The 57,671-nt window shown below is 70.9% G+C and carries 43 protein-coding genes, 1 tRNA gene and 1 pseudogene; 4 read left to right on the top strand and 41 right to left on the bottom strand.

What is annotated here, in order from left to right; genetic code table 11:
* Positions 1-230 precede the first annotated feature (230 nt).
* The 20 genes and pseudogenes from VLK66_RS09995 to VLK66_RS09900 all read right to left on the bottom strand — a co-directional run bounded on the left by VLK66_RS09995 (position 231) and on the right by VLK66_RS09900 (position 26,035).
* Positions 231-1,040, bottom strand: a complete 810-nt coding sequence (locus tag VLK66_RS09995; RefSeq protein ID WP_325309260.1) for a nucleotidyl transferase AbiEii/AbiGii toxin family protein — start codon at positions 1,038-1,040, stop codon at positions 231-233.
* 3 nt (positions 1,041-1,043) lie between these two features.
* Positions 1,044-2,141 (bottom strand): type IV toxin-antitoxin system AbiEi family antitoxin, encoded by a 1,098-nt coding sequence (locus VLK66_RS09990; protein ID WP_325309259.1) that lies wholly within the window; start codon positions 2,139-2,141, stop codon positions 1,044-1,046.
* A gap of 167 nt (positions 2,142-2,308) precedes the next feature.
* Entirely contained in the window at positions 2,309-3,106 is a 798-nt protein-coding gene (locus VLK66_RS09985; RefSeq protein WP_325309258.1) for an ADP-ribosylglycohydrolase family protein, read from the bottom strand.
* 201 nt (positions 3,107-3,307) lie between these two features.
* On the bottom strand, positions 3,308-6,919 hold the full coding sequence (locus VLK66_RS09980) for a carboxypeptidase regulatory-like domain-containing protein (RefSeq protein ID WP_325309257.1): 3,612 nt from the start codon (positions 6,917-6,919) through the stop codon (positions 3,308-3,310).
* An 85-nt stretch (positions 6,920-7,004) separates the two neighbouring features.
* Entirely contained in the window at positions 7,005-7,421 is a 417-nt protein-coding gene (locus VLK66_RS09975; RefSeq protein ID WP_325309256.1) for a PDZ domain-containing protein, read from the bottom strand.
* Positions 7,422-7,510: 89 nt separating this feature from the next.
* A complete protein-coding gene (locus tag VLK66_RS09970; RefSeq protein WP_325309255.1) occupies positions 7,511-7,729 on the bottom strand; it encodes a hypothetical protein in 219 nt (72 codons plus the stop codon).
* Between the two features lie 262 nt (positions 7,730-7,991).
* Positions 7,992-11,597: a M1 family aminopeptidase gene (locus VLK66_RS09965; RefSeq protein ID WP_325309254.1), complete on the bottom strand. Its 3,606-nt coding sequence runs from the start codon at positions 11,595-11,597 to the stop codon at positions 7,992-7,994.
* 398 nt (positions 11,598-11,995) lie between these two features.
* Positions 11,996-12,859: pseudogene (locus VLK66_RS09960) on the bottom strand (ABC transporter ATP-binding protein); the annotation flags it as partial.
* 244 nt (positions 12,860-13,103) lie between these two features.
* Positions 13,104-13,886: a methyltransferase domain-containing protein gene (locus VLK66_RS09955; RefSeq protein ID WP_325309252.1), complete on the bottom strand. Its 783-nt coding sequence runs from the start codon at positions 13,884-13,886 to the stop codon at positions 13,104-13,106.
* Positions 13,883-14,809 carry an alpha/beta hydrolase gene (locus VLK66_RS09950; protein ID WP_325309251.1) on the bottom strand — a complete coding sequence of 309 codons (927 nt, stop codon included), beginning with the start codon at positions 14,807-14,809 and terminating at the stop codon, positions 13,883-13,885. Before VLK66_RS09950 ends, VLK66_RS09955 begins: the two co-directional genes overlap by 4 nt.
* Before the next feature lie 278 nt (positions 14,810-15,087).
* Positions 15,088-16,770 carry a urocanate hydratase gene (gene hutU, locus VLK66_RS09945; protein WP_325309250.1) on the bottom strand — a complete coding sequence of 561 codons (1,683 nt, stop codon included), beginning with the start codon at positions 16,768-16,770 and terminating at the stop codon, positions 15,088-15,090.
* A gap of 46 nt (positions 16,771-16,816) precedes the next feature.
* Positions 16,817-17,380 carry a Uma2 family endonuclease gene (locus VLK66_RS09940; RefSeq protein WP_325309249.1) on the bottom strand — a complete coding sequence of 188 codons (564 nt, stop codon included), beginning with the start codon at positions 17,378-17,380 and terminating at the stop codon, positions 16,817-16,819.
* Positions 17,381-17,560: 180 nt separating this feature from the next.
* Positions 17,561-17,983 (bottom strand): hypothetical protein, encoded by a 423-nt coding sequence (locus tag VLK66_RS09935; RefSeq protein ID WP_325309248.1) that lies wholly within the window; start codon positions 17,981-17,983, stop codon positions 17,561-17,563.
* A gap of 293 nt (positions 17,984-18,276) precedes the next feature.
* Complete coding sequence (locus VLK66_RS09930) at positions 18,277-19,455, bottom strand: 5-(carboxyamino)imidazole ribonucleotide synthase (RefSeq protein WP_325309247.1); 1,179 nt, start codon at positions 19,453-19,455, stop codon at positions 18,277-18,279.
* On the bottom strand, positions 19,452-19,919 hold the full coding sequence (gene purE / locus VLK66_RS09925) for a 5-(carboxyamino)imidazole ribonucleotide mutase (RefSeq protein WP_414676463.1): 468 nt from the start codon (positions 19,917-19,919) through the stop codon (positions 19,452-19,454). The genes VLK66_RS09930 and purE overlap by 4 nt, the downstream gene beginning before the upstream one ends.
* Positions 19,920-20,139: 220 nt before the next feature.
* The gene (gene udk / locus VLK66_RS09920; protein ID WP_325309245.1) at positions 20,140-20,784 is read right to left on the bottom strand and encodes a uridine kinase; all 645 of its coding nucleotides are present in this window, start codon (positions 20,782-20,784) and stop codon (positions 20,140-20,142) included.
* 519 nt (positions 20,785-21,303) lie between these two features.
* Positions 21,304-22,707: a TolC family protein gene (locus tag VLK66_RS09915; RefSeq protein WP_325309244.1), complete on the bottom strand. Its 1,404-nt coding sequence runs from the start codon at positions 22,705-22,707 to the stop codon at positions 21,304-21,306.
* Between the two features lie 48 nt (positions 22,708-22,755).
* Positions 22,756-23,973 (bottom strand): ABC transporter permease, encoded by a 1,218-nt coding sequence (locus tag VLK66_RS09910; RefSeq protein ID WP_325309243.1) that lies wholly within the window; start codon positions 23,971-23,973, stop codon positions 22,756-22,758.
* Positions 23,970-24,716, bottom strand: coding sequence for an ABC transporter ATP-binding protein (locus VLK66_RS09905; protein ID WP_325309242.1), 747 nt, complete (start codon positions 24,714-24,716; stop codon positions 23,970-23,972). Before VLK66_RS09905 ends, VLK66_RS09910 begins: the two co-directional genes overlap by 4 nt.
* A gap of 14 nt (positions 24,717-24,730) precedes the next feature.
* Entirely contained in the window at positions 24,731-26,035 is a 1,305-nt protein-coding gene (locus VLK66_RS09900; protein ID WP_325309241.1) for an efflux RND transporter periplasmic adaptor subunit, read from the bottom strand.
* A 397-nt stretch (positions 26,036-26,432) separates the two neighbouring features.
* Between VLK66_RS09900 and VLK66_RS09895 the strand changes: the two genes are divergently transcribed.
* Together VLK66_RS09895 and VLK66_RS09890 are read left to right on the top strand one after the other, a co-directional pair.
* Positions 26,433-27,629, top strand: coding sequence for a sensor histidine kinase (locus VLK66_RS09895; RefSeq protein ID WP_325309240.1), 1,197 nt, complete (start codon positions 26,433-26,435; stop codon positions 27,627-27,629).
* Entirely contained in the window at positions 27,626-28,477 is an 852-nt protein-coding gene (locus VLK66_RS09890) for a LytTR family DNA-binding domain-containing protein (RefSeq protein ID WP_325309239.1), read from the top strand. Before VLK66_RS09895 ends, VLK66_RS09890 begins: the two co-directional genes overlap by 4 nt.
* 103 nt (positions 28,478-28,580) lie before the next feature.
* On the opposite strand, the gene VLK66_RS09885 is transcribed toward VLK66_RS09890, so the two are convergent.
* From VLK66_RS09885 to mutS, 5 genes are all read right to left on the bottom strand, one after another.
* The gene (locus VLK66_RS09885) at positions 28,581-30,116 is read right to left on the bottom strand and encodes a S8 family peptidase (protein ID WP_325309238.1); all 1,536 of its coding nucleotides are present in this window, start codon (positions 30,114-30,116) and stop codon (positions 28,581-28,583) included.
* 778 nt (positions 30,117-30,894) lie between these two features.
* Complete coding sequence (locus tag VLK66_RS09880; protein WP_325309237.1) at positions 30,895-34,143, bottom strand: TonB-dependent receptor; 3,249 nt, start codon at positions 34,141-34,143, stop codon at positions 30,895-30,897.
* Positions 34,144-34,376: 233 nt separating this feature from the next.
* Complete coding sequence (locus tag VLK66_RS09875) at positions 34,377-35,801, bottom strand: pyridoxal-phosphate dependent enzyme (RefSeq protein ID WP_325309236.1); 1,425 nt, start codon at positions 35,799-35,801, stop codon at positions 34,377-34,379.
* Positions 35,798-36,208, bottom strand: a complete 411-nt coding sequence (locus VLK66_RS09870; RefSeq protein ID WP_325309235.1) for an energy transducer TonB — start codon at positions 36,206-36,208, stop codon at positions 35,798-35,800. The genes VLK66_RS09875 and VLK66_RS09870 overlap by 4 nt, the downstream gene beginning before the upstream one ends.
* A gap of 255 nt (positions 36,209-36,463) precedes the next feature.
* Positions 36,464-39,040, bottom strand: a complete 2,577-nt coding sequence (mutS, locus tag VLK66_RS09865; RefSeq protein WP_325309234.1) for a DNA mismatch repair protein MutS — start codon at positions 39,038-39,040, stop codon at positions 36,464-36,466.
* Between the two features lie 302 nt (positions 39,041-39,342).
* Between mutS and VLK66_RS09860 the strand changes: the two genes are divergently transcribed.
* Positions 39,343-39,621, top strand: coding sequence for a hypothetical protein (locus VLK66_RS09860; protein ID WP_325309233.1), 279 nt, complete (start codon positions 39,343-39,345; stop codon positions 39,619-39,621).
* An 81-nt stretch (positions 39,622-39,702) separates the two neighbouring features.
* On the opposite strand, the gene holA is transcribed toward VLK66_RS09860, so the two are convergent.
* From holA to VLK66_RS09780, 16 genes are all read right to left on the bottom strand, one after another.
* Positions 39,703-40,725, bottom strand: coding sequence for a DNA polymerase III subunit delta (gene holA, locus VLK66_RS09855; RefSeq protein ID WP_325309232.1), 1,023 nt, complete (start codon positions 40,723-40,725; stop codon positions 39,703-39,705).
* A 26-nt stretch (positions 40,726-40,751) separates the two neighbouring features.
* Positions 40,752-41,333 carry an anti-sigma factor family protein gene (locus VLK66_RS09850; protein WP_325309231.1) on the bottom strand — a complete coding sequence of 194 codons (582 nt, stop codon included), beginning with the start codon at positions 41,331-41,333 and terminating at the stop codon, positions 40,752-40,754.
* A 370-nt stretch (positions 41,334-41,703) separates the two neighbouring features.
* Positions 41,704-42,330 (bottom strand): sigma-70 family RNA polymerase sigma factor, encoded by a 627-nt coding sequence (locus tag VLK66_RS09845; protein ID WP_325309230.1) that lies wholly within the window; start codon positions 42,328-42,330, stop codon positions 41,704-41,706.
* A gap of 236 nt (positions 42,331-42,566) precedes the next feature.
* Positions 42,567-43,139 carry an NUDIX hydrolase gene (locus tag VLK66_RS09840; protein ID WP_325309229.1) on the bottom strand — a complete coding sequence of 191 codons (573 nt, stop codon included), beginning with the start codon at positions 43,137-43,139 and terminating at the stop codon, positions 42,567-42,569.
* A 198-nt stretch (positions 43,140-43,337) separates the two neighbouring features.
* Positions 43,338-44,741 (bottom strand): pitrilysin family protein, encoded by a 1,404-nt coding sequence (locus tag VLK66_RS09835; protein ID WP_325309228.1) that lies wholly within the window; start codon positions 44,739-44,741, stop codon positions 43,338-43,340.
* On the bottom strand, positions 44,738-46,027 hold the full coding sequence (locus VLK66_RS09830; protein WP_325309227.1) for a pitrilysin family protein: 1,290 nt from the start codon (positions 46,025-46,027) through the stop codon (positions 44,738-44,740). Before VLK66_RS09830 ends, VLK66_RS09835 begins: the two co-directional genes overlap by 4 nt.
* Before the next feature lie 404 nt (positions 46,028-46,431).
* On the bottom strand, positions 46,432-47,016 hold the full coding sequence (locus VLK66_RS09825) for a YdcF family protein (RefSeq protein WP_325309226.1): 585 nt from the start codon (positions 47,014-47,016) through the stop codon (positions 46,432-46,434).
* 168 nt (positions 47,017-47,184) lie between these two features.
* Positions 47,185-48,087, bottom strand: coding sequence for a hypothetical protein (locus tag VLK66_RS09820; RefSeq protein WP_325309225.1), 903 nt, complete (start codon positions 48,085-48,087; stop codon positions 47,185-47,187).
* A gap of 364 nt (positions 48,088-48,451) precedes the next feature.
* A complete protein-coding gene (locus tag VLK66_RS09815) occupies positions 48,452-49,633 on the bottom strand; it encodes an aminotransferase class I/II-fold pyridoxal phosphate-dependent enzyme (RefSeq protein WP_325309224.1) in 1,182 nt (393 codons plus the stop codon).
* A gap of 490 nt (positions 49,634-50,123) precedes the next feature.
* A tRNA-Leu gene (locus tag VLK66_RS09810) sits at positions 50,124-50,206 on the bottom strand.
* A 41-nt stretch (positions 50,207-50,247) separates the two neighbouring features.
* Positions 50,248-50,928: a ribulose-phosphate 3-epimerase gene (rpe, locus tag VLK66_RS09805; protein WP_325309223.1), complete on the bottom strand. Its 681-nt coding sequence runs from the start codon at positions 50,926-50,928 to the stop codon at positions 50,248-50,250.
* Positions 50,925-51,647 (bottom strand): ribose-5-phosphate isomerase RpiA, encoded by a 723-nt coding sequence (gene rpiA, locus VLK66_RS09800; protein WP_325309222.1) that lies wholly within the window; start codon positions 51,645-51,647, stop codon positions 50,925-50,927. The genes rpe and rpiA overlap by 4 nt, the downstream gene beginning before the upstream one ends.
* A gap of 291 nt (positions 51,648-51,938) precedes the next feature.
* Complete coding sequence (locus VLK66_RS09795) at positions 51,939-53,087, bottom strand: hypothetical protein (RefSeq protein WP_325309221.1); 1,149 nt, start codon at positions 53,085-53,087, stop codon at positions 51,939-51,941.
* Positions 53,088-53,669: 582 nt separating this feature from the next.
* The gene (locus VLK66_RS09790; protein WP_325309220.1) at positions 53,670-54,827 is read right to left on the bottom strand and encodes a hypothetical protein; all 1,158 of its coding nucleotides are present in this window, start codon (positions 54,825-54,827) and stop codon (positions 53,670-53,672) included.
* 179 nt (positions 54,828-55,006) lie between these two features.
* On the bottom strand, positions 55,007-55,333 hold the full coding sequence (locus VLK66_RS09785; RefSeq protein ID WP_325309219.1) for a hypothetical protein: 327 nt from the start codon (positions 55,331-55,333) through the stop codon (positions 55,007-55,009).
* A 380-nt stretch (positions 55,334-55,713) separates the two neighbouring features.
* Positions 55,714-56,361: a hypothetical protein gene (locus tag VLK66_RS09780; RefSeq protein WP_325309218.1), complete on the bottom strand. Its 648-nt coding sequence runs from the start codon at positions 56,359-56,361 to the stop codon at positions 55,714-55,716.
* A gap of 657 nt (positions 56,362-57,018) precedes the next feature.
* Between VLK66_RS09780 and VLK66_RS09775 the strand changes: the two genes are divergently transcribed.
* Entirely contained in the window at positions 57,019-57,444 is a 426-nt protein-coding gene (locus tag VLK66_RS09775) for a hypothetical protein (RefSeq protein ID WP_325309217.1), read from the top strand.
* Positions 57,445-57,671 lie beyond the last annotated feature (227 nt).

The raw sequence follows: 57,671 nt of genomic DNA, 5'->3' as shown, positions 1-57,671 counted from the left end.
CGGGACCGGCGCGGGTTTGGCCATCCAGACTCGTTTCGCGCGCGGGAGGGGCCCGCACGAAGCTCACGGCTTCAACCGGATGCGAACCGTCCGGCCCGGCGCCCTGCCCTCGACGTCCACGCTAAGCCCCTGTCCCCCCTGCGTCAACGAAACTTTTGAGGGGTTGCGGCGATACGCCGCCCGCGTGCGACCGGATCTTGTCCCCGCGCGAACTCCGCCCGGCGAGTGGCTCAGATTGCGGTTTCGCCGAGCAATCGGCGGATACGCGCGACGACCGTTGCCCGGACCTGCTCGCCGGATCCGATCACCCGAAATCCGAGCAGCAACTGCTCCACGACTTCGTCCAGCAAGCGAACATCGGTCAGCGTCGTTTCGAGATGGCGCCGCCATGCAGCGAAGGCGCTGGGATATCGCGCTCCCAACGCGCGCAGCTCCCGCGTTGCGTTGGCTCCAAGCGCCGGATGACGAGCGATCTCGAAGAGGTAAACCAGATCCTTCGCCTTCTTCGAGATCCGTGTGCGCGTGGATGAAGAAAGCCCTTTCCCCAGCATGTACGCGGCGATCGACGGTACGCGGATGCGGCACGCCGGTGCGAGCAGCGGGTGGATCTCGGGGCCCACGCTGATCCACCGCGCGTTCTCCAGCAGGATCTGCTGCCCGGGATAGCCGTGCACCGTCAGCCCCTGCTGCCCCTCGATCTCCACGGGCGTGAGCGGATCGGGGGATTCGGTGAGGAGGTCGAGCTCGATCACCGCTCCGTCGGCGCCCTGCTGAAAGATCTCGAAAACGCCACTCTCGGTGCCGATCTCCTGCACCTCGTATCGCGCCGCCGACGCGAGCTCGAGCAGGGTCGGGCGGTCCGCCGCCAGGAGCGTGGAGGGCAGCGTGACGTCGATGTCTTCCGTCCGCACCGGCCGGTCCGATGCGTTCGCCTCCGCGAGATACAGCGCGTGCACCCAGCCGCCGATGAACACGATCTCATCGGCGTAAGGCTGAAACGCGAGCACCGTGCGCGCGAAGACCTCGGCGGCCGACGCCATCGCCTACTCCGCCAGCGACGCGAGCGCGGACGCGTCGTGCCGGATCAAGCCGAGCTGCGCGGCCAGCGGTCCGAGGGCCACGGCGCGCGCGGCTTCCGCGCCGCGGAGCGGGAACCGCAGCAGGTCCAGAAAGAGCTGCACGTTCGAGACGACCGGCAGCCCACCGGCCTCGCGCTCCCCATAGAACGCCGCTCGCCCGTAGTATGGGCGTAGCAGGTGAAGCGTCCCTCCGCTGGCGACCGGCTCGGCGTACATCCGGTCGCGGAGCAGGGCGGCAGCATCCTCCAGCTTCGACTCTTCGACGTAGAGGTGCGTCTGCCCATGCTGAACGTTCGGCGCAACCAGGTCCGCGCCCGCGAGGAGTGTGAACGCGAAGTGCACTCCTGCGCCGCCCAGCACCGCCGCCACTTTCGGAACGACCTCGCCGGGCTCGAACGGCACCGCGTACGAAAGCACCTGGTTCCGCCTCCAGTCGTATCGCCCCGCCCAGTCTCGCAACGCGGCAACCGGGTCGCCGAGCTGCCACTTTCCTCCGGGCGCGCGCGCGTACCCACGGTCGGCCAGCGCCCGCGCGATCTCGGAAACGTGCCCGGCGGACACGGCGATTTCCGCGGCGAGCTCGCGCACACCCCACGCGCGGCGCGGGTCCTCGAGCAACGCGCGGAGCACTAGCGAGGCGCGCTTGAAGAACGGGTTGATCCGCTGCTCGCCTCGTGGCTGCCGTGCGGGGAGCCGCCGGTCCGCCGGAAGCCACAGGTACAGTCCTTCACCTCGCAAGAAGATGTTCCCTTTCAAATCGGCGTGGCTCACGCCCGCCGTGCGCAAGCGCGCCAGCGCATCGCGGCCGAAGGAGCGCGCGACCGCCAGAAGAGGGGAATCCTCCTCCGGCTCGGAGCGGGACGACACGAGCTGCAGTTCGGCTTCGGTCCACGCCGCTTTCGATTCGACGCGGAAGTTCCATCGGCTGGGGCCGCCCAGGTGGAACGTCCCGCGAGCCGATCCTGCCGGCGCGGTCGTCGCATCGGGAACGACGTCGACGGGAAACCCCGAACGTTCCTGAATCATCGCGCCTGCCTGTTTCATCACGTCGAGGGCGGTCACGTGCAATCGTTCGGTTTTTTCCTATGTTCGAAAATTTCCGAACACGAATGTAAAATCGAACACCCTCGATGACAATGATGCCATGCGCATGACGGGCGAGGGGCGCTCGTACCGCGCTCCTCGTCGCGCGCAGGAGAGCCGCACGAAGCGCACGGCTTCTGCACGGGTCAGTCCGATACGTTCTGGGCGGGGCGAACGAACCGGGTTTCGAACGCGTCGACGATCGCGCGCAGGTCGGGAGTGAGCCGCTCCAGCACCGGCGCACGCACCGGCTCCGGGATGCCGCCGCGATAGAACGCCTCCGCGACCGAGCCGGCGATCGCGGCCTGCGTGTCGGCATCCCCGCCCAGCGACACCGCCAGGCGGATGGCGTGCTCCGGATCCACCGAGTCCAGGAACACGACGAGCGCCTCGGGGACGGATTTCATGCAGGAGACGTGGAACCCGTAGTCCGGCCGGATCTCGTCGACCGTCCGCGCCAGGTCGTAGCCGAAACGGTCCGAGATCTCGCGCCGGATCTCGTCCTTCTCCGCACCGCCGCGGGCCATGAACACCGCGAGCGCGACCGCCCGCGCCCCCTTGATCCCTTCCGCATGGTCGTGCGTGACGGCGGCGCTCCGGGCCGCCTCGCGCAGCACGTCGGTTTCCGAGCCGAAGGCCCAGCCGACCGGGCTTACGCGCATCGCGCTGCCGTTCCCCCAGCTGTTGTAGGGTCCGGCGCCGGGCGTGGCCAGCCACTGCCGGAACGATCCCCCGTAGCCCGCCCGCGGATACCGCGTCCCCCACGCCCGGTACGCCGCGGCGTAGTCGCCACCGTGCAGGATCGCATCCGCGGTGGCCACGGTGAGCACCGTGTCGTCGGTGAAGCACGCGCGCTCGGCCACCAGCGGACGGAAATCGGGACCGTCCGCCGGATGGTGCTCGTACACCGAGCCGATCACGTCTCCCGCAATCGCGCCGATCATGGACGCCTCACTGAGGCCCGGGTGAACGCGGATGCGCCCGAGGTGAGCCGGATCACGTTGTTCTTCACTCGCGGTCGATGAGTTCGTGCTCCGGGTCGACGCCCGGCGCCGTGGCGCAGGGCGGCCACGCGGACGCGGATCGTCTGCCAGGTCTGCGCCAAGTGCTGCCCGACCAGGCAGGGTGATGGACAAAGCTCCGCCCTACTGCTGATCGCAGCCGGCCGATCCCCGCGACGCGGCGGAGCCCAGGGGGATGCAGCGCGCGGGAACGTAGTCGTGCGGCGGGAGCCGGATGGCCTCCGGAAGGCGCGACCACTGCGCGGGGGTCAGGATCTCCCGGATCGTCGCGAGCTCGGCCTCGAGCGCTGCCTGGACCCCGCGGGTCAGCCCGTCCAGCTGCCGGGCGGTGGCACGGGTGAAGCGGCGGCGGCCGGTCTCCCCGTCGCTCACCACCTGGGCCAGCGAGTCGGCCAGCGGGGCCAGCACGGCGCCCAGTGCCTCGCCGCGGTCGATCAGCCGCGCCCGCTGGTCCGCGGTCAGCGCCAGCCGCGCCGACGAGTCCACCGACAGCACCTGCGCGGGAAGGTTGGGGATGCGGCCCGCGAGCAGCGCCCGGAGCTGCTGCGGCGAGCGGCCGCTGGCGGCGGTGCCCCGGATCAGGCGCTGCAGCGGCTGGTATGCGGGATCCTTGCCGACGGCCACCCGCGCCTCGAGCGTCACCCGGAACGGCCGCGCGGAGAATGCCGCGTCGGGGCGGCCGAACCGCGGGTTCACGGCGTAGCGGTAGGCGCCGGCGGCGGGATCGAACCCGGTCACGCGCAGGAGCGTGGCATCGGGGAGCGGGAGCTCGCCCCATCCGTGTGCGTCGGCGGCGCCGTGGGCAAGCCGGTCCAGCAGCCCGAGCGCGTTCTCCGTGACCAGGGAGAGCTGCAGGCCGCGCTGGCGGGGCGGGTGGAGCGGCTGGTAGTCCACCCGCAGGTCCATTCCCGCGGTCCACCCGGTGCGGCAGCCGTTGCGCCCGGCCACGCGCCCGGCCTGCCGCTCCAGGCAGGCGCGGATCCGCCCCGGGGCGCCGGCCAGCAGCGCCGCCATCCCCCGCCCCAGCGAGGTGCCGGCCGCATCGCCGGGCGCGAACACGAAGGCGGGATCGTTCGCCGCGCCGTCGGCGTTCACGTCGCCGTCCACGCGCGGGGTAAAGGGCAGGCCGGAGCCGAGCCGCCCCACCACGCCCACCCGCACGCCGCGGATCGCCGTCCAGCCGACGCGGGCCTGCAGCACGTGCGCCTGCTCGAAATCGGCCGGCCCGCGCACCGTCGCCCGCGGGTCCGCCGCGGCGAAGGGCCGCGAGCCCTCCAGCGCGCCGAGCGCGCCCACCTCGTCGCGCGCGCGGGTCCAGGTGTACGCCAGGTCCAGGCGGGGGATGCGCGCGGAGATCATCCGGTGCGGGTTGTACGGCAGGCTCACCCGCACCGTGGCCTGCACCACGGTGGACCCCGCGCCGGAGCCGATCTCGCGCACGATCCCCCACGCCGCGTCCGCGCGCGAGGCGCCCGGCGCCGCCATTCCCGTAGCCGGGTCGATCCGCGCGGCGGGCGCGTAGACCGGCCGTCCCCCTTCGCCCGCCAGGGTGAACGCGGGCGTCCCGCGCAGGTTCAGGTCGCGGGCAGCGGATGCGTGCAGGCCGCGCGTCAGCGATCCCTCGAAGCTCGCGAAGGCCAGGCCGAGCACCGCGGTGCTGGCGCCGAACGAGGCGCGCCGGGTGAGCGGCGCCGCGAAGCCGGGGTTCACGACGGTCAGCGCGGGAGCGAACGCGGAGAAGGCGGGCGCGCCGCCGGCGCACGCGGACGGCTCCCCACCGGCATCCCACACGGGAGAGGGAACCGCGGCGCCCAGGCAGAGCAGCTCGCCCTCCCCGTCCGTCCCGTCCGCCAGCAGCGAGGCGACAGCGTCCAGCGGCAGCTCGCCGCGGAACTCGCCGGCACCGCCGTGGAGGTTCCATCCCCCCACCGTCCACGCGAAGCCGGCCCGGGGGCTGACGCCCCAGCCGGAGGGGATGCGCCGGGCGGCGGACGCGAACGGGCCGGCCGGCGGCACGTCGTCGCCCGACCCGGGATACCAGCGCCGCTCCAGCCGCAGCCCGTAGGTGACGGCGAACCGCGGCCGCGTCCAGATGTCGCCCAGGTAGAGCACGCCGAAGCCCGCCCGCGCCCGGCCGGCGCGGCCGCCCAGGGTGCGGGTGAACGCGTCGGGACGGCCGGCGCGGAGGTCGGCCAGGGTGGCGAAGGTGAAGGTCCCCAGCGGGTTGCCGCTCCCGCCGGTGCTGGCCGACTCGAGGGAGACGCCACCGCCCGCAAGCCATTCGTGTCCGCCGCCGCCGGTCACGCGCAGAGCGTCGGAGAGCTCCAGCAGCGAGCCGGCCGATCGCGTGGCGCCGCCCCCGCCGCCGAAGCGCAGCCAGGCGAACGCGCTGTCGCCGCCGGTGCCGACGAGCCCCCCGGGCACGGCGGCGCCGGCGGCCGTGCGCTGCGACCGTTCCGAGCGGTACGCGCTCAGCTCGTTGCCGAACCGGCTTCCGTACGAGGAGAGCCGCGCGAGCACGCCGCCCGCGCGGTCGCGGAGCGACGCCGCGCTTGCCGCCGTGGCGAGCGGGGTGGCGCCCAGGCCGTCCATCTCCGTCCCGCGGCCGTCCAGGCGAAGCATGAGCGAGTGGCGCTCGGATACGTCCCAGTCCATGCGGACCAGGAACGAGCCGGCATCGCTGCGCGCATCCCCACCACCGGCGCCGGCCAGGCCCAGCCCGCCGAGGGTCGCCAGCAGGGCGGCGGCCGAGTCCGGCTGGACCCCGGCGGCACCCAGCGTGGCCGGCGGCGCGCTCTCCAGCGAGAGAAGGGGCGCGGTCCGCCGCGAGGCGCTGGCCGCCGCGTACCAGAAGAGCCGGTTCCACACCACCGGCCCGCCCATCCCGGCCTCCGCGTGCACGAAGGTCGCTTCGTTCCGGCTTCCGGCGAGGGACGCGGCCGGCCACTGCAGCGCCGGCGGGCTGAAGCTCGAGCGCACCGCCGCGCCGAAGTCGTTGGTGCCGCCCAGGGTGGTGGCCGCCACGGTGCCGCCGGAGAACTGCCCCCGCGACACCACGTAGCCGCTCCCCTCCACGCTCACGCTGGCCACCGCCTCCTGCGGGAGCGAGGTGGCCCCGAAGGTGGCCCCGTCCAGGGTGACGCGGGTCTGCGACGGCGGCTGGCCAAAGAAGGAGATGCCGCCCTCGCGCCCCTGCACCCCCGGCTCCAGCGCCGCGAGCCCGGCAAGGTCGCCCGGCTGCACGGGCACGGTGCCGGCGCTCCAGGAAAGGGTGCTGGCCGCGGTGCTCCCCGGATACGCCGGGGGCGCGGCCTGGCGATCGGGGCGGAAGGGGCGCGCGACCACGGGCGCGAGTGCCACGGCCTCGGTTGCCAGGCGCAGGTCGCGCCAGGTGATGGGCGTGGCGCCCGGGACCGAGACCGTGAGCGGCCGGTAGCCGATGCGCTCCGCGCGCAGCGTGAACGGCCCGCCACCAGCCGGAAGCGGCAGCGAGTAGCGGCCGTTCGCGTCGGTGGTGTCGGCCACCGACGCGCCCTCGCCGCTGATGCGGACCAGTGCCTGGGGGATGGGGGTGCCGCTGCGGTCGTCCAGCACCCGGCCGGCCACCCGGCTCCCGCCCTGCGCGGCGGCGGCTGCCGGCGCACAGGCGCACGCGAGCACCGCGCAGGCCGCCGCCAGGCGTGCGCGTGGCAACCGGCGGCTGAAGGCGGTGACGATCGGCAGGGCCGCCGTCATCCGGCGGCGCCTCTCCGCCAGTTGCGCTTCTCGCTGCGGGTCCACGAACGAGGCAGGAATGGTTTCCGGACCAATGATCCGCGACCTACCGCGGCTTTGCAGTCGGCGGCGGCGCCGCTGGCGGCGCCGGATACACGAACGTGAGCTCCACCTCCTCGCCCACGCGGCGGACGCGCATGGTGTAGACACGCCCGGGCGTGCGGTCCACGAACAACGGGCGAGGCCCGCGGATATCCCAACCGTCGACGCTGACGATGGTGTCGCCCGCCATCAGGCCGGCGCGCTGCGCGTTCGATCCCTGCACCACCCTTACGATGGTCGGGAAGTTGTCGGGCTGGCCCTGCACGAAGAGCGTCTGGACGACGATCCCGTCGGCCGGTTCCGCCGGCGCTCCGCTGACGACCACCGTCCGGAGCCCCGAACCGTCCGCGCCCGTCTGCGCGCGCGCCGTCACGGGGAGGGCGAGGAGGGCGGCCAGGAGAGAGATTTGTCGCAGGTGCATTCGCGGTCACTCCGGTGAAGCCGAATCGCGCGGGGCGGAAGGAACCCTGTGGAGCGGTGCGCTGCCACCGCTCCCCGAATACCGTCATCCTACCCGCAGGTGACGCTGATCTGCAGCGGATGCGCGTTCGGACCGCTGCAGTAGTAGCTGTAGCTCACCACGCTCTTTCCCTGGTTCGCACAGACGCCCGCCGCGAACCCGGCCGCGAAGTCGTCGCACGACGTCTTCGCCTTCGATGCCGCCGCGGCGGGAGAGCTCGCCAGGAGGGCACCTCCGGCCGCGATCACCAGCGCCCCGGCCATTCGCACTGCTGTGTGTCTGCTCATTCGTCGCTCACAGGTTGTGATGGGAACGAATTGCTGCGTGATCCGGGTGGCAGCGCACGCCGGCAGCGTATCGTAGAGGCGTCGCTCACGAAACGTCAATCCAGTCGAATCGCCACTTCAGAGCTGAAAATCGCGCCAGCGGCGGGTCGAACGTGCGAAAGCGTACACGGCCGCGAATCAAATAGTTTCGCCCGATACGCGCGCTCGGGCGCAGGCGAAGCCGATCGCCGTGGATCCGGCAGGCTCACGGCCGCCCCGCGCGGCCACCTCCGCCCCCGGACGCGCCATCCACCCGGATCACGTTGTTCTTCAGGTCGCGGTCGATGAGCTTGTGCTCGGGGTCGACGCCGGCGCTGTCGGGCTTCGCGTCCACCGTGACGCGGATGGTCTGGGGGCTGCGGGTGAGGTGCTGCTTGCCCAGGTACACGGCGCGCGCGCCCGAGTACACGCCCACGTCCACCCAGTCGTTCACCGGCAGCGGCTCCTCGTTCCCCACGCTGTCGGCCAGCAGCTTCCTGGCCTCCACCGTCAGCGTCACCTCGTACGTGGAGTCACCGGGGAGCGGGCGCGAGCGGGCGGTGACGGTGCGGTTGTCCCAGAGCGTGACCTGCTCGAACAGGTTGGTGACCACATACTGCAGCGAGTCCGGCGTCTCCGCGCGGAGGTGGCGGACCAGGTCGTACGACACGGGGTACGGCGGCCCGCGGAAGCGCCACTCGGCCAGGAACGAGCGCAGCGCGCGGTTCACCGCCGCCTCGCCGATGTAGTCGCGCAGCGCGTACATCGCCAGCGCGCCCTTGTTGTAGTGGATGTACTGCTGGTTCTCCACCAGCGCGAGCGGTTCCTCGGCCCGCCGCTCGCCGCCGCGGCCCTGGAGATATTGATCGAGCTCGTAGCGCAGGAAGCGGCCGATCTTCTCCCGCCCGTACGCCTTCTCCATCACCATCAGCGCCGTGTACTCGGCCAGCGTCTCGCTGAGCATGGCCGCGCCCTGCACGTCGGCCGGCGCCTCCTGGTGGCCCCACCACTGGTGCGCCACCTCGTGCGCGGTCACGAAGAACGGGTAGTCGATGTCGTCCTTGCGCACGTCGGCGATGAAGCCGATGGCCTCGCTGTAGGGGATGGTGTTGTCGAAGCTCTGCGCGAACGGCGCGTAGCGCGGGAACTCCAGGATCCGCACCTGCCGGTGCTGGTACGGCCCGAACTCGCGCGTGCAGTACTCCAGCGCCGCCTTCGTGGCCCGGATCATCCGCGCCACGTTGTAGGCGTGCGCCGGGTCGTAGTAGACCTCGATCGCCACGCCGCGCCAGCGGTCGCGGCGGACGGCGTACCGCGCGGAGAGGAAGGCGTAGAAGTTCAGGATCGGCGCGTCCATCGTGTACCGGAAGTAGCGCCGTCCCCCCTCCGTCCACGCCCGGCGGAGATAGCCCGGCGCGACGGCCGTCTGCTCGGCCGACGTCCCCAGCGTGACGTCGAAGGCGATCCAGTCGGCGTCGCTGCTCACGAAGTTGCGCGTCCGCGCGCGCGGGTCGTGGATGCTGGCCGCGCGCGGGCGCCCGGGAAGGCCGTACTTCTCCCGCTCGCCCTCGTCCGTCAGCTCGCCCTCGGCGTTGTAGCCGATGTGGGGGAGGTACTGCGAGTTGAAGAAGGTGCCGTTCCCCGCCACGGGAAGATACGACGGCTCGTTCTCGAACCCCCGCACGTCGTGGCGCAGGTCGAAGCGCAGCCGCAGCGAATCCCCCGGCGCCAGCGGACGCTCGAGGCGGAAGACGTAGTAGCCGCTCGCCGAGTCGCCGATCACGCGGCGCGCGGGAGCGTCCGGCGCCAGCAGCCGCACGCCGAGCGAGTTGGGGACGTCCACGTGCAGCGAGTCGATCGGCTGCGCCGTCTTGTTGGTCAGCGTGTACGTCCCCCGCAGCCGCAGGTCGCCGGTGCCGGGGTACACGTCCACGTTCAGCACCGCCGCGGTCAGGCGCGGCTGCGGCACCCACTCGAAGCGCTTGTACCGCTTCTCGTAGTCCGCCTGCGTGCGCCGCCCCTCCTTCTCCGTCTCGAAGTGGTTCAGGACGTTGGTGTTGTAGAAAATCCATCCCCCCGTCGCCAGGACCAGGGCCAGCACGCCGCCCGCAATCCCCAGCAGCCCGGGCGTCAGCCGCCGCCGCGCCAGCCGCACGCGCCAGCGCATCCCCGTCTCCTGCCCCCGCACCCAGAACAGGTTGGCCAGCACGAGGAGGAGCGCGCCGACCAGCAGCCAGTAGAGCGCGAACCACGCCCACGGCCCCTCGCTGCGGCCGAAGCCGTTCATGTCCGAGTACACCAGCGTGGGCGTGCTGCCGTACATCAGCAGGTTGTGCTTGATGCCGAGCAGGTAGTACAGCAGCCCCTGGCCCACGAAGACCAGGATGACGATGAGGTGCCCCACGTACTTGTGGTTCACCAGCGTCTGCACCAGCAGCGCGAGGAAAACCACGGGAAGGAGGCTCCCCAGCAGCTGGTGCACGAACAGCTCGCACAGGTACAGCCCCGGCTCGAAGCGGAAGTACCCGTGCGCCGCCTGGATCCCGATCCCGCACGCCATCGAAGCCGCCTGCAGGCCGAGGACGACGGCGATCAGGGCGAAGAGGCGGGCCAGGAACGGCACCCAGGTGGGGACGGGGAGCGCGTCGTGGATGCCGGCCGCGCGGCGCTCGCGCTCGTTCCACACCAGCTCGCCGGCGTAGAAGGCGATGATGATGACGATGAAGAGCACGAAGGTGCCCTGCACCAGCTCCACCACCTTGTAGGTCACGGGGAAGGTCCGCGTCCCGTAGATCGTTCCCACCTGCGTCCCGCCGATGGCCACGAAGGTGAGGCAGACGCCGATCAGCAGCGGGAACCAGACGTTGAACACCACCTCGCGCACCGAGCGCCGCGTCTCGGCCGCCAGCTGCTGCAGCCGCGCGGAGAACGCGAACGAGCGCCGCGCGTCGGGCACGCGCAGCGGCGGGGGCGCGGCTTCCGCGAACCCCGGCTGCCACCGCCGCGTGCGGTCCGTGTCGCCCGCTTGGCGGAAGCGGAAGAGGAGGGCGCCCAGCGCGAACATCAGCGCCCCCACGGCCAGCCAGATCGCGCGGTTGGCGATCAGCAGGCTGTCCAGCGGGATGCGCACGGTGTTCTGCTCGATCACCGTCCAGTAGCGCGTGGCCTTCTGCACCGCCGTGATCGCGAACGGGTCCGCCAGCCGCTCCACCGTGTCGTCGCCCACCAGGCTCACGAACACCTGCGACACCGCCCACCCCAGCAGCAGCGCCACCCCGCCCACGTACGCCGGCAGCATCCGCCGCGTGAGCGCCGTCAGCGTGACGAAGATGGCCGCGGTGGAGAGGAGGTTGGGAAGAACCAGGACGGCCAGGGGGATGAGGAACGCCAGCGGGTCCATCGGCCCCACGCGGTCGCGGTGCACCGTGGGCCACACGCAGGCCAGCAGGATGCCCAGCACGCCGCCGCCGAAGCAGGCCAGGTTCGCCAGCACGGCGCCCAGCCAGCGCCCGGCCAGGTAGCTGGCGGGCCTGATGGGCGTGGTGAAGAAGAGCGGATACGCGCCCGTCTGGAAGTCGCGGTACACGGCGTTCCCCGCCAGCGCGGCGGTGATGGGCACGCCGAGGACGGAAAGCAGCTGCAGCAGCGTGGCGATGCGGTACGGCGAGTTGACCACCAGCACCGCCGACCCCGTGTCGCCGCCGAAGGCCCCGCCCGCCGCGGCGATCACCAGGAAGCCGACCAGGGCGAAGATGACGAAGTACACCCAGGTGGCCACCCGCCGCAGCTGGTAGCGCAGGTCGAACGCCGCCAGCCGGATCACGCTGATCACGCCCCCTCCGGCTGGTCGGGGTCCGCGTCCGCCGGCGGCACCGCGTCGCGGTTCTCGCGCGAGATCCCCGCACGCGGGTCCGCGCCGCCGCGTGGCATCTCGCCGAAGAACGGCATGTTCGCGCGCCCCGGCCCGGACGGCTCCGGCGTCGGCCGCGGAGGCGGCGTGAAAGTGGACGGCGGGACGGTGATCGGCGGCGGCGCGGCATCGGACGGCGCCGGCGCGGGATCCGGCATCGCCGGGGCGGCGGCGGTGGAGTGGAAGGCGGGCGGGGGGATGCCGGGCTCGCGGTTCCCCGCCGTCTCCATTTCATCCCCCATCACGCGGTTCACGTACGGCGAGGCAGCGGGGGATTCGGATGACGGCTCCGAAGCCGCTCCCCGCGCGTCGACCTGGATCCCCCGGATCACCGTGAAGTAGACGTCCTTGAGGTCCGGCTCCACCGGCTCGAAGGTGGGGTCCGGCGGCGCGTCGCCGAAGACGTGGATCACCGTGCGCCCGCCCACCAGCGTGGTGGAGATGACCGGGAGCGCGTGCTCGAACGCCGGGAGCTCGGCACGGTCCACCTGGCGGCGCCAGATGCGGCCGCGCACGGCATCCACCGCGCCCGCCGGCTCGCCCTCCAGCAGGATGCGGCCGCCCTGGATGATGGCCATGCGCGTGCACAGGTCGCTCACGTCCTCCACGATGTGCGTGGAAAGGATGACCACCGCGGCCTCGCCCAGCTCGCTCAGCAGGTTCAGGAAGCGCGCGCGCTCGGCCGGGTCCAGCCCGGCGGTAGGCTCGTCGACGATGATCAGCCGCGGCCGCCCGATGAGCGCCACCGCGATCCCGAAGCGCTGCCGCATCCCCCCGCTGAAGCCGCCGAGGCGCTGCTTGCGCGCGTTCCACAGATTCGTCTGCTGCAGCAGCGCGTCCACCGTCTCGCGGCGCTCGCGGCGGTGGGTGATCCCCTTCAGCAGCGCGAAGTGGTCCAGCATGGCCTCGGCGCTGATGCGCGGGTAGACGCCGAACTCCTGCGGCAGGTAGCCCAGCGTGCGGCGCACGGCCTCGCGGTCGCGCAGCACGTCCACCTCGCCCAGCTGCACGCGCCCGGCGTCGGCCTCCTGCAGCGTGGCCAGGATGCGCATGAGCGTGCTCTTCCCCGCCCCGTTGGGCCCCAGCAGGCCGAACAGCCCGGGGGGGATGGTGAGCGACACGTCCTGCAGCGCCGCCACGCCGTTGGGATACGTCTTCCAGAGATGATCGATGACCAGTTCCACGAGCGCGCCGGGGGATGGGTCGGGGAAGGAAGATGGAGAAAGTGGGCGATGGAAAGTCGTCTCCCGCGCCGGACGATGCAACAGCGGCAGGCCGGGCACGGATGATTTCACGCGGAGGAGCAGAAGAACAGAGAGGTCTCTCTCTCCGCTTCTCTGCTCCTCCGCGTGATTTCATCCGTTCCGTGATGCAGTTCCCCGCGCCTCCGCGTCTCCGCGTGAGATCCCGCGGTGCCGGGGTCCGCCGCTACGGCTTCGTCCCCGACACCATCACCACCGTGGTCGAGGCGAAGAAGGTCCCCGCCGCGTCCCTGTCGCGGAACGAGTCGTCCAGCCGCCGCACCTCGTCCTCCGTCATCGCCCCCGTGCGGACCGCTTCCTCGAACGCCATCTCCATGCGCGAGAGCAGGCGCCAGAGCTCGTAGCCGTCCACGTGCAGGGGGATGAGGTCGACCGCGAGGTCCCGCACGCCGGCGCCGCGCATCAATCCGTACAGCCGGCGGCCGGAGTAGCCGTTGGCCAGGCAGTGCTCCGCCAGCACCCGCGCGATCTTCCGCTCCGCCTCGACCTCGGGCGTGTCCACCGAGCGCGTCCCCCAGTCGGTATCGGCGACGACGACGCGGCCGCCGGGCTTCGTCACGCGCACCATCTCCGCGGTGGCGCGGTCGGGGCGGTCCAGGTGCAGGAACAGGCGCTCGCTCCGCACCGCGTCGAAGGTGGCGTCCGCGAACGGGAGCGCGTACGCGTCGCCCTGGCGGTGCTCCACGCGGCCGGCCAGGCCCTCGGCGGCGGCGCGGCGCTCCGCCTCCTCCACCATCTCCCGGTCGTGGTCGATGCCGTGCACGAAGCCGCCCGCGCCCACGATCTCCGCCAGCGCGCGCGTGTCCGTCCCCGGCCCGCATCCCACGTCCAGCACCGTGGCGCCGGGGGAGATACGCATCCGCTCGTAGCTCAGCCGCTTCCCGCCGGCGGCCAGCCGCGCGGCCGCGTCCAGGTAGGCGGGATCGACGTACCCCATTCCCTGCGTCATGGAACCGGACCGGATCGGGTGGAGAGAAGGAACCCGCGGATCTCGGCCGCGGTGCGCTCGCGCGCGGAGAGGAAGAAGAAGTGGTTGCCGGGGACCTCGCCCGCGCGCCCCCGCGGCGCCTCGCGCAAAAAGCGCTCGACCGACTTCCGCCGCCACGGCCCGCGCGTGGTGCGCAGGAACGCCTCGGCCGCCTCGCGTCGCGGGTCGTCGGCCGCCAGCCAGGGGAACTGCGTCTCCAGCGACTCGCCCGCCATCAGCGCCAGCGCCGGGCAGCGCAGCGAGGCGAACGACTCGCGCGAGTGCACCGCGTTGTCCACCAGCGCCTCCATCAGCTCGCGCCGGTGCGCGCGCGCCGCGGCGCCGGCCGGGCGCGCGCGCCAGTCCGCCTCCACCGCGTCGTCCCACGTGCCGTAGATGTGCGCGCGGTGCCACGCCCGCTCCTCCGCGTCGCCCGCGCCGGGCGCCAGCGGCGGCGGGCGCGCGGGGTTGCGGTACTGGATGTGGCCGATGCCGCGGTAGTCCGTCACGGAATCCAGGTAGACGACGGCCGTCACGCGTTCGGGAAAGTCCCCCGCCAGCCGCGTGGCCACCGCGCCGCCCAGCGAGTGGGCAACGACCGCCGCGCGGGCGATCCCCAGCGCGTCCATCGCCCCCGCCACGTCGGCGGCGAAACCGGCCAGCGTGTAGCCTGAGTCCGGCGTCTCGCTCTCCCCGTGCCCGCGCGGCGTGAGGGCGATGGGGCGAAACCCGTCGCCCAGCGCGGGCGCCAGCGTGCGGAAGATGTGCGCGCTCTGCCCGATCCCGGGAAGGAAGACGACCGGATCGCCCTCCCCGCCCCAGTCCAGCAGGTGCAGCCGCACGCCGCCGGCCTCCACCCGGCGCGTCTCCGGCTCCGGCACGGTTCCCTCGCCCTTCGTCCTCATTCGCTCACGACGCAGTGGAAGTGGTGGGGAGACAGACGGATGGCCACGCGCCCGCGGATGCATGGCGCGGATGGATCTGGAGGTCGGGATGTGGGGATTTGCCCGCGGTTGGAACGCACCTGCGGGGGAACGGCGGAAGTGGGGAAGATGCCCGCCGGGGGAAGGAAGATAACGGCCGGAAGCGGCGTTGTCGAAGGCCGCTCCGTCACGATTCCGGAGAAAAGACGGCGCCCCGCCTCGATGGCCGAAGCGGGGCGCTACTCATCCGCCGTCCGGCTCTACCGGTCCAGCATGGGCAGCTTCAGCCCCTCGCGGCGGGCGGTTTCCACCGCGTCCTCGTACCCCGCGTCCGCGTGGCGCGCGACGCCCATCCCGGGGTCGTTGGTGAGGACGCGCTCCAGGCGCTCGCGCATCTCCGGCGTGCCGTCGGCCACGATCACCTGGCCGGCGTGCAGCGAGTTCCCGATCCCCACCCCGCCGCCGTGGTGGAAGCTGACCCAGCTGGCGCCGCTGGCCACGTTCACCAGCGCGTTCAGGATGGCCCAGTCGGCGATGGCGTCGCTCCCGTCCTTCATCCCCTCCGTCTCGCGGAAGGGACTGGCGACGGAGCCGGTGTCCAGGTGGTCGCGCCCGATCACGATGGGCGCCTTCAATTCGCCGCTGGCCACGAGGTCGTTCAGCGCGACCCCGAACTTCGCGCGCTCGCCCTGCCCCAGCCAGCAGATGCGCGCCGGCAGCCCCTGGAAGGCGACCTTCTCGCGCGCCTGGGTGATCCAGCGGCGCAGGTGCTCGTCTTCGGGGAAGAGCTCCAGCACCAGCTCGTCGGTGCGGTGGATGTCGGCCGGGTCGCCCGAGAGCGCCACCCAGCGGAAGGGCCCCTTCCCCTGGCAGAAGAGCGGGCGGACGTACGCGGGAACGAAGCCGGGGAAGGCGAAGGCCTCGGCGTACCCGGCGTCCAGCGCCTGCGTGCGCAGGTTGTTGCCGTAGTCGAAGGTGATGGCACCGCGGCGCATCATCTCCACCATGGCCTCGCAGTGCGTGCGCATCGACGCCATCGACCGCCGCTGGTACTCCGCGGCGTCCGACTCGCGCAGCTCCGCCGCCTCGGCCAGCGAGACGCCGGCCGGGACGTAGCCGTTCAGCGCGTCGTGCGCGCTGGTCTGGTCGGTCAGCGCGTCGGGGGTGATCCCGCGGCGGACGAGCTCCGGCAGCACCTCGGCGCAGTTGCCGACCAGGCCCACCGAGAGCGGGCGGCCGGCGTCGCGCGCCTCGAAGGTCCAGCGCAGCGCCTCGTCCAGGTCGTGCGTCATGCGGTCGCAGTAGCGCGTCTGGATGCGCCGCTCGATGCGGTGCGGGTCCACGTCCACGCACAGCACCACGCCCTCGTTCATCGTCACCGCCAGCGGCTGCGCGCCGCCCATGCCGCCCATCCCGCCGGTCAGCGTCCACGTGCCGCGCAGGCTCCCGCCGAAGTGCCGCCGCGCCACCTCGCCGAAGGTTTCGAACGTCCCCTGCAGGATCCCCTGCGTGCCGATGTAGATCCACGAGCCGGCCGTCATCTGGCCGTACATGGTCAGCCCCAGCCGCTCGAGCTCGCGGAACTTCTCCCAGGTGGCCCAGCGGGGGACCAGGTTGCTGTTGGCGATGAGGACGCGCGGCGCGTGGGCGTGCGTGCGCAGGACGGCCACCGGCTTGCCGGACTGCACGATGAGCGTCTCGTCGCCCGCCAGGTCGCGGAGCGCGGCCACGATGGCGTCGAACGCCTCCCAGCTGCGCGCCGCGCGCCCGGTGCCGCCGTAGACCACCAGGTCTTCGGGGCGCTCGGCCACGTCGGGGTCCAGGTTGTTCATCAGCATCCGCAGCGCGGCCTCCTGCTGCCACCCGCGGCAGGAGATCTCGCTGCCGCGCGGCGCGCGGATGGTTCGGCGCGTCTCCGCGGGCGCTTCGGCGATGGTGGTCATCTACGGCTCAGTTCAAGATTGCGGGCGATCGCGGAGAGGCTGTGTGTCACCACTCGCGCAGCAGATCCGGCACGTTCAGCGTCAGCACCGGACCGCCGGGGACGGGCTGCCAGATGAGATCTCCGGTCGCGATCTCCGTCTTCCGCCCCGGGTCGTCCGTCGCGCGGTGGATCTCGATGCGCTTCTTCTCCGGATCGATCACCCAGTACTCGGCCACCCCGAAATGCGCATACCGGTCGCGCTTCAGCCCGCGGTCACGACGCCCCGTTTCAGGAGAGACGATCTCGACCACCAGGTCCGGGGGGCCTTCCAGTCCGCGGCGGGTGAAACAGGAGACGCGGCCCTGGCACACGAAAACGAAATCCGGGGCCATGTAGTCGCCTTCCGCGAACAGCACGTCGATCGGACCGGGAACTGCCCGTCCGAGCTGGTGCTCCGCGACGAAGGGACGTATGACGTCGCCCAGCCTGGCGACGATCTCCTGGTGCAGCGGGCGTGGAGAAGGCGACACGTAGAGCTCCCCCCCAATGACCTCATAGCGGTTTCCGTCGCTTGGAAGACGCGCGAACTCGGCGTACGTCCAGCGGCGGGCTGCAGGCTGTGTCGACATGGCGAACCTCCGGGATTCCCGGCACGCCGCTCGGAGCGGCTGATACACACATCTCCAATTTCGGCGTTCGACGCTCCGTGCACCAGCGTCGCGCATCATCAATTTTGAATGGAGATGCGGAAAGGCCCCGCACCGGGTTCGGTGCGGGGCCCCTGTAACGGATCGAGGCAGCTTGTAACGTCAGTCCGGGAAGGTGACGCTGCCGGCCGCGGCGGCGCTGCCGCCGTGGATCAGGTCGATGATGGCCTCCATCTCCGCGCCCATCAGGTCCAGGCGGTGGAGAACGGTGCGCGAGTAGCCATAGTCGAAGTACAGCGAGACCGCGTCTTCGTTGGCCGGGTTGTTGGTGGAGATGATCTGCTCGTCCAGCCGGTTGTGCAGGTCCTGGCAGATGAACGACACCGCCTTCTGCACGCGCCGCTGGTCGTCCAGCGTCTCGATGCTGACGTCGCCCGTCAGGCGCGGGATGAGCTGCTCCACCATCCCCACGCCCTCGGGCGGGGCCGCCACGGAGCCCGGATGACCGTGGGCGGCGTCCGCCACGATCAGCTCCGACGCCGCCGTCAGTGCCCTGAGCTCTTCGAAGTTGCAGTGAAGGATCACGGAGCCTCCTGGGGTCCAAATCCGCCCGCCTCACCCCATGAGCAAGGCAAGGGCCGGGCCAGTTCCACGCACCCCTGTACACCGCGCGCTGCCAATTGTTTACGCGGCCGCGGAGCAGGGTGTTTCAACGATCTCAAGGGTGGAACGCGTGGCGTGGAGCGTTCCTGACGACGCGGTGTTCGTCCCCGGGAGAGGACGGAGGCGTCCGGCTGAGGGTTGGGTCTCGCGTGGGGCGTTGGGGCGGCCTCTCTACAATTGCATGCGGAGCGCGCGAAACGCAAGGGGCACCGTGCTCACCCCGATGTCGTGATCCGCGCGCGCGCCTGGAGCACCCGGGCGAGCGCTTCCTCCGGCGTGGCGCCGAGCGAGGTGACGTGCCCCATCTTCCGCCCCGGCCGCGCCTCCGCCTTGCCGTACAGGTGCAGCGCCGTCTGGGGGACGGCGAGCGCCTCGGCCACGCCGGGGCGGCCCAGCGCCGTCCCCGCGTCGTCGCCCATCAGGTTGGCCATCGCCGCCGGGCGGAGGAGATCCGTGGAGCCCAGCGGCAGCCCGCAGACGGCGCGCAGCTGCTGCTCGAACTGGCTCACCGGGCAGGCTTCCAGGGTGTAGTGCCCGGAGTTGTGCGGCCGCGGCGCCAGCTCGTTCATCCGCACGTGCCCGTCCTCCGCGACGAACATCTCCACCGCCAGCAGGCCGACCACGCCCAGCCCCTCGGCCATGCGCACCGCCACGCGCCGCGCCTCTTCCGCGATCTCGGGGGCGATGCGGGCGGGGACGATGGAGACGTCGAGGATGGCGTTGCGGTGGACGTTCTCGGCCACCGGAAAGCACGCCGTCTCCCCGTCCGCCCCGCGTGCGGCGACCACGGAGACCTCCACGGAGAAGCGCACCCACTCCTCCAGGATCAGCTCCGTCGTCCCGTCTCCCCCCACCGCGGCGAACGCGGCCCCGGCCTCCGACGGCTCGCGGATCACCGCCTGCCCCTTGCCGTCGTAGCCGAAGCGCGCGGTCTTCAGCACCGCGGGGGTGCCGATCTCGCGCAACGCGTCGTCCAGGTCGCCGCGCGTCTGGACGGCGCGGAAGTTCGCGGTGAGGACGCCGAGCGCGCGCGCCGTCTCCTTCTCGCGGACGCGGTGCTGCGCCACCTCCAGCACGCCGGGGCCGGGGCGGACGGGGACCATGCGCTCGATCTCGCGGAGCGTGGCCACGTCCGCGTTCTCCCACTCCAGCGTCACCACGTCCGAGCGTTCGGCGAGCGCGCGCATCGACGCGGGGTCGTTGAACGGCGCGCGGATGTGCTCGTCGGCCACCTGCGCGGCGGGGGCGCCGGCGCCGGGGTCCAGGACGACCACGCGGTAGCCCATCCGCCGCGCCTCGAGCGCGAACATCCGCCCCAGCTGCCCCCCGCCGACGATGCCGATGCGGGCGCCGGGAAGGAACACGCCGCCGGCCGCGGATCCGTCCGCCGTCACGACGCCGGCGCGGGGTCGGGGGCGAGCGCGTCCTCGGCCATCCGCCGCGCGTACGCCTTCAAGCGCTCGCGGATCTCCGCGTCGCGGCCGCCCAGGATGCGCGCGGCCAGGAGCCCGGCGTTGGCCGCGCCCGCTTTCCCGATCGCCACCGTGGCGACGGGAACGCCCTTCGGCATCTGCACGATGGAGAGGAGCGAGTCCAGCCCGTTCAGCGTGGAGGAGAGGACGGGGACGCCGATGACGGGGAGGACGGTCTTGGCCGCGGTCATCCCCGGCAGGTGCGCCGCGCCGCCCGCCCCGGCGACGATCACCTCGATCCCCCGCCCCTCGGCCTCCTCGGCGTAGCGGAACATGCGGTCGGGCGTGCGGTGCGCCGAGACGATCTCCATCTCGTACGCGATCCCCAGCTCGTCCAGCACGCGCGCGGCCTCCTGCATGGTCTCGCGGTCGCTGCGGCTGCCCATGATGATTCCGACGCGCGGCTGCGGTTCCATAGGTGCGAAAGTGCGAAGTGCGAGAGTGCGAAAGTGCGCGGACCGCACCGGCGACGGCGCTTTCTCCCCGCTTCTCCGGTGATCGGGAGATGGGAGATGAAGATGCGCCGTGGCTGGGAGCGGGGGAATGTAGGACTGCGCCGATACGGCGGCAACGACGCCGGCGGACGGTTTAGCGGCGATGGGATCGCTACGCCGCCACTGTCTCCCGGCGCGCCTTCTCGGCCAGGCGCTCGCGGATGCTGGCGGCGATGACCTCGATGCCGGCGTTGTTCTGGCCGCCGCGGGGGAGAATGACGTCGGCGTAGCGCTTGGTGGGCTCCACGAACTCGAAGTGCATGGGGCGCACGGTCTTGAGATACTGGTCGATGACCGACTCCAGCGACCGCCCGCGCTCCTCGGTGTCGCGCCGGAGCCGGCGGATGAAGCGCACGTCCGCCTCGGTGTCGACGAAGATCTTGAGGTCGAACATCTCGCGCAGCCGTGCGTCGGCGAAGAGGAGGATGCCGTCCACCAGGATCACGTCGCGCGGCTGCACGGGGATGCTCTCGGGCGCGCGGGTGTGGCGGGTGAAGTCGTACACCGGCTTCGCGACGGGCTCGCCCGCGATCAGCCGCTCCAGGTGGTGGATGAGGAGCGCCGTGTCCAGCGAGTCAGGATGGTCGAAGTTGATGCGCTGGCGCTCCTCGACGGAGAGGTGCGCGAGCTCCTTGTAGTACGCGTCGTAGTCGAGGAACACGGCCGAGTCCAGGTGCAGCGACTCGTAGATCCGCCGCGCCACGGTGGTCTTCCCCGAGCCAGTCCCCCCGGCGATTCCGATCAGGAACGGTTTCACTGACAGTGCGAGAGTACGAGAGTACGGAAGTACGGGAGTACGAAAGTGCGCGGTTGCGCGGGCGCCAACATGCGGCGCGGGCGGGGATGGAGCAAGGATGGGGAGGTCTACATCCACATCGCCCCTCGTTTTTATCTTCTTCTATCTACCTCGTACGATTCACCATCGCCGAAACACCGGAAACTCATCGCGAGGACGTTGCGGGTGTGCTTCGGCGGCATCCGCGCCGCCCTCTCCCCGCGCCTTAGAGCGCTCGCCCTCTCCCGTACCGGGCGAGGGGGGCTGTCCAGCATTCGCGCGGCCTGCATACCATGATCACACAAAAGCTTGGGTGTGCCGGTGATGCGTGCAAGCTACCTCTCCCGGTACGGGAGAGGTGGACGGCCTCGGCCGGCCGGAGAGGGCGCGAGGCCGGAGAACGCACCGCGGGCCGGGCACGCATCCGCGCACCCGGCCCGCCGTCGCATACCTCATCCCCCAGCGTACTTCCGCACTCTCGCACTCTCGCGCTTCCCTGCTTCACCCGATGCCGACCGCGTCGGGGTTCAGCTCGCCGATGTAGTAGTCCACCAGCGTGCGCTGGAAGACCAGGTTGTAGCGCGCGCTCACCATCTGGCTCTGCGCCTGGGCGAGCACCGAGCGCGCCTGCGCCAGCTCCACCAGCGTGCCCACGCCCGCGCGGTAGCGCTGGTCGGTGGCGTTCAGCGACTGCTGCGCGGCGGTCAGCTGCGCCTCGGCGGCGGCCAGCTGCTGCTGCGCGGCCTGCCAGTCCAGGTACGCGCGGCGCACCTCCAGCCCCACCTGCTGCCGCTGGTTCTCCAGCGCGATGCGGGCGTTGTCCTGCAGGATCTGCGCGCGCTGCACCTCGGCCGCCGTGTTGCCGCGGTCGAAGATGGGAAGCGACACGCCCACGGAAACCGATCCCCCCTGCCGCTGGTTCAGCTGGTCGAACACGCCCAGGTCGTTCTGGCTGTTCACGCTGGTGTTGTACCCCGCGCTCACCGAGATCGTCGGCAGGCGGCCGGCCTTGGCCGCGCGCACGCCCTGCTCCGTGGCGCTGAGCTCAGTCTGCCGCGCGGCCAGGTCCACCCGCCGCGCGAACGCCTGGTCCAGCAGCGTGTCCAGCGGGGCAACGGCGGAGGTCCCCGCCGCAGCGGGCGGCGACTGGAAGGCGTACTCGCCGCGCGGGTCCAGCTGCAGCGTCTGGATCAGGTCCACCTTGGCCAGCTCCACGGCGTTGCGCGCCTGCACCACGGCCAGCTGCGCCGCGGCCACGGTGGCCTGCTGCGTGTACAGGTCGGCGATGGGGCGGCGGCCCGCGTCCACGAAGGCGCGGATCTGCGCCAGCTGCGCCTGCGCGCTGGCCAGCGTCTCGTTGCGCACGCGCAGCTGCTCCTGCCCCTCGATGAGCGACAGGTAGTTGGAGACCACGGTGAAGACCACCGACTGGCGCGTGCGCTCCACGTCGCTGGCGCCGGCCTGCTGCTGCAGCCGGGCGGCGCGGAGGTTGGCCGAGTTGGCGCCGCCGTTGTACAGCGTGTAGCTGCTGCTGACGCCCGCGTTCAGCGCCGTGCTGGTGCGCGACAGCGCGCTGCCGGCGCCGGTGCTCGTTCCCGGAGCGCGGTCGTAGCTGCCCGAGGTCGTGGTGCTGAAGCGCACGTCCGGCAGGAACTGCATCCGCTGCTGCCGCACGGCCACGGTGTCCAGCGCCGCCGCGTTCACCGCCTGCCGCAGCGTGCCGTTCTGCTGCAGCGCGATCCGCACCGCGTCGCTGAAGGTGATGGTCCGCGGCTGCCCCGCGGTCGCCGTCGGCTGCGTCGACGGAGAACCCGTCTGCGCCGCCAGGGCCGGAGCCGCGGTGGCCGCCAGCACCAGCGCCGCCGCCACCCGCGCCCAGCGCGAAATTCCGTTCCGGTCGAACATCTCAGCCTCTCTTCCTCTATCGTCCACGCCCGTCGATGGGACGGAGCGTCATTCGTAGCGCAGCGCCTCGATCGGGTTCAGCGCCGCGGCCTTGCGCGCCGGATAGAACCCGAAGAACATGCCCACCGCCGCCGAGAACCCCACCGCGATGGCCACCGCCTGCGGCGGCGTCGACGTGCTCCAGCCGGTCAGGTGCCCCAGCAGCGCCGCGCCGCCGAAGCCCACCATCAGCCCGATCACCCCGCCCAGCAGGCTCATCACCACGCTCTCCACCAGGAACTGCAGGAGCACGTCGCCCCCGCGCGCGCCGATGGCCATGCGGATCCCGATCTCCCGCGTCCGCTCGGTCACGGAGACGAGCATGATGTTCATGATCCCGATCCCCCCTACGACGAGGGAGACGGAGGCGATGGCCGCCAGCAGCCAGGTCATCACCGCGGTCGTGCTCGTCGCGGCGGCGGCCAGCTCGTTCTGGTTGCGGATGGTGAAGTCGTCGGGCTCTCCATCCCCCTGCCGGTGGCTTTCGCGCATGATGGCGCGGATCTCGTCCTGCGCGGCCGGGATCTCGCTGGCCGAGGCGGTGCTGGCCAGGATCTGCCCGATGAACATCCCCCCCGACAGCCGCGCCTGCATGGTCGTGTACGGCAGGAGCACCACGTCGTCCATGTCGTTGCCGCTGGCCGACTGCCCCTTGGACGCCATCACCCCGACCACCGTCATCGGCACGCTCCTCACCTGCACCTGCTGCCCCACCGGGTCCTGCCCGGGGAAGAGGTTCTGCGCCACGGTGGCGCCGAGGACCACCACCTTGCGCTTGGCCGCCACGTCGGCGTCGGAGAAGAAGGCGCCGCTCGACGTCTCCCACGAGCGGATGGTGGTGTAGCCGGTGGACACGCCCTGGATCTGCGTGCGCCAGTTCCCCTCGGGCCCGATCACCTGGCCGCGCGACATCACCACGGGCGAGATGCCGGAGACCAGCGTGGCCTCGCGCTGCAGCTTCTCGGCGTCGTCCACCGTCAGCCGGTTGAAGGTCTGCGCGCCCTGGCTCACGCCGCCCTGCTGGGTGGCGCCGGGGGTCACCATGATCAGGTTCGTCCCCAGGTTGCCGATCTGCGCCTCGATGGTGGACTGCGCGCCGTGGCCCACCGCCACCATCACGATCACCGCGCCCACCCCGATCACGATCCCCAGCATCGTCAGCAGCGTGCGCATCTTGTTCTTCAGGATGCTCTGCCCGGCGATGCGCACCAGCGTCTGCTTCTTCATGCCGCCTCCAGCAGCTCTTCGTCCCGTGCCCGCAGGTCGTCGGCGGCGCGCCGGTGGCCCTCCACGGGGTGGTCGCGGCGGATCAGACCGTCGCGCACCTCCACGATGCGCCTGGCGTACTGCGCCACCTCGGGCTCGTGCGTGACCAGCACGATGGTGATCCCCTGCTCGTTCAGCTCCTGGAAGAGCGCCATCACCTCCACGGTGGTGCGCGAGTCCAGGTTCCCCGTGGGCTCGTCGGCCAGCAGCAGCGTGGGCTGCGTCACCAGGGCGCGGGCAATGGCCACGCGCTGCTGCTGCCCGCCGGAAAGCTGGCTGGGGTGGTGGTCCAGCCGCTTGCCGAGGCCCACGCGCTCCAGCGCATGGGCCGCCATGGCGCGCGTGTCCTTCCACCGCCCGCCGCGGTCGTACAGGAGCGGAAGCTCCACGTTCTCCAGCGCGCTGGTGCGGGCCAGCAGGTTGAAGCCCTGGAAGACGAAGCCCAGCTTCTGGTTGCGCAGGTCGGCCAGTGCGTTCTTTCCCAGCCCGTCCACCCGCACGCCGTCCAGCAGGTAGGTGCCGCCCGTGGGCACGTCCAGGCAGCCCAGGATGTTCATCAGCGTGGACTTGCCCGAGCCCGACGAGCCCATGATGGCGATCATCTCGCCGGGCTCCACGGTCAGGTCCACGCCGCGGAGGGCGCGCACCTCGTTCTCGCCGCTGCCGTAGATCTTGGTCACGCCTTCGACATGGATGACGCTCATCTCCGCCTCCATCCTCAGAAGCCGCCGCGCGGCCCGCCGCCCGTGCGCTGCTGCCCGCCCAGCGGGTTGCTGGCCGGCTGCGCGCCGGACGCCGTAGCGGCCGTGTTCGAGCCGATCACCACCTTCATCCCCGCCGTGAGCCCGTTGCCCTCGACCACGGTGTTCTTGCCGTCGGTCAGCCCGGTGCGCACGCGGATCATCTTCAGCTTCCCCGCGCCGTCCATCACCCAGATGCGGCCGCCCTGGCCGCGCTGCGCGCCCGCCGGGCGCTGGCCGCCGGCGGCGCCGCCGCCGAAGGGACCCGCGTCCGCCGTGCGGGTGCGGCCGGCGCCGCCGTTGGCTCCCTGGCGCGCCGCGCGGGCCGCCCTGAGGGAATCGACGTTGATCCCGGCCTTCTTCATCTCGTCGTCGCTCGGCGTGAAGCGGAGCGCGGCGTTGGGCACCAGCAGGGCGTCCTGCGCCGCGCCGGTCTCGAAGTCCACCGTGGCCGTCATCCCCGGCAGCAGCTTGCCGTCGTCGTTGTCCACCTCCACCACCGCGGTGTAGTTCACCACGTTCTCGGTGGTCTTGCTCTGCAGGCGCACCTGCTTCACGGTGCCGCGGAAGGTGCGGTCGGCGTACGACTGCACGGTGAAGGTCACCGGCTGGCCGTTGTGGATCTGGCCGATGTCGCTCTCGTCCACGCTGGCCAGGATCTGCATCTTCGACAGGTCGTTGGCGATCAAAAAGATCTGCGGGGCCGAGAACGAGGCGGCCACCGTCTGCCCCACGTCCACGTTGCGCTCGACGACGATGCCGTCGATGGGCGCATAGATCTCGGTGTAGCCCAGGTTGCGCTGGGCGCGCTGCATCGACACCTGCGCGCTCTTCAGGTCCGCCTGCGCCACGCGCAGCTTGTACTCGTAGCCCTGGAACTCCTCGGCGGTGATGACCCTGGCGTCGAAGAGCGGGCGGTTGCGCGCGTAGTCGGCCTGCGCCTGCTGCACCCCGGCGCGGGCGCGGTCCAGCCCGGCCTGCGCGTCCTGCACGGCCTGCTGCGCCAGCGTGGGGTCGATGCGCGCCAGCAGCTGGCCCTTCCTCACGTGGTCGTTGAAGTCGGCGTAGATGGCCGACACCTGGCCCGACACCTGGGTGCCCACCTGCACGGTGGTCACGGCGCCCAGGTTGCCGGTGGCCGACACGCTGGAGCTCAGGCTCCCGCGGGTGAGCAGCGCGGTGCGGAAGGCCTGGGCCTCCTCGCCTCCGCCCTTGCGCAGGAAGAAGAAGGCGGCGGTGGCCAGCACCAGCACGGCAACTGCGGCGATACGAATGCTCTTCATGGTTTCCTCGGCCGGTTCGCGAACCCGGGACGCGCGCCGTGCGGTCCCCGCGATTCTGACGCCGAGTATAGGCCTTCGGGCCCGCGCCCGGTCCCCCTCCCGGCGCCACCTGCACCGCCGTGTTCCGAACTGCACTCCGCGCGACACGAACGCGTTTTCTCGCCGGGCATCGCTGGATCTCACGCGAAGACGCGGAGCCGCGGAGGTGCAGGGCGGCGACTCCGCGACTCCGCGGCTCCGCGTGAGATCCCGGAGCGCCGGCCCGATGCGCGGACAGTGCATCTCGGCACCACGCCGGTGCAGTTCGTGCCGGAACGGTTTGCGGGAGATGCGGGAAGATGCCTACCCTTCGGGCGTTCGCGCGCATTCACGCGCGCGCATGGAAAGAGCTGTCCCGATGGCAACGAACCCGACATCCGCGAGCCACGCCGGCACCGCCGCCGCGCCCGAGCCGCACACCCGGCTCACGCGCGGCGAGGTGCTGGCCATCTTCGCGTTCTGGATCTTCATGGCGGTGCTCACCGCTGCCAACCGCCTGCTGGACCCGCGCCGGCCGCCCGGCATCCAGCCCACCTTCCCCTCCGCCCCGGTCGCGCTGGCCTTCGCCGAGTCGCTGGTGTGGGCGGTGGTCACTGTGGTCATCTTTCTCCTCGGCCGCCGCTTCTTCTCCGCGCGCGAGCGCCGGGGGACGCAGGTGGCCGCGCTGGTCGTCACCGGGCTGGCGGTCTCCATCGTCGTGGACCTGGTGCTGGACCTCGCCCGCTTCGCGCTGCTGGGGGGCATCCCGCAGCGCCACAACTTCCTGGCCGACCCGTTCCGGGCCATCACCCACCTCTGGTTCCTGCGGGAGATGATCGTCTACTCGGGGATCGTGGCCGCGGGGCTGGCGCGCGACTATTCGCTCCGCTACCGCGCCCGGCAGGACGAGGCCACGCACCTGCAGGCCGAGACCGCGCAGCTGCGCGCCCAGCTGGCCGAGGCGCGGCTGTCGGCGCTGCGCAGCCAGATCGACCCGCACTTCCTGTTCAACACGCTGAACGCCGTGTCCGCGCTGGTGGAGCGCGACCCGCGCGGCGTGCGGCGGATGATCGCGCGCCTCAGCGAGCTCCTGCGCCACTCGCTGGAAGGCGCGGCGGAGGCGGAGGTCACGCTGCGCAAGGAAGTGGAGTTCGTGGAGCGCTACCTGGAGATCATGCGCATCCGCTTCCAGGGGTCGCTCGAGGTGGAGACCGAGGTGGAGGCGGAGGTGATGGACGCGCTGGTGCCCAACCTGATCCTGCAGCCGCTGGTGGAGAACGCGGTGAAGCACGGCGTCAGCCGCATGAAGGAGGGCGGATTGATCCGCATCCACGCCTTCCGCGACGACGGCCGCGTGGTGCTGAGTGTGCGCGACAACGGCCCCGGGCTGAGCCAGGCCACCCCGCGCGAGGGCGTGGGCGTGCGCAACACCCGCCAGCGGCTGGAGCAGCTGTACGGCGACGCGCAGGCGCTCCACCTTCGCCCGGCGGAGGGCGGCGGGGTGGAGGCCGAGGTCACGCTCCCCTTCCACACCGCCGGCGACCTGCGCGCCGCCGGCGTGGGGGTGGGCGGATGACGGCCCCGCTGCGCGTGCTCATCGTCGACGACGAGCTCCTGGCCCGCCAGCGCCTGGAAGACCTGCTCGCGCGAGAGAGCGACGTGGCCGTCGCGGGGGCGGCGTCGGATGGGGACGAGGCGGTGGAGGCGATCCGCACGCTGCGTCCCGACGTCGTCTTCCTCGACGTGCAGATGCCGGGGAAGACGGGGATGGAGGTGGTGCGCGAGATCGGCCCCGACCGGATGCCGGTGACCGTCTTCGTCACCGCGTACGACCAGTTCGCGCTGCAGGCCTTCGACGTGGCGGCGGTGGACTACCTGCTGAAGCCGTACGACGACGAGCGCTTCGAGCAGGCTTTCCGCCGCGCGCGCAAGCTGGCCGAGCTCTCCGAGGTCGAGCGCCTGGCCGGCCGCCTCCGCACCCTGCTGGGCGGCGGCGCCGTCCCCGCCTCCGCGTCGCCGGCGGCGGCGACGGACGATCCCCTCCCCGGGGCGGCGGCGTCCTCCCCCGCCCCGGCGCCCGCATCTCCCTGGACCGAGCGGATCGCGGTGGAGATGCGGGGCCAGGTGCGCGTCGTCCCCGTCTCGCAGATCGAGTACATCACCGCCAGCGGCCCCTATGCCGAGCTGCACACGAGCGAGCGCGGCTACGTGATCCGCGAGCGGATGCAGGCGCTGGAAGAGCGGCTGGACCCCGCGCGCTTCCTGCGCATCCACCGCTCCATCATCGTCCGCCTGGACGTGATCGACACGCTGCTGCGCGGCGGCGGCGGCGACTACGCGGTGCGCCTGAAGAACGGCGTGAAGCTCAAGGTCGCCCGCACCCGCGTGGAGGAGCTGGAGCGCCGGATGGGCGTCGGACGGTAGGGGGTAACGGACGGCGGAAGGCGAAGCGGGGCCGCCACGGTGGCCGCCCCGCTTCGTTCGTCCGGGCTCGCCGGTCACGCCGGCGCGCGCCGAGCCGCGCCGGTCAGTACGCGCACTGCCCCACGTCGGCCGTCACGCGGGTAATGCGCGTGCTCTCGGGATACGTCACCTCGACGTCGTAGTAGTACTCGTCGTACTGCTGGCCGTACATCGACTGGTTCAGGATGCACGTCCACGCGCCCGTGTAGCTGCGGCCGCTGTCGACGAAGCCGTTGTCGGTGGTGATCCCCAGCCACTCGTTGTCCTCGAACACCGTGTTGCCGTCGTACGCGTCCTCGCTCACGTGCCGGATGGTGAGCGTCACCGAGTACTGCTGCGCTCCGGTGAGCGCCGGCCACGACAGCGTGGGCACGCCGCCCGGGTACGTGACGGTGACGTTCGGCGCCGGCAGCGGGAGGCGCGAATACAGCAGCCGGTTGGGCGACCCCGACCCCGCGTTGGTGACCTTCCCCAGCGTGGCGAACCCGGTGATGGTCGCGGCCACGTTCGCCGGCGTCGCCGTGGGGTTGTCCTGCAGGTACTGGGCGGCCACGCCGGCCACGTGAGGGCTGGCCATCGAGGTGCCGCTCAGCGTGTCGCTGGCCGTGTTGGACGTGTTCCAGGCGGACAGGATGCCGCTCCCGGGGGCGAACAGGTCCACGCAGGTACCGTAGTTCGATGCCTGGTTCGGCGTCGTGGTCCACACCGCGCGCGCGTCGTTGGTGCCGGTGGCGCCCACCGTGAGCGCGGCGGGCACGCGCGAGGGCGTCTGCTGGCATGCGTCGCCGTTGTTGTTCCCCGCCGAGGCGGCCAGGGTCACGCCGCTGTTGATCATCCCGTTGACCGCATCGTCCTCGGCCTGGCTGGGCGAGTTGCCGAACGAGGCGTTGGCCACGGCCGGCAGCACCCGGTGCGCGGCCACCCAGTTGAACCCGGCGATCGCGGTCGACGCGGCCACCCCGCCGCCGCACGTCGCCACGCGCACCGCCACGATCGTCACTCCCTTGGCCACGCCGTAGGTGGCGCCGCCGAGCGTGCCGGCCACGTGCGTCCCGTGGCCGTTGCAGTCGTTCCCGTTCTGCCCGTCGCCCACGGCGTCGTATCCGACCGAGGCGCGGCCGCCGAACTCCACGTGGCTGGCGCGGATCCCGGTGTCGAGCACGTACGCGTGGACGCCAGAGCCGTCCCGCTCGTACACGAAGGTTCCGTTCGTGGGCCGGTCGTGCTGGTCGATGCGGTCCAGCCCCCAGGGCGCGCCGTACTGCGTGCCGTCGATCTGTCCCATCTGGTCTTCCTCGATGTACTTCACCCGGGGGTTGTGCTGCAGCGCGTTCAGCTGCCCCGGGTTCAGGGTGGCCGCGAACCCGTGCAGCGCCGCGGTCCAGGTGTAGCGCGGGCTGGCGTTCACCGCCGCGGCCACCGCGGAGGGGTTGGTGCCGTCCTGCAGCACCACGATGTACGCGCCGGGAATGGCCTTTCCGGGCGCCGCCGCCCGCAGCGGCGCGAGGCCGCCCGGCTCGCGCGCGGCCGCCGGATCGGTGGGCTGCCGGTCGCACGCCGCGGCCAGCACCAGCATCGCGGCCAGGGACAGGAATTTCACGCTTCTACGCATGGGGCTCCTCAGGGGTGAACGGGACGCGGGATCGCCGCACCGCACGGCCGCGCGGCGCTCGCGCGGTCCGTGGTAGTCCTGCCTGCCTCCGCCCGGCGCGTCACCCCGCCCGGTGGGAAGTGGGGAGCCAGCTTCCGGCGCACGTCCCGGCGCCGGGGTGGGATATGGAGGCACGCGGACACTACAATACCCGCCTTTACTATTCAATCGCCGGAGACAAACCCGATATTTCTGCACCAGCCGTGTTCAGCGATCAACTCGAACAATGTCTCATCCATTGATTTGGAGTAGATCATTTAAAAACAACTCATACCGAATTTGGGGATTGATCGTGCAATCCGGAAGCGCACGTGCGACCTCGCATACAGATCCTTCGGCCTGCAATCGCTCGTGCAGGGGCAACGATGGTGTGGTCGGCCTCAGGATGACGTCTCTCTGTGCGTTTGTAATGCACAGATGATTGCCAGATCCGGTATCAGATAACGATTCCTGTGCAGATTCTTCAATGGATTCATCATCAGGGAGCGAGGAAGCCAGACAGAGGAGCGCGGAGGGATCTCCGTTTCGCTGCTTCTCTGCGTGAACCATGTCTTTTGTCGCCGGTGGATCCGCCGACGGCGCGCACCTCCCCCGGACGCGAAACGGCCGCATCGCGGGCGCGATGCAGCCGTCCTTCCGCGCCGCGAACACGATCCGCGGCGCCGGAAAAAGAAGACGGGGGCGGCTTGCGCCACCCCCGCCGGGTCCCGCCCGATCTAACCGGCGATCAGAAGTTGTACTTGATCCCCAGCTGGATCTGGTAGCGCGAGCTCAGGTCGCTGGTCTGGAACGTCACCGGCTTCGGCGCGAAGGCGCGCAGGAGCACGTGGCCGTTCGTGTCGGTGGTGTTGTTGTTCACCCGCGACAGCAGCGCCTCGTTCTGGTTGCTGATGAACGAGCTGTTCCCCCACTCGGGGTTCAGCAGGTTGGCGAAGTTCAGGATGTCCATCGTCAGCTGGAGGCCCTGGCCGCGCACCGTGGGCAGCGTCTGGGCGATCCGCACGTCGATGCGGTTGCTCCAGGGCTGCTCGCAGGCGTTGCGCTGCAGAACCTTGCCGCGGTTCTCGCGCAGGCAGTCCACCCGCTCGATGAAGTTGTTCAGGTTGGCCCACGACTGCGCCGGCGAGATCGGGTTGTTCGCGCTCAGCGGCTCGAAGCGCACCTCGCCCTGCGACGCCGGAACGTAGATCAGGTCGTTCGCGTTCTGGCTGTCGCCGTTGATGTCGCCGTTGTACGTGTACGAGTACGGACGCCCGCTCTCGCCCACGTAGATCAGCGAGAAGTCGGTGGGCGCGCGGCGGATGAACAGGAACTGCCGCGTCAGGTCCGCCACGATCCGGTGCGTCACGTCGTAGTCCGAACGGCGCAGCGGCGGGTCGTTCGGGTTGTCGGCGATCGGGTTGAAGCGGAACTGCGAGGCCGCCGTGCTGCTGCGCACCGCGTTCACGTCGTAGGCGTGGCCGAAGGTGTAGGCCACCGACGCCTCCCACCCGTCGCGGAACGGCCGCTGCAGCTGGCCGGTGATGCTGTAGCTGTAGTTCCGGCTGGTGTTGTAGATGTCGTACACGTTGCCGAAGCCCTGCGCGGTAAACCGGCGCGCCACCGCCCGGCCCTCGATGATCGAGTCGGCGCCCGCGGCCGTCCGGCGGGTGCCCACCACCGTCAGGTCACGGTAGTTGGGGTCGTTGATGCTCTTGCTGTACAGCCCCTCGATCGTCCCGATGATCCCCATCGGCAGCTCGCGGTCCACCGCGAGCGACCCGCGCATCACCTGCGGCGCCTTGAAGTCGGGGTCCACCGTGTTGATGTCGCTGGGCGCCGCGTTGGCCGGCAGGATCGCGCCGTTGGCCGGGTTGCGGCAGCCGCGCGGCTGGGCGCTCGGGTCGGTCACGAAGTTGGGCGAGTTCGCCGAGCCGTTGCAGGTGAAGCGGATGTAGTCCAGCCCCGTGTTGCCGTAGGCGTTCGAGATCCACACGTACGGGGCGCGGCCCTGGAACAGCCCCACGCCGCCGCGGAACTGGGTGCTCTGGTCGCCCAGCACGTCCCAGTTGAAGCCCACCCGCGGGTTGAACGTGAGGTTGCTCGACGGCACCTCGTTGGTGCGCCGCCCGAACACCAGCCCGCTGTCGGCGAACACCTTGTCGAAGCGCGTCGCGAACAGCTCGTTGTTCCCCGGGTTCTTGGGCAGGTTGGTCCAGTCCAGGCGCAGCCCCACCGTGAAGGTGAAGTTGGTGGTCAGCCCGATCTTGTCCTGCGCGTACAGCGAGTAGGTGCGCACCGGGAACTCGGCGCGCTCGTTGGCCTCGGGGTTGTCCGAGTTGAAGTACGAGAACTGGTACTGGTTCGGCCGCCCGGCACGCAGCGAGTCGATGTTGGTGAAGCGGTAGAAGCCGTAGATGTTCTGCGCGAACAGGTTGCTGAACTTGAAGAACTCGTTGTGCGTGCCCACGGTGAAGCTGTGGATGCCGCGCGCGAAGCTCAGGTCGTTGGTGATCTCCAGGATGTCCTGGTCCAGCGCGTTGGCCACCGACGAGTTCTCGGGCCCGCCCAGCAGCGAGCAGCTCGAGCCGCCGGCGCAGGTGTTGGGCAGGTCCACCTGCACGCGCGGGAACGGGCTCACCGGCAGCCCGCGGCTCTCGCGGATGGTGGTCAGCCCCACGCGGAACTCGTTGAACATCTGGCTGAACAGCGTGCTGTTCAGCTGCCCCACCGTCGAGTGGGTCTTGCTGTTGAAGCGGTAGCCGCCCAGCGAGAAGTTGTAGCTGTTGTCGCTGCGGGTGCCCAGGTTGTCGTCCCAGGCGTCCACGTAGTTGTGGCGCAGCGTCAGGTGGTTGTTGGCCGAGAGGTTGAAGTCCAGGCGCCCGAAGATGTTGTTGCTCTGCCGGCGCAGGTCCACGTCGCCGAACGAGCCCGGGTTGAAGCCGTACTGGCTGTCCAGGATGTTCACCACCGAGTCGGCCTTCACCTTGGGGATGCTGATCCCCGGGCTGTTCCGCACGTCGATGAAGTTGCCCGTGGGCGCCGCGCGGCGCGAGATCTCGGCCGCCACGAAGAAGAAGGCGCGGTCGCGGACGATGGGGCCGCCCAGCGAGAAGGCGCTCTCGTACTGGTGGAAGTTGGCGAAGTCGTTCGAGCGGGCGCTGCTGTCGGCCTGGACGAAGCGGTAGTTGCCCACCAGGTCCTGGTTGCGCCCGAAGAAGGTCAGCGTGCCGTCCAGCTTGTTGGTGCCCGACTTGGTCACCGCGTTGATCCCCACGCCGGTGAAGCCGCCCTGGCGCACGTCGAAGGGCGCCAGCACCACCTGGAACTCCTGGATGGCCTCCAGGGTGATGGGCTTGGTGTTCGCCTGCCCGCCCGGCGTGCCGCTGCCGGCAAGGCCGAACAGGTCGTTGTTCACCGCGCCGTCGATCTGGATGTTGTTGTAGCGGTTGTTGCGCCCCGCGCCGCTGCTTCCCAGCCCCGAGGTGCTCACCTGCGGCACCAAGCGGGTGAAGTCGGTGAAGTCGCGGCTGATGGTGGGCAGGCGGGTGATGGCGCTGTCGCTGATCACCGCCGACGCGCCGGTGCGGCCGGGCGAGAGCACCGCGCCGCGGTCGGCCGTGGCCGTGATCCCCTGCAGCGCCACCGCCTGCGCGGCCAGCGTGATGTTCACCTCTTCCGTCTGCGACAGCGCGATGCGCACGCCGCTGCGGGTCGAGGCCGTGTACCCCAGCCCGCTCACCGTGATGCTGTACGGCCCGCCGGGCTGCAGCCCCTGCAGCTGGTAGCGGCCGTCGGTGCGGGTCACGACGCGGTACTGCGTTCCGGTCTGGGTATTGGTCGCCACCACCTGGGCGCCGACCACGCCGGCGCCCTCCGCGTTGGTGACCCGCCCGGCCAGCGCCGACGTTGTAACGCCCTGCGCGCGGGCGGTGCCGGCGAATGCCAGCATCAACGCGCACAGCAGCAGGGCTGCCGTCTGCGTGACTCGTTTCATCGAGTGTCCCTCTGTGGTGATGATGATTGGGGGAGTGGCCCCGCGTACGAGGACCTGCGCCAACCTAAGGTATCAGTGTTCCGCGGGGTACGCGGCAAATGTAACGATTATGCAATTTACGGCAAGGACTTCATCCCGCCCCGATCCGTGATGTGGACGAAGAAACGGGCGGGAGCCCGCGCCCGGCAGGGGGTGCGGGCTCCCGCGCGCTCCACATGCGCCACGGCGGGCGATCAGGCCTCGTTGGTCACGTAGCGCATCACGTCGTAGCGCGTCACGATCCCCTCCAGGCGCCCGCCGCGGCGCACCAGCACCGCGGGGTTCTTGGAAAGGAGGCGGGTGACGCTGGGCAGCTCCACGTGGCCGTCCACCACCGGGAGCGGCGCGTCCATCACGTGCTGCACCGACTGCTCCAGCACCGCCGTGTTCTCCAGCACCCGCCCCATCAGCGTGCTCTCGGACACGTGCCCCACGCAGTCGCCCGCCGACACCACCGGAAGCTGCGACACGTTGTGGCTGGTGATGAAGGCCAGCGCCTGCCGCACCGGCGTCTCGGGCGCCACCGAGATGAGCTGCGGCGGAGCCCCCGCGCTCTTCCCGCGCACCACGTCTTCCGCCGAGACGCGCGCCGGGTCCATCATCCGGTTCTCGCGCATCCAGTCGTCGCTGTACACCTTGCTCAGGTAGCGCTCGCCGGTGTCGCAGAGGACGAAGACCACGCAGGCGTCCGGATCGTCCACCTCCTGGGCCACCTGCAGCGCCACGTGGGCGATGAGGCCCGACGATCCGCCGGCGAACAGTCCCTCCTCGCGCGTGAGCCGCCGGGCGAGGGAGAGCGCGGTGCGGTCGTCCACCGTGCGCCACTCGTCGACCACCGACATGTCCAGCGTGCCGGGGATCTTGTCCTGCCCGATCCCCTCCACCTTGAAGGGCGCGGCCTCGCCCTTTTCCCCCGTGTCGAAGTAGCGCTTCAGGATGGAGCCCTCGGGGTCGCCGCCCACGATGCGGACCGCGGGGTTGCGCTCCTTCAGGAACCGGCCCACGCCGGTGAGGTTCCCCCCCGTCCCCGCGGCGGAAACGAAGTGCGTCACCCGGCCGCCGGTCTGCTCCCAGATCTCCGGGCCGGTGGTGCGGTAGTGCGCCTCGGGGTTGGCCTGGTTGTAGAACTGGTCGGCCAGGATCGCGTTGGGCGTCTCCTCGGCGATGCGCTTCGCCAGGTTCACGTAGTTGTCGGGGTGGTCGGGGGCGAGCGCGGCGGAGGTGACGATCACCTCGGCGCCGAACGCCTTCAGCAGCCGCACCTTCTCCTGGCTGAACTTGTCGGAGAGGGTGAAGATGCAGCGGTACCCCTTGATCGCGGCCGCCAGGGCCAGGCCCACGCCGGTGTTCCCGCTGGTGCCTTCGACGACCGTCCCGCCGGGGAGGAGGCGGCCCTCGCGCTCGGCGGCCTCGATGATCGCCGGGCCGATACGGTCCTTCAGGCTTCCGCCGGGGTTCATGAACTCGGCCTTGGCGTACACCGGCGTGCGGATTCCCTCGGCCGTGCGGTTCAGGCGGATGAGCGGCGTCCACCCGATCGTCTGCACCACGTTGTCGTAGGGGCGCTCGTGGCGGGGACGGGTGCTGGCGAAGTCGATGGAGCTGCCTGTATCGGTCATTTCGTCTTGCTGGTGTCGGGCGCCGGCCGGGGCGGCGAGGGCGCGGCGGCCGAATCGGCCGTGTTCAGCTCGAACTGCACGGGTAGCAGGAACCAGGCGGCCACCGCCTTCCCGCCGCGCGTGGCGGGGCGGAAGCGCAGCTGCCGGCTCCCCGCCAGCGCGGCGGAGTCGAAGGCCGCGTAGCCGCTGCCGCGGTCGATGCGCGCCGTGTCGACGGTGCCGTTCTCGGAGATGAAAAGCTTCAGCGTGGTCTGCCCCTCCACCTGGGCGTCCCACAGGTCTTCCGGATACTGGAACGGCGACTCGGACACCTGCCGCGGCGGCGTCTCGGGAACGGGCCCCCGCTCGCAGCCGGCGAGCAGCAGTCCGGCGGCGAGAAGCGCGTGCGTGCGGTTCGGTCGCGTCATCGTCCCGTTCTCGAAGTGATCTTCCGCCCCCGCGCCGGCGTGGCGCGAACGAGCCGCCGTCTCTTCATGCGCGGTGAAGTCCGCGAAGGCGGACTGCGTGCCGTTGTAGCCGCGACTTCAGTCGCATCGTCGCGGATCCCATCTTCGCGAATCGAATCGTCGCAAACCGCGTCTCGCGGATCGCGATTTCGCGGGTCCGATCTTCATCCCCATCTCCATCTTCCTGAACGAACTTCAGGGGGATGGGGATGCCGCTCAGCCCCGCGCCTTCTCGCTCAGCTCCGCCAGCAGGTTCAGCGCCTGCAGCGGCGTCAGGCGGTTCACGTCCACGCCGCGGAGCTTCTCCACCGCCGGATGCACGGGTGGCCCGAAGAGGCCGAGCTGCAGCTCCGGCTCGTGGCGCGGCTGCGGCGGCGCGGGGGCGGCGGCGGTCTCCAGCTCGCGCAGGATCTCCCGCGCGCGGGCGACGACCGATTCCGGCAGCCCCGCCAGCCGCGCCACCTCCACGCCGTAGCTGCGGTCCGCGCCGCCGGGAACCAGTCGGCGGAGGAAGACGATGTCGTCGCCCACCTCGCGCACGGCGACGGAGAAGTTTACCACGCCCGGCAACCGGTTGGAAAGCCGCGTCATCTCGTGGTAGTGCGTGGCGAAGATCGTCTTGGCCCCCACCGCCTCGTGCAGGTGCTCGGTGGTGGCGGTGGCCACCGAGAGCCCGTCCCACGTGGAGGTGCCGCGGCCGATCTCGTCCAGCAGCACCAGCGACCGGGCGGTGGCGCCATGCAGGATCGCCGCCGTCTCGTTCATCTCCACCATGAAGGTGCTCTGCCCGCGGACGAGATTGTCCGACGCGCCCACGCGGGTGAAGATGCGGTCCACGATGCCCACGCGGGCGTAGCGCGCGGGAACGAAGGCGCCGACCTGCGCCAGGAGGACGATGAGCCCCACCTGGCGGAGGACGGTGGACTTGCCCGCCATGTTGGGCCCGGTGAGGATCATCACCCGCGCGTCCTGGTCCAGCCGCACGTCGTTGGGGATGAAGTCCTCGCGCGGCATCATCGTCTCCACGACCGGGTGCCGGCCGCCGCGCACCTCCAGCGTGAAGCCGCCGTCCACCTCCGGGCGCACGAAGTCGCGCCGCACGGCCACCTCGGCCAGCGCGGCCAGCACGTCCACCGTCGCCACGCGCTCGGCGACGGCCTGGATGCGCGGGACCTCGGCCGCCGCGGCCTCGCGCAGCTCCGCGAAGAGCCGGGCCTCGAGCGCGACGATCTTCTCCTCGGCGCCCAGGACCTTTTCCTCCCACTCCTTCAGCTCGGGGGTGAAGTAGCGCTCCGCGTTGGCCAGCGTCTGCTTGCGCATGTAGTCGGCGGGCACGCGCTCGGCGTTCATGCGCGTGACCTCCAGGTAGTACCCGAAGACGCGGTTGAAGCCCACCTTCAGCGTGTTGATCCCCGTCCGCTCGCGCTCGCGCGCCTGCAGCCGGGCGATGAAGTCCACCGCGCCGTCGCGCACCTCGCGCAGCTCGTCCAGCTCGACGTGGCACCCCGGGCGCACCACCCCGCCGTCGGCCACGGAAACGGGCGTGTCGGCGGCGACGGTGCACTCGATGCGCTCGCGCACCTCGTCCAGCGGGTCCAGCCCGTCCAGCAGCGCGCGCAGCATCGGCGCCTTCGCCTCGCCCAGCGCGTCGCGGACAAGGGGGATGCGGCCCAGCGAGGCGGCCAGCGCCAGCATCTCGCGCGGGTTGGCGCGCCCCGAGCCCACCTTCACCGCCAGCCGCTCCAGGTCGCGCACCTCGCCCAGCGCGTCGCGCACCCCGCGGCGCATGGCCTCGGAGCCCACCAGCTCGCCGACCGCGTCCAGCCGCGCGCCGATCGCCGCCACGTCCACCAGCGGCGCCAGCAGCCAGCGGCGCAGGAGGCGGCCGCCCATGGGCGTCTGCGCCTCGTCCAGCACGCTCAGCAGCGTCCCCTGCGTCCCCGCGCCGCGCAGCGTCTCCACGAGCTCCAGGTTCCGCCGCGTCATCTCGTCCAGCACCATCACGTGCCCCGGCCGCTCGATGCGCGGCGCGCGCAGGCCGCCGAAGCCGGCGGGCTGCACCTCGGCCAGGTAGGCGACCAGCGCGCCGCAGGCGGCCACCAGCGGCTCGTCGCCCGGCTCGAAGCCGTAGCCGGCCAGGTTGGCCACGCGGAAGTGGCGCCCCAGCTCCTCGGCGGCGGCGCGCGCGTCGAACAGCCAGTCGGGGCGGTAGGTCCGCGTCACCCCCGCCGCTCCGGGGATGGGAAAGAGCTCCCAGGTGCGCGGCAGCAGGATCTCGGCGGGCTGGAAGACGCCGAGCGCGTCCGGCAGCTCCTCCCACGCCAGCCGCCGCACGCTCATCTCCCCCGTCGTCAGATCGCCCAGCGCCAGCCCCACGCTTCCCTCCCCCGCCGCGTCGCCCGCGATCGCCGCCAGGAAGTTGTTGCGGCGCGCGTCCAGCAGGCTGTCGGAGAAGACGGCGCCGGGCGTCACCATCTCCGTCACCGCGCGGCGGACCAGGCCCTTGGCCAGCGCCGGGTCCTCCACCTGGTCGCAGATGGCCACGCGGCGCCCGGCGGCCACCAGGCGGCGGAGGTACGTCTCCAGCGCGTGCGCGGGGATGCCGGCCAGCGGCGCCTTGCTCCCCCCGTTGTTGCGCGAGGTGAGCGTCAGGTCCAGGAGCTTCGAGCCCTCGACCGCGTCTTCGTTGAAAAGCTCGTAGAAGTCGCCGACGCGGAAGAAGACGAGCGCGTCCGGGTGGCGCGCCTTCACCTCGCGCCACTGCAGCATCAGCGGTGTGTCTTCGGACGCCATCGGGCGGGGCCGGGGGAGCGCGCCGGAAACCGGCGCCGGGGACTGCGAACGCTCGCGGGAAGTGGCCGGAATCTACGCACCCGCCAGCACTACGGCAACGGGTCTGGAGACGGGGAGATACGCGGAGTGCACATCCGCCGTCTCGGGCGCGGAGCTGCCGGGACGCGAGGCCGCGGATCATCGGCAAGATGGAGATGGAGACGGGAAGCTTGCCCATTCCTCACGTCTCGCGCCAGAATCCCCCACTCCCGCGATGCACACCGGCACCGCGAGAGCGTCGCGATTCCACGACAGGAGGATGCATGGCCAAGCTCACCCTGCACGTCGAGCAGCTGGAAGTCGAGTCGTTCGAGACGGCGCATGAGGTTCCCGCGCGAGGCACCATCCACGCCCACGCCACCGACGCGGACGCCACCTGCGCCGGGCACTACACCTGCGACGACACCTGCGCGCAGACCTGCGGCATCCCCGCGTCGTGCCAGCTCGTCAACTCCTACTGCGGCACCTACGCCGAGGTGGGCTGCCCCGCCTCGTACTACAACTGCACGGTAGGGACGGACGAGCACTCCATCTGCTCGTAACCGCACCGAACGGCCGGAGCCCGCGTCGCGATCGTGCGGCGCGGGCTCCATTTCTCCGATTTCCCGTCATGCCAGCCGGCGCTACGCCGCGCGGCCCTCGCGCTGCGGGCGGATGGCCCAGAGGCGGAGGAGCAGCTCCTCCATCGCCTGGCGGTCGCTCATCGACGCGGACTTGAGCAGGCGGTCGGTGCGCAGCAGCTCGCCGAGTGCGGCGTCCACCTCCGGCAGCGTCCACTTCCGCGCCACGGGAACGATGCGGCGCGCCATCCACCGCTGGAACGGCTTCAGCTCGCGCTCCAGCGCCGACTGGCCGCCGGCGCACACGATCCCCACCTTCAGCAGCTGCCCGCCCATCCCGATCACCAGCCCCACCCCGTTCTCCCCCTGCTCCAGCAGCACGGGAAGCGCCTCCAGCGCCTCGCGGAAGCGGCGCTCCGACACCAGGTCGAACCAGGCCCAGCGGTCCTGCCGGGGGATCGAACCCCCCACCGCCTTCACGTCGTCCAGCGTGATCCGCTTCCGGTCCACGGCGTAGGCGGCCAGCTTCTTCAGCTCGCTGGTCAGCATCCCCAGCTCCACCCCCATGGCCGAGACGATGGCGCGCGCGGCGTCGGCGTCCAGCTCCAGGCCGTGCGCCTGGCGCGCCTCCTCCATCAGCCACCCCGGCGCGTCGTCCGCCGCCAGCGGGTTGAACTCTACGGAGACGGCGGCCTTCTTCAGCTCGTCGTAGAACTTCGCCTTCGATCCCGACGGGATCGAGGCGGAGACCACCAGCACCAGCCCCGGCTCGGGCGACTTCGCGGTGGCCTCGACCACCTCGCGCGCCTTCTGCCCCAGCCCCTGCGCGTCGCGGAGGACGACCACGCGGTGCTCGGCCATCATCGGCGGCGTGGCGATGACCGAGGCCAGCGCCTCGCCGTCCACGTCGCTCCCGCGCAGCTGGTCGAAGTTGAAGTCGCGCGTGGCCTCGTCCAGGTACGCCGAGACCACGCGGCTGACGGCCTCCTCGCGGAAGAAGTCCTCGTCGCCGTGGAAGAAGAACGCACCCCCCGCGGCACGGTCGCGGAGAGTGCGCTGTAGCTGGTCGTAGGAGATCTGCGGCACGCGCGGATCGTCGTGGAGTCGGGTGGTTACGGCTGGACGGCGCCCTGCGCGTCCGCCGGAGAGTACGAGGCGAGCTGCCCCACCAGCGGCCCCTGCGACTGGAAGACCACGTCGTGGTACGGCATCTCCCGCACGCTCACGCCGATCTGCGCCAGGCGCGAGGTCAGGCTGGTGGCCTCCTGGTGCTGCGGGCCCGCCATCAGCCGGCGGAAGAACGACCCGTCGCGGCGCGGCGCCTCGACGGCCACCGCGGGGAGGCGGCCCACGTGCGGGCGCGGGTGCATCAGCGGCACCCACGCGACCGCCGCGATCAGCGCGGCGATGGCCAGCGTTCCCGCCGCCTGCGCGGGCGAGGCCAGGCGCCGCGCGCGGCGCTCCTCCTCCTCGGCGGCGTACAGGCGCCAGCGCAGGCGGTCGGCGAAGTCGTCCGACACCTCCAGCTCCGGCAGACCGCGCAGCACGTCGGTGCCGCGGCGCACCACGCGATCGTAGTCCGCGCAGTGCGGGCACTCGTCGGCGTGCGCCTCCATCTCGTCCCGCTGGGCCACGGTCATGTCGTGGTCCAGGTAGTCCGAGTAGCGCGCGAGATAGGTTTCGCAGTCGATCATGGTTCGCCCCGCTGGGTTCGCCGCCTGCCGCTCGTGAACCGGCAACGCAGCGTTGTACGCGCGGTGCCCCCGGGAGTTCCAGCGACATTAGGGGAAGATGAAAACGGCAGGGGACAGGGGGACAGGGGACAGCATCTGAGCTTGCCTCAAGAAGATGTCTCCGCCCCGCCACGATATAGGGCAGCAGTCCCGGAGGGACTTCGTGCTGTTGTTGCCCGGGAATTCCATTCCCGGTCACCAGGGCTGGTGCCTGAGCGAGTCATCTTCTTCCACAAGAGAAAGGGCGGGCCGCCGATCCATCGGCGGCCCGCCCCCTCGTTGTCGCTCGGACGAAGTTCAGCGTCGCTGGCGCATCTCCCTGAGGATGTGATCAGTCCAGGACCGGGGCGATGATCCGCGCGAACGAGTTGCGGGCGCGGTTCAGGCGGCTCTTCACGGTGCCCAGGTTGGTGTCGGTGATCTCGGCGATCTCCTCGTACGTCTTCCCCTCCATCTCACGCAGGATGAACACCGTGCGGTGATGCTCGGGAAGCTGGTCCACCGCGGCGTCCACCTGCGCCTTCAGCGCGCGCTTGCGGAACAGGTCGTCGGGGCGGTAGGTGTTGTCCTCCCACTCCAGCGGGCGCTGGTCCTCGGTGCGGTTCTTCAGGATCGTCTGGAACAGCACCAGCGGGTTGCGCGAGCGGTTGCGCAGCTCGTTCTTGGCCAGGTTGCTGGCGATGGTGTACGCCCAGGTCGAGAACTTCTTCGTCTGGTCGAAGCGGTGCAGGTGCCGGTACACCCGGATGAACGTCTCCTGCACCAGGTCTTCGGCGCGCTCGCGGTCGCCCGTGGTGCGGTAGACGAAGTTCAGCAGCCGGTTCTGGTAGCGCTCCACCAGCTCGTCGAACGCGCGCCGGTTCCCCGCCAGGAAAGCCGCCACCACGCCGCTGTCGTCCAGCGACTTGAGGGTGCTTCGCTGCGGTGGCGCCTGGCTGTGGGTCAGGACTTCGAACATGGAACCCCCTTCGTGAGGAACCGCTGTGTGGGCAGGCTTCGGGAGGATGGAGAGGGCACGGGACGTACCCGGTGGCCGCGACCGCCGAAACCCTGAATCTGCCTCGATTTTTTCCGCCGCGCCCGATCCGCGCCGCCCCGTCCTTGTCCACCGTGGGGGACGGGGTGCGTCGTCCCGCGACACATCGCCCGCGGCCGTGCCGGTAGAACGCGCCTCCCGCCGGGCGTCTGACGCCGCTACATCCCGAACACGAACCCGGCGGCGTACAGCAGGGTGCAGATCGTCTTCCCGTCGGTGATCTCGCCGCGCCGCACCATCTCCAGCGCGCGGGAGAGCGGCATCGGCACCAGCTCCACGAACTCGTCTGGATCGTACGAGGTCTGGCCCCCGGAAAGATTCGTGGCCACGTACAGCCGGATCTGCTCGTCGGTGAACCCCGGCGTGGTCCAGATGGTGGTCAGGAACCGCAGCTCGCCGGCGACGAGGCCCGTCTCCTCCAGCAGCTCGCGCCGCGCGCATTCGTCCCACGGCTCGCCGGGGCGGGCGGGGCGCCCGGCGGGAACCTCGTACAGCCAGCCGCCGGTGGCGTAGCGGTACTGCCGGATCAGCATCACCTGCGGGTCGGGCCCGCCGGGGTCGCTCAGCACCGGGAGCACCGCGCTGGCGCCGGAGTGGCGCACCATCTCCAGCTCGCCCGTCGACCCGTCCGGAAAGCGGACCGTGTCGATCCCCAGGTCCACCACCGGCCCCCTGTGCACCGGCCGGCGCGAGACCAGTCCCGCCCCGGCCGGGCTCTGCGTGTCGCTCATGTCACCTTGTGGAAAGAAGATGCGCGCCGGACCGCCCCCGTTCAACCCGTTCGAACGCTCGTTAACTCAACCCTAATCGCCCCGATCATGTGCGGATGACTCACGCGGAGACGCGGAGACGCGGGGATGCAGGCAAGCTCCTCCGCGCCTCCGCGTCTCCGCGTGAGATCCAGCCGCGCGTGGGGATCGCGCGGCGGGCTACGCCTCCAGCTCCTCCATGCTCCCCATCTCCACCGGCCCCACGTCCAGCGCCTCCAGCTCGCCGCGGATCTTCTCCGCGTCGCCCGCGATGATGACGGCGGCGCGCTCGGGCCACAGGCGGCGCTGCGCCGCGTCCTGCACGTCGGCGGCGGTAACGGAGAGCAGCCCGTCGCGGTAGTGCTGGTAGTAGTCGTCCGGCAGCCCGTAGGTGGCGATGGTGCTCAGCTTTCCGGCCAGCCCGTCGGTCGTCTGCAGGCCGATGGGAAAGACCCCCGCCAGGAAGTTGCGTGCGTCCTCCAGCTCCGCGCCGGTGACGGGCGACTCGCGCAGCTCCCGCAGCTCGCGCAGCATCTCGCTCACCGAGTGCGCCGTCACCTCGGTCTGCACCGCGGTCGACATGCTGAACAGCCCCGGCCGCCGCCGCGACGCGAACGAGGAGGATGCGCCGTAGGTGTAGCCCAGCCGCTCGCGCAGGTTCAGGTTCATCCGCGACGAGAAGGTGCCGCCCAGGATGGAGTTCAGCACCATCACCGCGAAGTAGTCCGGCGCCGTGCGCTCGATCCCCACGTGGCCGACGCGGATCTCGCTCTGCACCGAGCCGGGGCGGTCGAAGACGACGATGGTGGTGCGGTCCAGCCGCGGCCGCACCTCGGCCGCGGGCACCGGCTCCGCCCGGCCCTCCCAGTCGCCGAACCAGCGCTCGGCCAGCGCCTGGATCTCGTCCACCGAGGCGTCGCCCGCCGCGACCAGCGTGGCGGCGGAGGGGCGATAGCGGCGGGCGTGGAAGGCCACCACGTCGTCGCGCCCCAGCCCCTCCACGGTGCGCGCCAAGCCGCCCAGCGACCGCGCGAACGCCAGCCCCGGCGCGAAGATCCACCGCCCCTCGGCCTCGTCCACCAGCGTGGACGGCGTGCCGCGGCGCTGCTGGATGGTGGTCAGCCGCTCGTCGCGCACCCGCTCCACCTCGCGCTCCGGGAACGTCGGCCGGCGCAGCAGGTCGGCGGTCAGCTCGAACCCCGCGTCCAGCCGCCCGCGCAGGCAGGTGAAGCCCACCTGGCCGGTGTCCCACGACACCCCCGCGTCCAGCGAAAGCCCGAGCCCGTCCACCCGCTCGGCGATCGCGTCGGCGTCCATCCCGCCCGCCCCGCTCTCCAGCAGCGCGCTGGTGATGGGCGCGATCCCCGCGAGCTCCGGCGGCTCGGCCAGCCCGCCCGCGTCCAGCACCATGTCCACCGTGACCACGGGAAAGTTGCGGATCTCCGCCACCAGCAGCGACATCCCGTTGGCCAGCCGGCGCCGGTGCACGCCGGGAAAGCGGTACGGGCGCAGCGGCCCGCGCGGGGGCACGGCGCCGCGGTCCAGCGCGCCCGTCGCCGCGCCGCCCTCGCTCCACGCGCTCACGACGCCACCTCCGCGGCGTCGCCGGGCTCGTAGGTGAGAACCACCAGGTTGTCGTCGCCCAGGTACTCGCGGGCGAAGCGGCGCACGTCCTCCGCCGTCACCGCGCGATAGCGGTCCAGCTCGGTGTTGATCAATCCCGGATCGTCGAAGAAGGTGGTCAGCTGCGAAAGCTGGTCGGCGCGCTCGCTCACCTTCTGCAGGTCGAACACGTGGCGCGCCTCGATCCCCGTCACCGCCCGCTCCACCTCGGCCGCGTCGATCTCGCCGTCGGCCAGCCGCCGCACCTCGTCGCGCATCGCGCGCTCCAGCACCGCGGGGTCGTCGCCGGCGGGCACGTTGCCGCGGGCGATCAGCGCGCTGGCACCGGTGACGACGGGGAGGAGGAAGGCCGCCACCCCGCGCGCCAGCCGCCGCTCGCGGATGAGCGAGCGGTACATCCGCGCCGACTTGCCGCCGGCCAGCAGCTCGGTGGCCACGTCGCCCACGTAGTAGTCGTCCGCGCCGTAGACGGGGATGCGCCAGGCCAGGTACACCCGCGGCAGCGGCACCCCGCCGCGACGCGTCTCGCGCACCTCGCGCCCCAGCTTCAGCGGCTCCACCACCGTGCGCCCGGGGATGGGCGGGATGTCGGGGCCGCGCGGGATGGGGCCGAAATAGCGCTCGATCAGCCGCTTCGCCTCGTCGCGGTCGAAGTCGCCGCACAGCGTGAGCACGCCGTTGTTGGGCGCATAGTAGGTGCGGAAGAAGTCGCGGACGTCGTCCAGGCTGGCGGCGTCCAGGTCGTCCATGCTGCCGATCACCGAGTGGTGGTACGGGTGGTCGGGCGGGTACACCAGCATCTGCAGCCGCTCGTCCCAGTCGCCGTAGGGCTGGTTGTCCACGCGCTGGCGGCGCTCGTTCTTCACCACGTCGCGCTGGTTGTCGAGCTTCTCCTGCGTCAGCGCGGGCACGAACCACCCCAGCCGGTCGCTCTCCAGCCACAGGATCAGCTCCAGCCGGTCCGACGGCACCGTCTCGTAGTAGTTCGTGCGGTCCAGCCAGGTCGACGCGTTCAGCGACCCGCCCACCCGCTCCACGTGGGCGATGTGGCCGGTGTCCGGCACGTTCACGGTGCCCTGGAACATCATGTGCTCGAACAGGTGCGCCAGCCCGGTGTGGCCGGGACGCTCGTTCCGGCTTCCCACGTTGTACCAGAGGTTCAGCGCGACCACGGGCGTGGTGTGGTCCTCGCTGAGCACCACCTTCATGCCGTTGTCCAGCTGGTATCGTTCGATCGGGATCTGCATTCCGTCCGTGCTCTCGGTTCGCGGTAGGACCACGATGGAACTGCATTGTCGGACCGGGCTGCGCGAGCCCGCGAAACCCTCCCCCCGCGGCTGGGGCCGCGTACCCCCTCCCGATAACGGGCCCCGATAACGGGAGGGGGTAACTTCGATAGCGGCGCGCGGTGGGTGGCGCACTCTTCGGCGGTGGCGGGAGGCGTGGCCCTCTCCCGCATCCCTGCGGCTCGGAGCACTCCCCCGCGATCAGTTCTCCCCTCGCCCGCGGAACCGCGGAGGAGCCGGAAGAGGGGGATCAGCCTGGCGGGGCGGATGCTGGTTCGCAGCGACAATGCAGCCCAGCAGTCCCGAAGGGACTTTGTGCTGTTGTTGCCGTGAATTCATTCGCCTTCCCGAGCGCCCCCGTCCCCCTACACCAGCCCCAGCAGCGCGAACGGCAGCCCGATGCTCTCGCGCAGCAGGAACTTCCGCTCCTCCGCCGGGTTGCGCGAGATCGGGCTGCTCTCGGTGGGCGACGTATACCCCTTCACCCCCATCTGCCTGGCCAGCAGCTTCAGGCGCAGCATGTGGAAGGGGTCGCTCACCAGCACCGCCGTGTGCATCCCGCGCGCCTTCATCAGCTCGGACACCGCGTGCATCGACTCGCGCGTGTTCATCCCCGTCGTCTCCACCAGGATCGCGTCGCGCGGCACGCCGTGGCGCATCGCCCAGCGCCGCGAGACCACGGCCTCGCTCACCGTGTCGCCGGGCGCCTGGCCGCCGGTCATGATCAGCGTCTCCGCCTTGCCCGTGCGGTACAGCTCCACGGCGTGCTGCAGCCGCGCCTCCAGCACCGGCGACGGGTGCCCGTTGTACTGCGCCGCGCCCAGGACCACGATCGCGTCCGCCGCCCGCGCCTCGTCGCGGCGCCCGTACACGGCGATGGAGACCAGGAGCAGCGCCCAGCAGGCGACCAGGAACAGGAACAGCCGGATGGCCCCGCGCACCAGCCGCACCGGCCACGGCCCGCGCGGACGCCGCGCCCGCCGCCGGCGGGGCTCGTCGCGCTCGGGCGCCGGATCGGCCGGCGGCTGCGGGGACGGCGCGCGCTCGCCGTACGCCAGCGTGCGGTCGTCGGGCGGCGGGTCGCCGGGGCCGGGGGAGAAGAGCGGAGACAGGGGAGATCAGGCGCGCTGGTGGAGCCGCTCGCGCAGCAGCGACGGGCCCAGGTGTTCGCGAAGGAAGTCGCGCGAGGCCTCGGGGCCGGCTTCCACGGCCTCCTCCACCTCGCGGATCAGGCCGGTATCCAGCGCCTCGGCCACGGCTTCGGCCCGCGCCACCGCCGCCCAGGCCTCGTCCTCCCACCCCTCTCCCGCCGACGCCAGCGCGGAGATGAGGTGGATCTCCATGTCCTCCGTGCGCTCGGTGGACGCCTGGTGGAGCTGCTCGGCGCCCTCGTCGTGGCGGCCCGGCGTCTCCAGCAGCGCCAGCCCGTACAGCCCGCGCAGCCACGGATCGTCCAGGTGCGAGAGCGCCTCCTCCAGCTCCGTCACCCCGGCCTCCGTCTTCCCCGCCAGCAGCAGCGTCATCGCCAGCTCCGCGCGCACGGCGCCGTCCTCGGGCGCCAGGTCGCGCGCGGCGATCAGCTCGCGCTCCGCGTCCTCGAACATCCCCTCGCGCGCCAGGTACGCGCCGTACGACGAGCGCGCGAACGGAAAGTCCGGCGCGGTGATCGCCGCCAGCCGCAGCGCGCTCTCGGCCTCGGGGTCGTCGTTCATCGCCACGCCGGTTCCCGCCGCGGCCAGAACGAACGGGTCCGTGGGCTGCGCGGCCAGCGAGCGGCGGAAGAACTCGTACGCCTCGCCCTCGTCGCCCAGCCGCTCCGACGCGATCCCCAGCCAGCAGAGGAGGAGCGCGTCGGTCTCGTGGTCGGGCAGCGCGTCGAGCAGCAGCTCGCGCGCCTCCTCCCAGCGGTCCTCGGCGCCCAGCGACTCGGCCTCGGCCACCACCTCGGCGGCCGTCATCCCGCCCTCGTCCCCTGCGTCCGCGCCGGCGCCGTTCGCGGTGAAATCGTCGTTCGGGTCCATCGTCCCCCGTCTTTGGACATTCCATCTCATCCCGCCGCGCGTCGCCAGAGCAATCCCCGTGCGACCCCGTCGGGACCCGGTGAAGATACCGCCCCTCCCCCCGCCCCGCACCTGAGCGAAGCTCACCCTTTCCATCAGTACCCCACGCGAGGCAAGATCGTCGCACCAGTCCGGGAGAGCGAGTCCGCGAAGGCGGACTTCGGGCCGTTGTTGCCGCGAATTCATTCGCCTTCCTGTCCTCCAAGCCTTTTCCCCACCGTCCCCGAATCTCCAGAACAGCAAGAAGCCGCCGGACCTGTGGTCCAGCGGCTCCTCTGCCGATGCTCCTTCGATTGTCCGTCGAGCCGCGCCTCGTCTGCAGCGATCAGATCACCGCGATCGCGCGGCCGACGGTGGCGAAGGCCTCGAGCACCGCGTCGATGTGATCGTCGGTATGCGTGGCCATCAGCGAGATGCGCAGGCGGCACTGGCTCTCGGGCACCGCGGGCGGCATCACCGGGTTGGTGAACACGCCGGCGTCGAAGAGCGCCTTCCACATCACGAAGGTGTCCTCCATCTCCCCGATCACCACCGGGATGATGGGCGTCTCGCTGTGGCCGATGTCGAAGCCGAGCGACTTCAGCCCCTCCTGCATCCGGTGCGTGAGCCGCCACAGGTTGTCGCGGCGCTCCGGCTCGCGCTTCATCACTTCCAGCGCGGCCAGCACCGTGGCCACCGACGCCGGCGGCATGCTGGCGCTGAAGATCAGCGAACGCGCGTGGTGACGCAGGTAGTGCAGGATGACCTCGGGCCCCGCCACGAACCCGCCGATCGAGGCGAAGCTCTTGGAGAAGGTGCCCATGGTCAGCAGCACCTTGTCGCTCAGCCCGAAGTGCGCCGCCGTGCCCGCGCCGTCGGGCCCCAGCACGCCGATCGAGTGCGCGTCGTCCACCATCAGCTCGGCGCCGTACTTCTCGGTGAGCGCCACGATCGACGGCAGGTCGGCGATGTCGCCCTCCATGCTGAACACGCCGTCGGTCACCACCAGCTTGTGCGCGGTGTCGGGCACCGCCTGCAGCTGCCGCTCCAGCGCGCGCAGGTCGCCGTGCGCGTAGCGGTGCACGGTGCCGTACACCAGCGATGCGCCGTCCACGATGCTGGCGTGGTTCAGCTTGTCCAGGAAGAGGTGGTCGCCGCGGCCGACGAGGGTGGAGATGACGCCGAGGTTGGTCTGGTACCCGGTGCTGAACACCAGCGCGCTCTCGGTGCCCATCAGCTCGGCCAGCTTCTCCTCCAGCTCCACGTGCAGGTCCAGGGTGCCGTTCAGGAAGCGGCTCCCCGTGCAGCCGGTGCCGTAGCGGTACAGCGCTTCCTTCGCCCGCTCCAGCACGTAGGGGTGGTGCGTGAGCCCCATGTAGTTGTTGGAGCCCACCATGATCTTCGTCTTCCCCCCGATCACCACCTCGGTGTCGTGGCTTGCCTCGATGGGGATGAAGTACGGGTAGAACCCCGACGCCTGGACCTCACGGGCGCGCGTGTAGCGGCTGCACTTCTCGATCAGACCCATTCACTCCTCCCGGAGGCGGTGCCCTGGTGCGGGCGGGGTGAGCGCGGCACACCTGCGTGGCTCGGGACGGCCGCGGCGCGGCCGGAGTGCACGTGCGTGGGTGCCGGTAAAGCCAAGGCGATTGCTGCTGAGAACGGAGAAGAAACGCGGAAATCGGGACCGGGCCGCGAGGCGCGGGTACGGCGGCGACTCAGAATTGGCCGGGGGGTCCGTCAGGGTCGGAAGGTAGCCCAAAGCGCCGCACACGGCAAGTGCGCGCGGCGTACACCCGCATGAAACCTGGGAAAACACGGGCAGGCGCCCCCGGCGCCGGCCCAGGCCCGCCCCCGAGGCGCTCCTAACGTTTTCAGACGCATGTTGAAGATTTCTGCAAAATGGTGCAATGCCCTTCCTCTGTCAAGAAGTCCGTTCCGGACGCTCGCCCAACGCCCATCGAACGCAGGAAACCCCCGCGAGCGGTGAGCTTGCGAGGGCTTCATGTCGAAAGAAGTGCCGGGAGGGGGACTCGAACCCCCAAGGGTGGTGCCCAGCGCATTTTAAGTGCGCCGCGTTTACCGATTTCGCCATCCCGGCGGCGGAGCAAAGATAAGCGGCGCCAGCGGAGCGGTCCATCGTTACGACTGGAGGGCGCTCTCCGCCGCCTCGCGCAGGCGCCGCAGGTTCTCGGCGACCGACGCGTGGGTGTTGTACACCGCCGAGCCGGCCACGAGCGCCGTCGCGCCGGCGCGCACCACGGCGGCGGCGTTGTCGGGGCCAATGCCGCCGTCCACCTCCAGCTCCACGTCGGTCAGCCCGCGCTCGTCCAGCATCCGGCGGATCCTGGCGATCTTGGCGGTGCTGGTGGGGATGTACGACTGCCCGCCGAAGCCGGGGTTCACCGACATCACCAGCACCAGGTCCACGTACGGCAGGATCTCGCCCAGCGCCTCGGCCGGGGTGGCGGGGTTCAGCGTCACCCCCGGCTTCACCCCCAGCTCGCGGATCTGCTGCACGGTGCGGTGCAGGTGCGGGCAGGTCTCCACGTGAACGACGAGATGGTCGGCGCCGGCCCTGGCGAACGCCTCCACGTACCGCTCCGGGTGCTCGATCATCAGGTGCACGTCGATCACCCGCGAGGTCGAGCGCTTCGCCGCGGCGGCGATCAGCGGGCCGATGGTGATGTTGGGAACGAAGTGTCCATCCATCACGTCCACGTGGATCCAGTCCGCGCCGCCCTCCTCCGCCTCGCGGATCTGCTCGCCCAGCCGCGTGAAGTCCGCGGAGAGGATCGACGGAGCCAGCTTCACCTGCCTCATGACGTGGCCTCCCCCCCGCGCTCCATCACCCGGACGCCGCCCGCGCCGGCGATCACCGCCGCCGTGGCCATCCCCAGGAACAGCCCGGACTCCACGATCCCCGGGCGCAGCGCCAGCGAGCGCTCCAGCATCTCCGCGTCGGCGATGCCGCTGGCGAAGCGGCAGTCCAGGATGTGGTTGCCGCCGTCGGTCACGTACGGCGCGCCGTCCGCCCCGGTGCGCAGCACGGGCTCGCACCCCAGCCCGCGGAGGAAGTCCGGCTGCACCGGCTCGCCGAACGGGTCCACCTCCACCGGGAGCGGCGCCTTCGTCCCCAGGCGCGCGACCACCTTGGAATCATCCGCCACGATCACCAGCTGCCGGCTGGCCGCGGCCACGATCTTCTCGCGCAGCAGCGCGCCGCCCAGCCCCTTGATCAGCCGCAGCCCGGGATCCACCTCGTCGGCCCCGTCGATGGTGAGGTCGATCCGCGGCCGCTCGGCCAGCGTGGCCAGGGGGATGCCGAGAGAGCGCGCACGGCGCTCCGTGTCGACGGAGGTCGGCACGCCCACGATGCCGGCCCACTCGCCGGCCGCGCGCCGCTCCGCGATCACGTCCAGGAGGTGGCGCACGGTGGAGCCGGTGCCCAGCCCCAGCGTCATCCCGTCGCGGATCCATTCCGCCGCCCGCTCCGCCGCCTTCCGCTTCAGCGCCTCCGCGCCGCCGCCCGCCACGTCCATCGGCCTCGCCGCCGTCTCTGGGTGTGAGTCGCAGATTCCGTGTGCCGCGCCACAATGTACTTGCGGCGGGCGAGTACGAAAGTACGAGAGTACGGAAGTACGGGACCGCAGTGCGTGAGTGCGTGAGTGCGTGAGTGCGTGAGTGCGTGAGTGCGTGAGTGCGTGAGTGCGATGAGGAGCCTCATCCAACTTCCGCAGGTTTGTACTTTCGTACTCATTCCGTTGAACGCCGGAAGGGCGCCCCCCTCGCGGGGGACGCCCTTCCGTCACGTCAGGCTGTTGCGACCGCGGTTACCCGCGGACCGCGCCGGCCTTCTGCTCCACCTGGTACGGCTGGAACTCGCACCGCGACCCGACCGGGACGTAGATCACGTCCGGACGCTGGGCGTTGGCACTGGGCTCCGCGAACACCGACACACCCTGGTACGTGCCGACGCTGTTGACGTCGCCCACGTTCAGCACGCGCGGCAGGCCGTACTTCACGTAGCGGCGGCCGTTGAACGTCACCGGCTCGTTGTTGATGAACCAGGTCGCGCTCTGGGCATTCGCCTCGGCCATCGGCAGGCCGGTGGTGTCACCCGTGGCCGTGTTGTACGTGCCCGACACGGTCGTGAGCGAGCCGTTCTGCACCACGCACACCGTCACCGGAGTCGTCGTCTCCACGACCGCCGGGGGCGGCGGCGGGGGCGGCGGCGGGGGCGGCGGCGGCGGGGGCGGGGGCGGGGGCGGCGGCGGAATGATGTTGCCGAACCCGACCTTCAGCCCCAGCACCGCGTACGGCGTGAAGGCGAACTTGTCTTCCGCGTTCTGCGCGTTCTCGTTCACGTGCGCCGGCGAGTCGTAGCCGTGCACGCCGCCCTCGAGGAAGATGCCGATCCCCGGGGTGATGGGGAACACGTCGATACCGAGACCCGCGACGCCCTGGCCCACCGTGCCGATGTCACGGCTGTCGGGCACGCAGACCCCGTTGGCCAGGAACAGCGCGGTCGCCAGGCACGAGCGGTCGCCGACCGGGTCCGAGGTCAGACCGCCGCCACCCACGAACAGGTAGAGCGAGCTGAGCCACGCGTTGTTCGACGACCAGAACAGCGGCCGCCACATCAGGTCCAGGTCGTACGTCCACATGTTGTTCAGCCAGCGGTCGCTGGTGAACGTGTCGCTGTTCTGGGGCAGCTTGGTGGGGAAGTACTTCCCGTCCAGCCGCAGGCCGAAGGTGGGGCTCAGCCAGAAGGTGGCCTCGGCGCCGAACACCGGCGAGAAGCCCGGCTTGTAGCCGTTGTCACCGATGCTGAACCAGCTGCTGGTCCACGCACCGCCGCCGAAGATGCCGAGGTCGAACTGAGGCGCCGTGCGCACGGTCATGTCCTGCGCCCGCGCCTGCCCCGCCGCCCCCGCCACCACCAGCGCGGCTGCGAGCGCTGACGTTGCGAGTTTTCTCATCGCTTTCTCCTAAGGAGGGTGAAACGCACGCCCAGCCCCGCGTCCAGGGGCGAGCAGTACATCGCCACACGGCCATACAAGAAAAATGCCATGCTTTCTCCAAAATTGCACACGGGCCGCCCGCCCCGACGCCGCGCCACACCTAAGTTCGGTCCATGAAAGAACATCGAAAGTTTTCCACATTTACGGCGGAGTGAACACGGTGGTGCTATCAGGCCCCTCCTCCCCCGTCTCGATGCGAGCCCGATGCAGGAAAAGACACGCCCGTCCACGCCAGAATGGCATCGGAATGGGGCATGAATGCCTCTCCCGCCGCTGCCCGGATTCCGTGCCTTCACTGCACCACCGCAATGTGGCACCGTATTACGTCGCAGTCCAGCAGCCGGGAGCGGGAGCATCATTCCAGGCGCTCATGCGGGAAGATTCCTGAATCGGGAGGCACAGCGGTGATCCCCCAACGCTCCGCATAACGACAATGTACAGCCCGGAATATCACCGCCTCCGCACTTCCGCACTCCGGAGCAGACGACGAAAGGGCGCCCCCTCGCGGAGGCGCCCTTCCGTCACGTCAGGCGATTGCGATCAGCCGCGGACCGCGCCGGCCTTCACCTCGACCTGGTAGGGCTGGAACTCGCAGCCCGTGCGCACCGGCACGTAGATCACGTCCGGACGCGCCATGTTCGCGCCGGTCTCGGCGAACACCGGCACACCCTGGTAGGTGCCCGCGCTCGAGACCTCGGTGACACCCAGCACCCGCGGCAGCCCGTACTTCACGTAGCGGCGGCCGTTGAAGGTGACCGGCTCGTTGTTGATGTACCACGTGGCGTTGGCCGCGTAGCCCTCGGTGACCATCGGCACGCCGGTGGTGTCGCCGGTCGCCGGGTTGTACTGCGCCTGCACGTTCGTCAGCTGCCCGTTCTGCAGCACGCAGACGTTGATCGTCTGCATCTCCTGCACCGGCGGAGGCGGCGGCGGAGGAGGCGGCGGCGGGGGCGGCGGCGGCGGGGGAGGCGGCGGGGGCGGCGGCGGAATGATGTTGCCGAACCCGACCTTCAGCCCCAGCACCGCGTACGGCGTGAAGGCGAACTTGTCTTCCGCGTTCTGCGCGTTCTCGCTCACGTGCGCCGGCGAGTCGTAGCCGTGCACGCCGCCCTCGAGGAAGATGCCGATCCCCGGGGTGATGGGGAACACGTCGATGCCGAGACCCGCGACGCCCTGGCCCACCGTGCCGATGTCACGGCTGTCGGGCACGCAGACCCCGTTGGCCAGGAACAGCACGGTCGCCAGGCACGAGCGGTCGCCGACCGGGTCCGAGGTCAGACCGCCGCCGCCCAGGAACAGGTAGAGCGAGCTGAGCCACGCGTTGTTCGACGACCAGAACAGCGGCCGCCACATCAGGTCCAGGTCGTACGTCCACATGTTGTTCAGCCAGCGGTCGCTGGTGAACGTGTCGCTGTTCTGCGGCAGCTTGGTGGGGAAGTACTTCCCGTCCAGCCGGAGCCCGAAGGTGGGGCTCAGCCAGAAGGTGGCCTCGGCGCCGAACACCGGCGAGAAGCCCGGCTTGTACCCGTTGTCGCCGATGGTGAACCAGCTGCTGGTCCACGCACCGCCGCCGAAGATGCCGATGTCGAACTGGGGCGCGGTGCGCACGGTCATGTCTCCCATGTCCTGCGCGCGCGCATGCCCCGCCGCCGACGCCAGCATCACGGCCGCAAGGGCGGATGTGAGCGTTCGTTTCATGAGTCCTCTCCGAACCAGGTGATTGGGCCCCTTTTCCGTCGCGTTGCGCACGGGGTGCCCGCCAACACACGTTCCCGACCACACACAGCACACCTGCTTCCGGGGAGCCTGCCGAAACCCGGCCTCCCCCTCCCGTCACGGCTCGTGCGGCGCACCTCCTCTCGCGTTTCGGCGCCCGTTCAGGGGGCGCGGGTGGACAGGGCGTTCAGCACGGCTCCCAGCACGCCTCCGTAAACCGCGTATCCGGCGATCAGCGCCACCGGCGTGGCCTGCCCCCACTCGAACCCCAGGTGCCCGGGCGCGGGAACGCGGCCCATGCGCACGCAGCGGCTGGCCTTGGCCAGCCAGGGAAGCGCGGCGGCCAGCAGGGCGCCGAACACTCCCCCGATCCCCACGCCGGTGCCCCAACCGGGGCCGCCCACGGCACGCAGCACGGCCACGAAGAGCGCGGCCAGCAGCGTGGCGTGGAGCGCCAGGAACAGCCCGAAGCCGAGGGTCTCGGCCATGGGCAGGCGAGGGTCGTCGTAGAAGAGGCAGCCGAGCTGGCCAGTGGCACTGAGCCGGGTAAGACCAAGAGTGCGGAACAGCCACAGGACGGACGCCGCGAGCACGCCCGCGACGAATCCCGACCACACGATGCCCCCCCACGTGCCCCCCATGCCCCTCCATCGGCCGGCGTGCGGGAGGACGCTTCTCCCGCGCCGGTGCGGCCCGTTCGCCGTGCGCGCCCGCGGTTCCGTTGGTGCGATACTCCGTTAGGAATATGCAGTTTCGGTGCCGAACGCCAGAATCACGTTGCGCAAGATAGCGACGCGCGAAGGGTTTCGCACGTCACCCCCAACCCTGCCGGCGCCCCGCCGCGTCAGCGGAGCGCCTCCGTCGGTCCTCAGGCGGCGGTCTGCGCCGCCACTTCGGCGCTTTCCAGCGGCGGCAGCTCGCTGTCGGCCACGTGGCGCAGGGCGCGGTTGAACACCACGTCCGACACGCCCTCGGGAACCGACATGATCTCCAGGTACAGGTCCACCGCTTCGTGCAGCGGCACCTCGGCCGAGAGCGAGCGCGCGAACTCCAGCGCGTTGGCCACGTGCTGCTCGAAGAGGTCGTCCTCGGCGCGGGCGGCGGCCAGGTTGATGCGGTGCCGCAGGTCGTCCTGCACGCGGCCGCGGATGCGGCGGCGCACGCGCGAGAACACCTGCTCGAAGCGCCCGCCGTCGTCCGTGCCCGGGCGCCGCGCGTCCTCGCGGTCGGCGGCGTCGTCTTCCATCAGCGTGACTTCGTCACCGCCCTGCAATACGCCGCGGCGCCCCAGCTCGGCGAAGGCGCGGCTTCCCACGTTGCGCGCCTGCTCGGGGTTCAGCCGCAGGATGCGGGCGTAGATGTCGAGCGCGGCGTCGAACGGGACCTGTCCATTCACCAGCTCCACGAGGGCGAGCACGTGGCGGACGTGGGTGTCGAGCAGCTTTTCCTGCGCCACCGCGGTCGCAAGGTCGGTCTGCCGCTGCATCGCGCGCGACGTGTTCCGGGTGAGGGCCACGGTAAAGTCCTCCGAACGTTGGGGTGCGCGGCCGGATGTTTCCGGTTCTCGGCGGGTGCGCACATCCCCGCCGCCGGGCGGTGCGGGGAGCAAGTTCCATTCCCGGCACGGCAGCACGCACGCGCCGTGCGGGCGGTTTGCGGACCGGGATCGATCAGCGGCGCATCTCCATCTCCACACCGGAGTTGGAGATTTCCCGCCAGCGATGGCGCGGCGGTGAATCAGGGATCAGAAAAAGATGGGCTCACGCGGAGAAGCGGAGGAGCAGAGAGCGTCCTCCCTTGCTCTGCTTCCCTGCGCGCAACAGGTCCTTCGCGGGTAGGGGATCAGGGGTGGAATCGGGAAGCCCGAGATCGGGGGCGATGAGTGCGAGCGTCGCCATCGGAGGCCATTCCGCGGGCGCCGCGGGGGACATCGCGGGGGATGCGGGGTGGACGCGAAAGCATCTCGCAGCGCTCTCCGTGATTCGCCTACCTTATTGATACGAAACCACTTGGCATCTCCCGGGTCCCGATCTTCTCCGCATGGTTCCCTGGCGGGCGCGGGACTTGAATCTCGCCTCCGGCACGCGCAAACACCTGGCGATGGGCCGGGAGTGCGCGGTCGGTCCGCGCGCGGGTGTGCGGGCCCCCATCCCGAGTTTCCGGAGACGTACCCATGCGACGTTCCCTCTCCCTGTTCGCGCTGCTGGTGCCCGTGGCGCTGCTGTCCGGCTGCGACAGCAGCACCTTCAACGACAACCGGCTGGGCTGCGACCGCGTGCACAGCTTCTCGCTGGGCAACAGCGCCAGCGGCACCCTGGATCCGGGCGACTGCCAGCTCACCGACGGAAGCGCGGTGGAGTTCTACCGCTTCCGCGTCAGCAGCTTCCGGACGGTGTTCGCCTCCGTGACCTCGAACACGATCGATCCGTACGTGGAGATCCTGGACGAGTTCGGGAACGTGATCGCGGAGGAGGACAATGGCGGCACCGGCTTCTCCGAGCTGGCGGCGGACCTTTCGTCGGGGACGTACTACCTGGCGGTCACCAGCTTCCAGTCGGGCGACTACGGCGACTACTTCCTGGAGACGGACTCCCAGTAGCCACGATCCCAAGTAGCCACGCCCGCAGGAATGCGGCGGAGCCGGCAGAGGAAGATTCCTCCGCCGGCTCCGTTGTTTTTTGGAATTGATACCGATTTCGAGGATCGGCTGTGCATTTCCTCAGCGAACGTGCGGCACCGGCTATAGATCCTTCGGCCTGCAAATACCTGTGCAGATTCAGCTTGCACTGTGGCCGGCCTCAGGATGACGTCTCCCTAGTCTTGAGC

The sequence above is a fragment of the Longimicrobium sp. genome (genome assembly GCF_035474595.1).
In the GTDB taxonomy this organism is placed as follows: domain Bacteria; phylum Gemmatimonadota; class Gemmatimonadetes; order Longimicrobiales; family Longimicrobiaceae; genus Longimicrobium.
This window is presented reverse-complemented; position numbering and strand designations above follow the sequence as displayed.

What these genes read in the sequence shown, in the direction of transcription:
- VLK66_RS09995 (WP_325309260.1), bottom strand. Translation starts at nt 1,040, where the DNA reads ATGGCGTCGGCCGCCGAGGTCTTCGCGCGCACGGTGCTCGCGTTTCAG.
- VLK66_RS09985 (WP_325309258.1), bottom strand. Translation starts at nt 3,106, where the DNA reads ATGATCGGCGCGATTGCGGGAGACGTGATCGGCTCGGTGTACGAGCAC.
- VLK66_RS09980 (WP_325309257.1), bottom strand. Translation starts at nt 6,919, where the DNA reads ATGACGGCGGCCCTGCCGATCGTCACCGCCTTCAGCCGCCGGTTGCCA.
- VLK66_RS09975 (WP_325309256.1), bottom strand. Translation starts at nt 7,421, where the DNA reads ATGCACCTGCGACAAATCTCTCTCCTGGCCGCCCTCCTCGCCCTCCCC.
- VLK66_RS09955 (WP_325309252.1), bottom strand. Translation starts at nt 13,886, where the DNA reads ATGACGCAGGGAATGGGGTACGTCGATCCCGCCTACCTGGACGCGGCC.
- VLK66_RS09950 (WP_325309251.1), bottom strand. Translation starts at nt 14,809, where the DNA reads ATGAGGACGAAGGGCGAGGGAACCGTGCCGGAGCCGGAGACGCGCCGG.
- hutU (WP_325309250.1), bottom strand. Translation starts at nt 16,770, where the DNA reads ATGACCACCATCGCCGAAGCGCCCGCGGAGACGCGCCGAACCATCCGC.
- VLK66_RS09940 (WP_325309249.1), bottom strand. Translation starts at nt 17,380, where the DNA reads ATGTCGACACAGCCTGCAGCCCGCCGCTGGACGTACGCCGAGTTCGCG.
- purE (WP_414676463.1), bottom strand. Translation starts at nt 19,919, where the DNA reads ATGGGCAGCCGCAGCGACCGCGAGACCATGCAGGAGGCCGCGCGCGTG.
- VLK66_RS09915 (WP_325309244.1), bottom strand. Translation starts at nt 22,707, where the DNA reads ATGTTCGACCGGAACGGAATTTCGCGCTGGGCGCGGGTGGCGGCGGCG.
- VLK66_RS09910 (WP_325309243.1), bottom strand. Translation starts at nt 23,973, where the DNA reads ATGAAGAAGCAGACGCTGGTGCGCATCGCCGGGCAGAGCATCCTGAAG.
- VLK66_RS09905 (WP_325309242.1), bottom strand. Translation starts at nt 24,716, where the DNA reads ATGAGCGTCATCCATGTCGAAGGCGTGACCAAGATCTACGGCAGCGGC.
- VLK66_RS09900 (WP_325309241.1), bottom strand. Translation starts at nt 26,035, where the DNA reads ATGAAGAGCATTCGTATCGCCGCAGTTGCCGTGCTGGTGCTGGCCACC.
- VLK66_RS09895 (WP_325309240.1), top strand. Translation starts at nt 26,433, where the DNA reads ATGGCAACGAACCCGACATCCGCGAGCCACGCCGGCACCGCCGCCGCG.
- VLK66_RS09890 (WP_325309239.1), top strand. Translation starts at nt 27,626, where the DNA reads ATGACGGCCCCGCTGCGCGTGCTCATCGTCGACGACGAGCTCCTGGCC.
- VLK66_RS09880 (WP_325309237.1), bottom strand. Translation starts at nt 34,143, where the DNA reads ATGAAACGAGTCACGCAGACGGCAGCCCTGCTGCTGTGCGCGTTGATG.
- VLK66_RS09875 (WP_325309236.1), bottom strand. Translation starts at nt 35,801, where the DNA reads ATGACCGATACAGGCAGCTCCATCGACTTCGCCAGCACCCGTCCCCGC.
- VLK66_RS09870 (WP_325309235.1), bottom strand. Translation starts at nt 36,208, where the DNA reads ATGACGCGACCGAACCGCACGCACGCGCTTCTCGCCGCCGGACTGCTG.
- mutS (WP_325309234.1), bottom strand. Translation starts at nt 39,040, where the DNA reads ATGGCGTCCGAAGACACACCGCTGATGCTGCAGTGGCGCGAGGTGAAG.
- VLK66_RS09860 (WP_325309233.1), top strand. Translation starts at nt 39,343, where the DNA reads ATGGCCAAGCTCACCCTGCACGTCGAGCAGCTGGAAGTCGAGTCGTTC.
- VLK66_RS09850 (WP_325309231.1), bottom strand. Translation starts at nt 41,333, where the DNA reads ATGATCGACTGCGAAACCTATCTCGCGCGCTACTCGGACTACCTGGAC.
- VLK66_RS09845 (WP_325309230.1), bottom strand. Translation starts at nt 42,330, where the DNA reads ATGTTCGAAGTCCTGACCCACAGCCAGGCGCCACCGCAGCGAAGCACC.
- VLK66_RS09840 (WP_325309229.1), bottom strand. Translation starts at nt 43,139, where the DNA reads ATGAGCGACACGCAGAGCCCGGCCGGGGCGGGACTGGTCTCGCGCCGG.
- VLK66_RS09830 (WP_325309227.1), bottom strand. Translation starts at nt 46,027, where the DNA reads ATGCAGATCCCGATCGAACGATACCAGCTGGACAACGGCATGAAGGTG.
- VLK66_RS09820 (WP_325309225.1), bottom strand. Translation starts at nt 48,087, where the DNA reads ATGGACCCGAACGACGATTTCACCGCGAACGGCGCCGGCGCGGACGCA.
- VLK66_RS09815 (WP_325309224.1), bottom strand. Translation starts at nt 49,633, where the DNA reads ATGGGTCTGATCGAGAAGTGCAGCCGCTACACGCGCGCCCGTGAGGTC.
- rpe (WP_325309223.1), bottom strand. Translation starts at nt 50,928, where the DNA reads ATGAGGCAGGTGAAGCTGGCTCCGTCGATCCTCTCCGCGGACTTCACG.
- rpiA (WP_325309222.1), bottom strand. Translation starts at nt 51,647, where the DNA reads ATGGACGTGGCGGGCGGCGGCGCGGAGGCGCTGAAGCGGAAGGCGGCG.
- VLK66_RS09795 (WP_325309221.1), bottom strand. Translation starts at nt 53,087, where the DNA reads ATGAGAAAACTCGCAACGTCAGCGCTCGCAGCCGCGCTGGTGGTGGCG.
- VLK66_RS09790 (WP_325309220.1), bottom strand. Translation starts at nt 54,827, where the DNA reads ATGAAACGAACGCTCACATCCGCCCTTGCGGCCGTGATGCTGGCGTCG.
- VLK66_RS09785 (WP_325309219.1), bottom strand. Translation starts at nt 55,333, where the DNA reads ATGGCCGAGACCCTCGGCTTCGGGCTGTTCCTGGCGCTCCACGCCACG.
- VLK66_RS09775 (WP_325309217.1), top strand. Translation starts at nt 57,019, where the DNA reads ATGCGACGTTCCCTCTCCCTGTTCGCGCTGCTGGTGCCCGTGGCGCTG.